Here is a 57,671-nt window from a genome sequence, read left to right on the forward strand (position 1 = left end):
CAAACTGATTACGCGAGTTCGATTCTCGTCGCCCGCTCCACACCGCCAACGGCGGCCCTCACCACGAGGGCCGCCGTTCGTCGTTCTTGGCAGGTGCCAGAGCCGGTGAGGCCGCGGCTTGTGCGAGAATGCGGTGTTCACACGAGGTTGTGAGCGGGGTATGGCGCAGCTTGGTAGCGCGTCCGCTTTGGGAGCGGAAGGCCGCAGGTTCGAATCCTGTTACCCCGACCGTTAGCATGGATAGAAGTTCATGTACGGCGAGCCGCGCCGTGCAATGAGGCGCCAGGACGCAGCAGGCGTCCCGCCTCGCCGGTCGCGGCTCGTGACCCATCCCATCGACTACTGGAGTACACGCTGTGAAGAGCGCTGTCGAGACCCTCAACCCGACGCGGGTCAAGCTGACCGTCGACGTGACTGCCGAGGAGCTCAAGCCGAGCCTGGACAAGGCGTACAAGACGATCGGCGAGCAGGTTCAGATCCCCGGCTTCCGCAAGGGCAAGGTTCCCGCGAAGCTCATCGAGCAGCGCTTCGGCCGTGCAGCCGTCGTGCAGGAGGCCGTCAACGAGGCGCTCCCCGAGCTGTACACCAACGCGATCGTCGAGAACGACGTCAAGCCGCTCGGCCAGCCCGAGGTCGACATCACCGACTTCCCGCTCGAAGAGGGCCAGGGCCTGACGTTCACCGCTGAGGTCGACGTCCGCCCCGAGATCAAGCTCCCCGCCTTCGACACCCTCGAGGTCGAGGTCGACCCGATCGAGGTCAGCGACGCCGACCTCGACGAGCGCATCACCGAGCTGCGTGAGCGCTTCGGCACGCTCAAGGGCGTCGAGCGCAAGGCCAAGAAGGGCGACTTCGTCTCCATCGACCTGTCCGCCACGATCGACGGCAACGAGATCGACTCCGTCTCCGGCGTCTCCTACGAGATCGGCTCGGGCACGATGCTCGAAGGCCTCGACAAGGCGCTCACCGGCCTCAAGGCCGGCGAGGAGACCACCTTCACGTCGCCGCTGGCCGGTGGCGAGCACGAGGGCCAGGACGCCGAGTGCACCGTCAAGATCGAGTCGGTCAAGGAGCGCGAGCTCCCCGAGCTCGACGACGAGTTCGCCCAGCTCGCCTCGTCCTTCGACACGCTCGACGAGCTGAAGGCCGACCTGCGCTCCGAGGTCGAGCGCACGAAGCGCTTCGAGCAGGGCGTTCAGGCCCGTGACAAGGTGCTCGACGCGCTTCTGGAGGCCATTGACATCCCCGTCCCGGACGGCGTCGTCAACGAAGAGGTGCACAACCACCTCGAGGGCGAGAACCGCCTCGACGACGACGAGCACCGCGCTGAGGTCACCGAGAGCACCCGCAAGCAGGTCGCCACGCAGCTCCTGCTCGACGAGATCGTGGAGTCCCAGGAGATCCAGGTCGGCCAGGAGGAGCTCATCGAGTACCTCATCATGTCGGCGCAGCAGTACGGCATGGACCCGAACACCTTCGCCCAGGCGCTCGACGCCCAGGGCCAGGTGCCGGCCATCATGGGTGAGGTCGCTCGCCGCAAGGCGCTCGCCACGGTCCTCGAGTCCGCCAAGGTCAAGGACACCGCGGGCAACGTCGTCGACCTCAACGAGGCCGTCGACACCGGTGACGACGAGGCCGACGCGGACGAGAAGCCCGCCGAGGAGAAGCCGGCCAAAAAGGCTGCCGCGAAGAAGAGCACGGCCAAGAAGGCCGCTGCCAAGGACGGCGACGAGAAGCCGGCCAAGAAGGCTGCCGCGAAGAAGAGCACGGCCAAGAAGGCCGCTGCCAAGGACGGCGACGAGAAGCCGGCCAAGAAGGCAGCTGCCAAGAAGAGCACGGCCAAGAAGACCGCGACGAAGAAGGCTGCCGACGACAAGTGATGTCGCCGCAGGCCTGAACGCCAGCAGGAGCGCGGCTCCGCACGCACACCCGGTGCGAGCGGAGCCGCGCTCTCGTCATCGGGCCGCAGTTTTGCGCGTGCCTCGCGTGAGTCGGTCAGCGCCCGCGCTTGCGCTCAGGGCGAACACCGGCCGGGACGGGGACGAAAGTCGCGGGCCCGCGCGTTAGGGTCAGTGAAGAGTTTAAGCATGGTGTCATCCGCGTGCCGGGTGGCAGATTCGGATGGAGTGATCCCTTGACGACAGCCAAGTCCTCGGACGTGGTCATGGCGAGCCAGCAGATGGCTGCCGGTCTCGACGACCAGATCTACAACCGCCTCCTCAAGGAGCGCATCATCTTCCTCGGATCGGACGTGCGCGACGACAACGCGAACGCGATCTGCGCGCAGCTTCTCCTGCTCGCTGCCGAGGACCCGGAGAAGGACATCTGGCTCTACATCAACTCCCCGGGTGGTTCGGTGACCGCTGGTATGGCCATCTTCGACACGATGCAGTGGGTGCCGAACGACGTGTGCACCGTGGCCATGGGCCTCGCTGCCTCGATGGGCCAGTTCCTGCTGTCCGCCGGCGCTCAGGGCAAGCGCTACGCGACGCCGCACGCGCGCATCATGATGCACCAGCCCCTCGGTGGCATTCAGGGAACGGCGTCCGACGTCAAAACTCAGGCCGAGCAGCTGCTGCACATCAAAAAGCAGATGGCCGAGCTCATCGCAGAGCACACGGGTCAGCCGGTCGAGAAGATCGAGTCCGACTCGGACCGCGACCGCTGGTTCACGGCGAACGAGGCCAAGGAGTACGGCTTCGTCGACCACGTCTTCGAGCGTTCCTCGGACGCGACGAAGTCGTCCAACTGATCGCCGCCCGCGACTACTGACGGAGTAATTCAATGAACTACACGAACCCGACGGGCGCTCACGGCGGCGTGACGGCGCCGATGCCCACGAGCCGCTACATCCTGCCGCAGTTCGAGGAGCGCACCTCCTACGGCACGAAGCGCCTCGACCCGTACACGAAGCTGTTCGAGGACCGCATCATCTTCCTCGGCGTCCAGGTCGACGACGCGTCGGCCGACGACATCATTGCGCAGCTCATCGTCCTGGAATCGCAGGATCCGGACCGCGACATCCTCATGTACATCAACTCGCCCGGTGGCTCGTTCACGGCCCTCACGGCGATCTACGACACGATGCAGTACATCCGCCCGGACGTGCAGACGTTCGTGCTCGGCCAGGCCGCTTCGGCCGCCGCTGTGCTGCTGGGTGCCGGTGCGCCGGGCAAGCGTTTCGCGCTGCCGAACGCTCGCGTTCTCATCCACCAGCCGGCCATGGAGGGCTCGGGTGGCCAGGCCTCCGACGTCGAGATCCAGGCCAACGAGATCATGCGTATGCGTGACTGGCTGGAGGAGACGCTGGCGAAGCACTCCGGTCGCAGCGTCGAGCAGGTGCGAGCCGACATCGACCGCGACAAGATCCTCACGGCCGAGATGGCCAAGGAGTACGGTCTCGTCGACGAGGTGCTGCAGAGCCGCAAGGCCTCGCTCGAGCAGTGATGCCTCGCGCTGTGAACGCAACGTGACGACACGAACGCGCCGGTGCCCTTCGGGGGTGCCGGCGCGTTCGCGTAGGTGACGCGGGCTTTCCGCCGGTGGCGAACAGGCTCGCGTCGAGCCGCCACGCGCGGTTCAATGATGGGGGAGACGTGCGCGGTGAACTACCGTCGTACGGTGCACTTCACGGGGGCGATCCCCGTGTTGTCTAGGTAGGACGACGAAGGGAACGACCGGTGGCACGAGTGGGCGAGAGCAGCGATCTGCTCAAGTGTTCGTTCTGTGGCAAGAGCCAGAAGACGGTCAAGAAGCTGATTGCCGGCCCCGGCGTCTACATCTGTGACGAGTGCATCGACCTGTGCAACGAGATCATCGAGGAAGAGCTGACCGACTCGGTCGATCTCGGTCTCGAGAAGCTGCCGAAGCCGCGCGAGATCTTCGACTTCCTGCGCGAGTACGTCATCGGCCAGGACGCCGCCAAGCGCGCCCTCGCCGTCGCGGTCTACAACCACTACAAGCGCGTCCAGGCGTCCGACTCGACGTCGAAGGACCCGGTGGAGATCGCCAAGTCCAACATCCTGCTCATCGGCCCCACCGGCTGTGGCAAGACCTACCTCGCCCAGACGATGGCCAAGATGCTCAACGTCCCGTTCGCCATCGCGGACGCCACGGCGCTGACGGAGGCTGGCTACGTCGGTGAGGACGTCGAGAACATCCTGCTCAAGCTACTGCAGGCCTCCGATTTCGACACGAAGAAGGCCGAGACCGGCATCATCTACATCGACGAGATCGACAAGGTGGCCCGCAAGAGCGAGAACCCGTCGATCACGCGCGACGTCTCCGGTGAGGGCGTGCAGCAGGCGCTGCTCAAGATCCTCGAGGGCACGGCCGCCTCGGTGCCGCCCCAGGGTGGGCGCAAGCACCCGCACCAGGAGTTCATCCAGATCGACACGACGAACGTGCTGTTCATCGTCGGTGGTGCGTTCGCGGGCCTAGAGAAGATCATCGAGGACCGCAACGGCAAGAAGGGCCTCGGCTTCGGCTCGCAGCTGCACACGCCCGCCGGTGGCGATGCCTCGATGGCCGAGGTGCAGCCCGAGGACCTCATGAAGTTCGGCCTCATCCCCGAGTTCATCGGTCGTTTGCCCGTCATCACGACCGTCGAGCCGCTCGACCGTGAGGGCATGGTGAGCATCCTCACCGAGCCGAAGAACGCGCTCGTCAAGCAGTACAAGCGCATGTTCGAGATCGACGGTGTGAAGCTCGAGTTCACGCCCGATGCCCTGGACGCCGTCGCCGAGCAGGCGATGAGCCGCGGCACCGGCGCTCGCGGTCTGCGCGCCATCCTCGAAGAGGTTCTCCTGCCGGTGATGTTCGACGTGCCGAGCGAGGACGACATCGACAAGGTCGTCGTCACCCGCGAGGTCGTGCTCGACCGCGTCGACCCGACGATCGTGCGTCGCCGCGCCGCCTGATTCACGCTCTCGCCGCCACGGCTAAGGGCGAGAACGAACGAAGCGGCCCTGACCTTTCAAAGGTCAGGGCCGCTTCGTCGTGTCACTGCGTCACTTCTGCTTCGGCGGGGGAGGCGTGAGCTCTGCGTCGCGCACGACGAGCGTTGCGCCCTCGGTGTCCTCGACCGCCGTCGTCATACCGGTGATGCGACCTGCAGCGCGCAGATCGGCCTCACCCTTCTCGGCGGCTGCGAGAGCGTCAGCCGGGCCCGCGAGCGTCATCGACGTGACCTCGGCACGCATGCCGAGCTTCGCGTCCGACTTGGCGCGGCGCACACCCGCGAGAGCCTGCGAGACCACCGTGAGAACCTTCGCGTCGGCGTCGGCCGGGAGCGTCGAGCCTGTGACCGACGGCCACGGCGCGCGGTGGATCGAGTCCGCGTGCGTCCACGACCACACTTCCTCCGTGGCGTACGGCAACACCGGCGCGAAGAGGCGCAGCAGCACGTCGAGAGCGATGCGGACCGCAGCCTGGGCCGAAGCGGCCTCGGCGTCGCTGAACTTGCCGTCACGGTTGTTGGCGCGCTCCTTGACGAGCTCGATGTAGTCGTCACAGAACGTCCAGAAGAACGTCTCGGTCAGCTCGAGGGAGCGGGTGTAATCCCAGGCCTCGAAGCCCTTCGTGGCGCGTTCGACGACGTCGTGCAGCGTGGCCAGCATCGACGTGTCGAGCGGCTGCGTCACGAGCGCGAGCAGGTCACCGTCGGCGGCGCTCGGCTCCGGCGTCATGTACGCGAACTTCGAGGCGTTGAGGATCTTCATCGCGAGGCGACGGCCGACCTTCATCTGACCCGTGTCGTACGCGGCGTCGGTGCCGAGGCGCCCGGAGGCGGCCCAGTAGCGCACGGCGTCGGCGCCGAACTCCTTGACGACGTCCTCGGGCGTCTGCGCGTTGCCCTTCGACTTCGACATCTTCTTGCGGTCCGGGTCGAGGATCCAGCCGGAGATGGCCGTGTTCGTCCACGGCACCGAGCCGTTCTCGTGGTGCGCGCGCACCGCCGTCGCGAACAGCCAGGTACGGATGATGTCGTGGCCCTGCGGGCGCATGTCCATCGGGAAGATCTTGGCGAACAGTTCGGCGTCGCTGCCGTGGGCGCTGCCGTCGGCGATCGGCCAGCCGGTGGCGATCTGCGGCGACAGCGACGACGTCGCCCACGTGTCCATGACGTCCGGGTCGGCGACGAAGCCACCCGCCTGGCCGCGCTGGGACTCGTCGTAGCCCTTCGGTGCCTGACCCTGCGGGTCGATCGGCAGCTCGGACTCATCGGGCACGATCGGGTTGTCGTAGTCGGTCTCGCCCTGGGCGTCGACCGGGTACCAGATCGGGAACGGCACGCCGAAGAAGCGCTGGCGGGAGATGAGCCAGTCGCCGTGCAGGCCCTCGATCCAGTTCGTGTAGCGGCTCTGCATGAAGCCCGGGTGCCAGGTCATCTCATTGCCGCGTTCCACGAGGGCAGCGCGCAGGTCGGCGTCGCGGCCACCGTTCTTGATGTACCACTGGCGGCTCGTGACGATCTCGAGGGGCTTGTCGCCCTTCTCGAAGAAGTTGGCCTTGCGCTGGGTCTTCTTCGGCTCACCGTCGAGGTCGCCGGAGGCAATGAGCGCCTTGACGACGTTCTCGCGTGCCGTGAACGTCGTCTTCGTCGCGAGTTCCTCGGCGAAGAGCTGCTCGCCGGGGCCCCCCGCGATCCACTCCGGGGTCTCTGCGGTGATGCGGCCGCTGCGGGTGATGATCGAGCGGGTCGGCAGCTGCAGTTCGCGCCACCACTGCACGTCGGTGAGGTCACCGAAGGTGCAGCACATCGCGATGCCGGCGCCCTTGTCCATCTCCGCCATCGGGTGCGAGAGCACGGGGATCTCGACGCCGAACAGCGGGCTCGTGACCGTGGTGCCGAACAGCGGCTGGTAGCGCTCGTCGTCCGGGTGCGCGATGAGCGCGACGACGGCGGGCAGCAACTCGGGGCGCGTCGTCTCGATGTAGACGCGGCCGTCGTCAGCAGCGTCGCTGTGGAACGCGACGCGGTGGTAGGCGCCCGGGTAGTCGCGCGCTTCGAGCTCGGCCTGGGCGACGGCCGTCTGGAACGTGACGTCCCACAGGCCGGGAGCTTCCTGCTGGTAGGCCTCGCCGCGCGAGAGATTGCGCAGGAAGGCCTGCTGCGCAACGGCGCGGGAGCGCTCGTCGATCGTGCGGTAGGAGACGTTCCAGTCCACGCTGATGCCCAGGCGACGGAAGAGGGCTTCGAAGGTCTCCTCGTCCTTGACGGTGAGGACGTCACACAGCTCGATGAAGTTCTGACGTCCGATGGGCTGCTGGTCGGCGGCCTTGACGCTCTTGCCCTCGGCGCCCTCGAGCGGCGGCGTGTAGTTCGGGATGTACGCCTTCGTCGCGTCACCGCGCACGCCGTAGTAGTTCTGCACGCGACGCTCGGTGGGCAGGCCGTTGTCGTCCCAGCCGATCGGGTAGAAGACCTCGCGGCCCTGCATGCGCTGGTAGCGCGCCATGCAGTCGGTGTGGGTGTAGCTGAACACGTGACCCACGTGCAGTGAACCGGACGCCGTCGGCGGGGGCGTGTCGATGGCGAAAACCTGCTCGCGCGGCAGGTCGAGGGCGCGCTCGCGGTCGAAGGTGTACGTGCCGTTCTGCTTCCATACCGCGCCCCACGTGTCTTCGAGTCCGTCGACGGTGGGCTTGTCCGGCATGGGACGAGCGGTGGGCGTGGAGTCAGCAGTCATGGGGCCATGTTTTCATGCCCTTTCACCTCGATGCGACAACGCCCGCGCCGTCCGCCTAGTCTTAGAAGGAATGGGCGTGCCCCGCGACAGCACGGGCGCGCGACGATGAGGCGTTCGCGCAGTGGCTGCGAGTCGGTGCGTGAACCCGAGAAGGAGTAAGTCCGATGAACTTTGACTCGCGTGGGTCCTTCGCGCTGGAGCCGTTCGTCTCGCGGTACGCCCCCACCCAGGTGACGCCGGTCGGGGAGGGCTTCCTCGAGTACGCGCAGGGCAAGCTGCCCTCGTCGCTCGTCGAGCTGTACCGCCGCCACGGCCTCGGCTGGTACGGCCAGCAGGAACTGTTGCTCGTCGACCCGAGCCGGTGGATGCCGGTGCTCGTCGAGTGGTTCGGCGCCGACGTGTCGAGCATTCCGTTCGCCGTGACGAGCTTCGGGCACGTGTACCACGTGGCTCCGTCGGGCCAGGTCGAGTGCCTCGACCCGCACTTCCTCACGAACACGGTGGTCGCCGGTTCTGTCGAGGAGTTCTTCACCGAGCACCTGCTCTCGCAGAACTCGCACCTTTCCGACCTGCGCGGCCCGCACCAGGGTGCGCGATCGAAGCTCGGCCCGCTGGGCGACGGCGAGCTGTACTACTTCACGCCGATGCTTCCCCTGGGCGGCTCCGTCAGCCCCGAGTCGCTGACGAAGGGCGACGGCGTCCAGCACGCCCTCCTGACCCACCGGATGGTGCGCGAGCAGCGTCAGCGCTGACGGAATCTGATGTTGTGTTGTTTGCGCGCCACATACGGCGCGTAAACAACACAACATCGGGGCGTTGTGGACGCTCAGGTGCGGTTCGTGGCCGCGGGGCCGGGGCGAACCGAGACCATGTCGAAGTTGGCGTCCGGCGAAGCCGTCAGCGCAGCGCGGACGGCGTTCGCGACCGATTCCGGGCGCAGGTAGTTCTCCGCGTCGTACTCGCGCCCCTCGAACTCGTTGAGTTCGACCTGCATGTCCGTGGCGACGCGGCCGGGGTGCACGGAGGAGACACGGATCCCGGTCGGACGAAGCTCCTCACGCATCGCATCGGTGAGCGCGCGGGCGGCGAACTTCGACGCCGAGTAGACGCCGCCAGGCCCGTTGGCCGTGAGACCCGAACCCGAGTTGATGACGACGACCGTGCCGGACGCCTCTTCGAGCGCGGGCAGGAGCAGGCGCGTCAGATCAGCGACGGCGAACACGTTCACCTCGAAGGTGCGGCGCCAGTCGTCACGGGTGAGGTCGCGGAAGGCGCCGCTGCCGAGCAGACCCGCAGAGTGCACGAGGCCGTCGAGTCGTTCGAGGCCTAGTTCATCGACCGCCCTCACGACGGCGTCGCCGTCGGTGAGGTCGGCCGCGAACGGACGAGCCGACGGGTACTGCTCACACGCGGCGTCGACGGCAGCCGGGTCGGTGCCACCGACGACGAGATCGTGATCCTCGGCGAGGGCGTCACAGATCGCCTTGCCGATGCCGCGGGTTCCTCCAGTGACCAACACGGCGGAATCAGTCTTCATGAGATCAGTCATCATGGGGTGAACTTTGGCACGAAGGCGCGCCGAACTGCAGACAAGGTGAAGCGCACTGGGTTTGGTTCCGACTTTACTGAGGGAAGAATCGGATCATGCTCAGGCACTACGCGGAGTTTCGTGAGCATGCGGTCAGGATGGTGGCCGACAAGGTCGCTGCTGAGGGTTGTTCGCAGCGTTCGGCCTTGATCGCGGTCGCGACATCGCTCGGAATCTCAGACCCGACGTTGCGTGGCTGGAGGCGTTCACCGCGCGTCGCGTCTGCCACGGCCGCGCCTCCGCGGGAGTCGCTGGAGGAAGAGAACCGGCGCTTGCGCCGTGAACTGGCAGAGACCAGGCGGGCGAACGAGATCTTGAAGAAGGCATCGGCATTTTTCACGGCGGAGCTCGACCGCCCCACGACGAGATGATCCGGTTCATCGACGAACACCGTGATCAGTTCGGGGTCGAGCCAATCTGTCGGATCCTGGGCGCGACGGGCTGTGGGTTCATCACTTCCCGTGGTTACCGCGCTGCGAAGGCGCGCCCGCGCTGCGCGCGGGCGATTCGTGACGAGGTCCTTGTCGACGAGATTCGGCGGGTGCACGCGCAGAATTACGGCGTGTACGGCCACCGCAAGATGTGACACGCGGTGCGCCGTGAGGGCTGGGTGATCGGGCGCGACCAAACCGCCCGGCTTATGAGAACTGTTGGGCTGCACGGTGTTCGGCGCGGACGCCGCCCCTTCACGACCGTTGCGTCGAAGGTGCCCGATCACCGCCCGGACCGGGTCGAGCGTGACTTCCACGCGCCGTTGCCGAACGAGTTGTGGGTCGCCGACATCACCTATGTCAGGACGACGAGCAGCTTCGCGTACACGGCATTCATCACCGACGCGTGCACGCGCAAGATCGTCGGCTGGTCAGTCGCGTCGTCGTTGACGACGCAAGCGTTGCCGATGATCGCGTTGCAACAGGCCCTGGCCACGACGCCGGCGGCACGTGAGGGCGGCAGGCTGGTGCATCACAGCGACCGTGGAGTCCAGTACGTCAGCCTGGCCTACACCGACACGTTGGCCGAGCATGGTGTCGCCCCGCCGGTTGGGACGGTTGGTGATTCGTATGACAATGCCTTGGCCGAGACGGTCAACGGCTTGTACAAGGCGGAATTGATCTACTCGCGTACGACGTGGCCGTCGACATCAGCGGTCGAGTTGGCAACGCTGGAGTGGGTCACGTGGTGGAACCACCAGCGCCTGCACGAAGCACTCGGCTACCGCACGCCGGTCGAGGTCGAAGCGGCCTACGATCAAGCCCGGACGAGAACCCTCGTCACCACATAAGCGCGGAACGAAACCCAGTGCGGTTCAAGGTGGTAGACCTGAAGGGTGTACTCGAACCGGCGCCGCATGTAGGATTAGCTCCAAACGCGCCCACCAAAATTGATGCCCCGAGGGAGATGTTTCATGGCGGATAGTCTTACGACGACACCCACGACGTTTCGCGCATTGACGAACGAGTTCGCCCTGAAAGCCCGCCCGATTGTCCTGGTGGTAGGGGCTGGTGTGAGTAAAGGAATCGGCCTCCCGTTGTGGGGTTCGTTACGCGACCAGGTCTGCGACTGCCTCCTAGGCGCCGCTCTTCCCGGAGCGGAAAGCGAGGCCAAGCGCCACCTTCTCGAAAGCGCTAAGTGCGAGGACGATCTTTGGGTGGCCTTCGAGCGGATGAGCGAGGCAGGCGGGCGCCCAGAGTTTTCGAGCGCCATTAAATCAATTCTTAAGGTTGACGGCAATAGCAGCTTTGGTCTTTATGAGGATCTTTGGAGATTGCCCATTGCTGGAATTGTCAATCTCAATATCGATGAAGCGGCGCATTTCGCGTATGCGAAGGCTAGGTCAGGTGCAGCTCCGGCTCATTATCACGTAGGTGCAGAGGTTGAAGGCCTCGCCCATAATGTCGGGGAGGGCGGGCGCCCGTTCCTCTGGCAGCTCCACGGCGCATTGGAGAATGACAAGTCTTGGGTGATGACACGGGCAGATCTTGAGCGCCGCCTCAAGAATGTGGAGGTTGCGTCCACAATTCGAGATATCTTCGACCGGTCCACCGTTGTGTTCATCGGGGTGGGACCGCAAGATGAAGCAATCGCGGCAGTATTAAAGGCTCTGAAGAGTGAAGGCAGGCGTTACGAAGACCGCTACTGGGTCACGGACCATGTTGATCTTCAGTCGTCTAAATGGGCCGAGGAAAATGACGTTCGCGTGGTGGGATACTCCGCTGGCCGCCATGGCGATTTGCTTCAAATGGTACGTGTCTTCTCCCGCGCGCAGCCCGCAGACCGGACTCTGTCCCCCGATTTCAAGTCATTCGGAGGGCGCATAAGGCTTCCGGAGTCAGCGGACGAAGCGGCGGGGATGGATGAGGATGATCTTCGCGGGGCTCTCAACGAGAAGGCTCTAGAGATCGTTGGACGGTCGGGCCTGAGTGACGAGTTCTATGAATTTCTCGAGAAGTACGATCGGTCTATCTATAAGTCTTGGTACCTCCCGGCTAAGGTGCGCGACTATCCCTTTATGGGGTATGAGTTGCAAGACGACGGGCGCGCCGGTGCATTCGGTCGAGTTTTCCCCGCTCTCGATGAAAACAAGCAAATCTACGCAGTGAAGATTCTTCGAGAGGAGCAGCGTTCGAACATTGACATGATGGTTGCCTTTAGGCGTGGCGTACAGGCGATGAAAATATTGACCGCTTACGGCATTCCTGGAATGGTTAGATATGTGGAGTCTTCTGAGATTCCTGCCATGGTGGTGATGGATTATATTCACGGTTCAACTCTTGCCGAAGTTGTCGAAAATCGACTCGTGACCGAGTGGCAAGATGTGCTTTCCCTGGGTTCCCGCTTGGCTGAGATCATTGAAAGTGCCCATGGCTTGAAGGAGCGAGTTATTCATCGCGATATTCGCCCGGGGAATGTTATGATTTCGTCGCCGTGGGAGAAGACGAGTTGGGAGGTGACGGTGCTCGATTTTGATCTTTCGACATATGTTCGCGCCGACGACAGGACCTTTCTTGCGGACAAGAGTACCGGGCCTACTAGCTATCTTGCACCTGAGCAGCTATCTCGCGAAAGAAGTGCGGAGGCAAAGAACGCTCTTGTCGACTCGTTTGGAGTGGGAATGACGCTCTATTACCTCTGTTCTCAGCGTGAGCCGGCGAGATATGATCCGGTTGAGTTCGAGAAAGAAGTTTTCCGTGCGTGCCGAGTTTTCCCATCCTCCAAATGGCGATCGCTTCCTGTTCGATATGCTCGGTTGATTAATTCCTGCATCGCAAATGATCAGCGTCGGAGGCCGACCATGAGCTATATCAGGGCGGAATTGAAGGCGCTCGAGGAAGCTCACCTGGATCCGGATCTGGTAGAGGATGCCAATCTTTTGGTTGACGAGTTGGTTGCTCGCTGTGACCCGATTTCAGAGCGTGATTTCACGCTACTCGAAGGAGGTGTTGAGGTGCGCCTGGTCAGTGGCGTCAAATGCCAGATTCGTGTGGTCTCTCGAGCGGCAATCGAGGTCGTGCTTGAGTGGGCTGCTGACGCATCCGTTGCGTTTTCCTCGAGGAATGGCGTCCATGAAAAGTGGACTTCGGAGCTCAAGCGGGGCGGATGGGTCGTGAGTCGCGCTTCGGGGGCTGGTGGCGCTGCTCACGTAGTGGCCTCCACCGCGCCCTCCCCGCGGGCGGGAGAGCTTGATCGGCTCGCGGAAGCGCTGGGGAATGCCATTGACGCTACCCCAGCCTACTGAGAGCTGGCAGGGGACCGTGATAGGAGCGGAGTAGCGGGAGGATCTCGGTTAAGATTCCCGGTGAGTGGCAGGCAAGCTCTTGCTGCGGTTGGTGGCTGTCACGCTACGATAGTCGTAACGACGTTGGAGCCGTCATCAGCGGCGAGTCCCCGGAAGAACAGTGCCACCCCACGGAGGCACTCAGTAGAACCGGGCGGGAGTGGCCCGTCACAGCCGGCATGAAGCGGTCAGATCGCTCCCTGCGCACGCGGGTTCGAGATGGCAAGCAAGGTGGTACCGCGAGGTTCCGACACACGTCGGTGCCGTCGTCCTTGCATACGACCTGACCGCGCAAAGGATGCCGCCATGACCTATCCCAAGGTCGATCTCACCCAGAATGCCACTGCCGCAGATCAGCACGCCGGTGAGGCATTCGGTATCAAGGGCGTGCCCTCCTCGCCCGCGTTCCCCGACATCGAACGCGCAGTCCTCGACTACTGGGCGGCCGACGACACCTTCCGCGCCTCGATCGAACAGCGCGACGCCGGTGAGAACGGCGAGAACGAGTTCGTCTTCTACGACGGCCCGCCCTTCGCCAACGGTCTGCCGCACTACGGCCACCTCCTCACGAGCTACGTCAAGGACCTCGTGCCGCGCTACATGACGATGCGCGGCAAGAAGGTGGACCGTGTCTTCGGGTGGGACACCCACGGCCTGCCCGCCGAACTCGAGGCGATGCGTCAACTCGGTCTGAAGACCAAGGACGAGATCGTCGAGATGGGCATCGAGGCGTTCAACGACGCCGCCAAGGCGAGCGTCATGAAGTACGCCGACGAGTGGGTCGACTACGTCGGGCGCATGGGCCGCTGGGTCGACTTCGAGCGCGGCTACCGCACGTACAACGCCGGCTACATGGAGTCGGTCATCTGGGCGTTCACATCGCTGTACGAGAAGGGCCTCATCTACGAAGGCCTGCGGGTGCTGCCGTACTGCTGGAACGACGAGACGCCGTTGTCCAACCACGAACTGCGCATGGACGAGGACGTCTACCAGAATCGGCAGGACCCGGCGGTCACCGTCGGCTTCACCCTCGAGACGGGGGAGAAGGCACTCATCTGGACGACCACGCCCTGGACTCTTCCGAGCAACCTGGCCGTCTCCGTCGGCCCGGACATCGACTACGTCGTCGTCGAGGCGGACGCCCCCACCGGCTCGAGCGAGCGGTACGTCATCGCCGAAGCGCGCCTCGCTGCCTACGCCAAGGACCTGTTCGGCGAGAAGCTCGACGCCGACGCGCTCGCCGGGAAGGTCGTCGAGCGGCTGAAGGGCCGCGACCTCGTCGGACGCCGCTACACCGCACCCTTCACCTACTTCGCGAACGAGGAGAAGCTCGCGGGCAGCGCGGCGTGGAGCATCCTCTCGGCCGACTACGTCACGACCGACGACGGTACGGGCCTCGTCCACATGGCCCCCGCCTTCGGTGAGGAGGACAAGGCCGCCACGGACGCCGCGGGCATCCCACCGGTCGTTCCCGTAGGCCCCGACGGTCGTTTCACCTACCCGGTGAGCGACTACGAAGGCATGCAGGTCTTCGACGCGAACCCGCACATCATCGACCACCTCAAGGCGGCGACGAAGGGTGCGGGCGCGACGGGGCACGTCAGTGACGGCACGGTGCTCGTGCGCCGCGAGAGCTACGACCACTCCTACCCGCACTGCTGGCGCTGCCGTCAGCCGCTCATCTACATGGCGGTCAGTTCCTGGTTCGTCGAGGTGACGAAGATCAAGGAGCGCATGCTCGCGCACAACGACGAGATCACCTGGGTGCCCGGCAACGTCAAGCACGGACAGTTCGGCAAGTGGCTGGAGAACGCCCGCGACTGGTCGATCACCCGTAACCGCTTCTGGGGCAGCCCCGTTCCCGTGTGGAAGTCGGACAACCCCGCCTACCCGCGCATCGATGTGTACGGCTCCTTCGCCGACCTCGAGCGCGACTTCGGCACGCTGCCGAAGAACGCCGCCGGCGAGCCCGACCTGCACCGTCCGTTCGTCGACGAGCTCACGCGCCCCAACCCGGACGACCCGAGCGGCCAGTCCACGATGCGCCGCGTCAGCGACGTGCTCGACGTCTGGTTCGACTCGGGTTCGATGAGCTACGCGCAGGTGCACTACCCGATGGAGAACGAGGCGTGGTTCGAGAACCACTTCCCGGCCGACTTCATCGTCGAGTACATCGGCCAGACGCGTGGCTGGTTCTACACGCTGCACATCCTCGCGACCGCGCTGTTCGACAAGCCGGCGTTCAGCTCCGTCATCTGTCACGGCATCGTGCTCGGCAGCGACGGGCAGAAGATGAGCAAGTCGCTGCGCAACTACCCGGACGTCTCGGAGGTCTTCGACCGTGACGGCGCCGACGCGATGCGCTGGTTCCTCATGTCGAGCCCGATCCTGCGCGGCGGCAACCTCTCCGTCACCGAGCAGGGCATCCGCGACGGCGTGCGTCAGGTCATGATGCCGCTGTGGAACGCGTGGTCGTTCTTCGCGCTCTACGCCAACGCCTCGAACGGCGGCGAGGGCTACGAGGCGAAGTGGACGACGGGCTCCACCGACGTCCTCGACCGCTACCTGCTCGCCAAGCTGCGCGACCTCGTCGAGACGGTCCAGGCTCAGATGGACGCCTACGACATCGCCGGGGCCTGCGAGAGCGTGCGCGGCTTCCTCGACGTCCTGACGAACTGGTACATCCGTCGCAGCCGTGAGCGTTTCTGGGGCACCGGCACGTCCGCGGAGACGGGTGAGTCGCACGAGTCCCTGTCGTCGGAGGCGTTCGACACCCTCTACACGGCCCTCGAGGTCGTCACGCGCGTCGCCGCTCCGCTGCTGCCGTTCGAGACCGAGCAGATCTGGCGCGGCCTCACCGGTGGCCGCTCGGTGCACCTCACCGACTGGCCGGTCGTCGACGACCTTCCGGCGAACGACGAACTCGTCGCCGCGATGGACCGCGCCCGTGAGGTCTGCTCGGTGACGCTCGGCCTGCGCAAGGCGGAGCGCCTGCGTGTGCGTCTGCCGCTCGCGAGCGTCACGGTGGTCGGTGAGAACCCGCACCAGCTCGAGGAGTTCGCGAGCCTCGTCTCCGACGAGGTCAACGTGCGTCACCTCGTCCTGGCCGACTCGGCCAGCGCCGACGCCGACCGCTTCGGCGTGAGCCAGCGCCTGTCGGTCAACGCTCGCGCTGCCGGCCCGCGCCTGGGCAAGAACGTCCAGCAGGCCATCAAGGGCAGCAAGTCGGGTGACTGGTCGGTCGACGCGAACGGCGTCGTCACCGCCGGCGGGCTCGAACTCGTCGAGGGCGAGTACACGCTCGACATGGCTGTCGACGCCGACAAGGCCGGCGCCAACACGGCGGCAGCGATGCTGCCGAGCGGCGGTTTCGTCGTCCTCGATACCGAAGTGAGCCCAGAGCTCGCCGCCGAGGGGCTCGCCCGTGACGTCGTGCGCGCCGTCCAGCAGGCCCGCCGCGACGCCGGACTCGACATCTCCGACCGCATCTCGCTCACCGTCACCGGTGACGACGAGGTCTGGGGCGCCACCGTCGCGCACCAGGACCTCATCATGCGCGAGACGCTCGCCGTCCAGTTCGGTTCGGCCGGTGCCGCGCACCAGCTGCCCGAGGGCGTCGGTACCGAGGCCGAGGTCGGCGACAAGCAGAAGGTTCGCATCGTCGTGAAGAAGGTGGAGGGCAAGTGACGCCCACGAAGCGAAGCGGCGCTCCTGACGCCGAGGCCCGCGAGGCCGAGCACCAGGCCGCGCTGCGCCTGCGGGTGCGCGAGATCGAGGACTCGATCCTCGCGCGCACCCCGGAGAACAACCCGGAGCCGTCGCTCGAGCGCGTGCGCCGGGCGATGGAACTGCTCGGCGACCCGCAGAAGACGTTCCCGATGATCCACCTCACGGGCACGAACGGGAAGACGACGACGACGCGCATCGTCGAGCGGGTGCTGCGCGAGCACGGCCTCAAGACCGGCCGGTTCACCTCGCCGCACCTGCACGACTTCCGTGAGCGCATCGCGCTCAACGGGGAACCGGTCGACCCGGAGCGCTTCGTCGCGGTCTGGGAGGACGTGGAGCCGTTCATCGCGATGGTCGACGCCGAATGCCTCGCCGCCGACGAGCCGACGATGACCTACTTCGAGGTCCTCGTCGTCCTCGCCTACGCCGTGTTCGCGGACGCGCCCGTCGACGTCGCCGTCGTCGAGGTCGGCCTCGGCGGCGTGTGGGACGCCACGAACGTGGCTGACGGCGTCGTCTCCGTCATCGCACCCGTGGCCATCGACCACACGCGCCTGCTCGGCGACACCCTCGAGGACATCGCGGGGGAGAAGAAGGGAATCATCAAACCGGGCGGCATCGCCGTCGTCGCCGAACAGGCCCCCGAGGTCGACGAGATCGTGCGCGAGTACTGCCTCGAGGTCGACGCCACGATGCTGCGCGAGGACGACGCCTTCGGCGTGACAGCCCGCGAACCTGCCGTCGGCGGACAGATGATCTCCGTGCGTGGCCTCGCCGCCGAGTACGCCGATCTGTTCCTGCCGCTCTTCGGCGAGCACCAGGCGCACAACACGGCGCTCGCGATCGCGGCTGTGGAGGCGTTCCTCGGTGGGGGCGAGCAGAAGATCGACGACGACGTCCTGCGTGCAGCGCTCGAGGGCGTGACGTCGCCCGGTCGCCTCGAGATCGTGCGTCGTTCGCCCACGGTCGTCGTGGACGCCGCGCACAACCCGGCCGGTGCGACCGCGTTGCGTGAGGCGCTCGCCGACTCGTTCCAGTTCAACCGCCTCGTGGGTCTCGTCGCCGTGCTCGCGGACAAGGACGCCGAGGCCATCCTCACGGCCCTCGAGCCGACGCTCGACCACGTCGTCGTCACGCGCAACACCTCGCCGCGCTCGATGGCGCCGCGGGAGCTGGGCACGCTGGCGGCCGAGCTGTACGGCGACGACCGTGTCACCGTCATCGAGAACCTGCCGGACGCGCTCGACCACGCCGCGCAGCTGGCCGACGAAGAGGGCGTCGGCGGTGGTGTGCTCGCCACCGGGTCGGTCATCACGGCCGCCGAGGTGCGCATGCTCCTGGGGGTGACGAACTCGTGATCGCCGAATGGATCCGGCGCCTGCGTTTCACCGGTATCGGTGAGCGCAAGACGCGACAGCTCGCCGGCGCGACGATCGGCTGCCAGGCGTTCATCCTGTTCTTCTTCGCCCTCACGGCGTGGGGTCTGGAGAACGCCGAGCACCCCGACGGCGGCGGCAACCAGAGCCTCTACCTCTGGGGTGGCCTCGGTCTGGCTGTGCTTTGTCTGTACGCCTCCGCGTCGATGCGGAAGTCGATCGGCATCCCCCTAGGGTGGGTGCTTCAGGTGGCTACGTTGCTCACCGCGTTCATCGCACCACTGATGCTCATCGCCGGGTTGCTCTTCCTCGCGCTGTGGATCACCGCGCTCGTGCAGGGCGACAAGATGGACGAACTGACGCGCAACTTCGTTGGGAGTAATACATGAACTGGCTCGAGGCGATCGTCCTCGGCGTGGTGCAGGGGCTCACCGAGTTCCTGCCGATCTCGTCATCGGCGCACCAGCTCCTCGTCGGGCGCATCTTCTTCGGCAACGACGGTGGTGGCGCGGCCTTCACGGCGATCAACCAGCTGGGCACCGAGGCAGCCGTCCTCGTGTACTTCTGGAAGGACATCGTCCACATCGTCAAGCAGTGGTTCGGGTCGCTGACCGGCAAGGTCGAGAAGAACGACCCGGACGCTCGCATGGGTTGGCTCGTCATCATCGGCACCATCCCGATCGCCCTGCTCGGCATCCTGTTCAAGGATGCGATCGAAGGCACGCTGCGCAACCTGTGGATCACCGCGACGATGCTGCTCGTCTTCGCGCTCGTCATCATGGTGGCCGACATCCAGTCCGACAAGCGCCTCGAGAACAAGCAGACGGAGAAGGACCTCGAGCACCTGTCGTGGGCCGACGGCCTCAAGTTCGGTCTCTTCCAGGCGCTCGCGCTCATCCCGGGTGTCTCGCGTTCGGGCGGCACGATCGCCGGTGGTCTGTTCATGGGCTACTCGCGTCCGGCGGCAACGCGCTACGCATTCCTCCTCGCCATCCCGGCCGTGCTCGCCTCGGGCGCGTTGCAGGTCGTCGAGGTCGCCTCGGCCGGTAAGGACGCCGACTCGGGCAGTTGGGGCATGATCGGTATCGCCACCGTCATCGCCTTCGGTGTCGGCTACGCCGTCATCTCGTGGCTGATGAAGTACATCTCGACCCACAACTTCCGCCCGTTCGTCATCTACCGCATCGGGCTCGCGCTCGTCATCTACGTGCTGCTCGCCACCGGCGTCGTCGACGCCGCCGTGCACGCCTGACATCATCCGAAGCAAGCATTCGAAAACTTCCTCTGGAGGAACCCGTCATGACCGCACAGACCGAGCGTTCGCTCGTCATCGTCAAGCCCGACGGCTACCGTCGCGGCCTCACCGGCGAGGTCCTGCGCCGCATCGAGGCGAAGGGTTACACCCTCGCCGCGCTGCAGGTCACCGAGGCCACGCGTGAGCAGCTCGCCGAGCACTACGCCGAGCACGAGGGCAAGCCGTTCTACGAGCCGCTCGTGGAGTTCATGAGCTCCGGCCCCATCGTCGTCGCCGTCATCGAGGGCAACGACTGCATCAAGGGCTTCCGTTCGCTCGCCGGCGCCACCAACCCGACGGAGGCCGCCCCCGGTTCGATCCGCGGCGACCTCGGCCGCGACTGGGGCCTCAAGGTGCAGCAGAACATCGTCCACGGCTCCGACTCCACGGAGTCGGCCGAGCGCGAGATCGGCATCTGGTTCCCCAACCTCTGATCGACCACGTGACGTGAAGGAGCGGCGCGCCCCGGTGGGCGCGCCGCTCCTTTGCTTTGTTGGGTCACCCGGGGTTGCCCCCGGCTCCGGCCAGGTACGCCGAGAGCCACAGCCGCTCCCACTCGGGAAACTCGTGGGCCCAGCGCACGTCACGCTCCGGCACTCGCCCGGCCAGCCGGTAGATGCCGGCCGAGCGCGTCAGGTAGCCGACGTTGACGAGTTCGCGGCGCAGGTACGCGACGTCCTCATGGACCGGTGCGAGCACAGCGCCCACCTCGGCTTCGGTGTACTCGCGATTTGGCTCGAAATGCCGCACGAGATCGAGAAGCACGGCCATGCGGGTGCTCCGTTTGGTCGGGATGGACAGCAAGCGGCGCCCCTCGGCGTCGAAGAACGGGCGAATCGTGCGGCGCTGCTGTGCCGCCGCGCGCTCATGGGCCGTTGCGCCGGCGGTGGACGATCGGACGTCTGCGGATGCGTCGGCGCTCGCTTCGTCGTGTGGAGCGTCGTTCCTGGCGGAGTTGCGCGAAGCGTTCTCGAAGTGGCTTCGTGCGAGGGCGTAGTTCTCACCCGTCTCGCGCATCCGAGCTCGCACGAGTCGCTTGAAATCCTGGTCACGTGTCATGTCACACCTCACGGTCTGCGTCATCCCCAGCATGAACCGCAGCCGAACGTGTGCATGTGCGGTGAAGGCGTTGCTCGGCTCGAGAATCTGCTTCCCTTCACGCCGTCCGCGTGAGCTGGGGTCACGCGGTGCGCTGGGCGCGAGCCTGCGCCGACCCTCATTCTGCCCGTGGCAGGGCGAACGGCGCGAGTGGTTTTCTAGAAGACGAACGGCAGACGTGAGACCCTGAACGCGGGCGCCCGAGTTCACCTCGAGGAGGCATCGTGAGCGCATCGTGGAATGACCTGACCGAGCGAACCTTGTGTGAGATCGAGGGCGTGAACGAGCAGTTCCGCCCGACGAACTTCTGGGGGCCCGGCCTGCGTGAGCTTCTCCACGACCTGCAGGAGCGGGGCCTCGAGGAATTCAAGCGCTGGCCAACCGCGTCGTTCTGGTTCTATCCGCTCTACGGAGACGGTTATTCCCCGGCGTTGAGCGAAGAGCTCCTCGACGTGGCACGAACGAGCCGGGAGGGCGTCAACCCGGGATACTTTCGGGCCGCACTCAGCGGCAGTCGCGACGCGTGGCGCGATCACGACGTCGCGAGCGCCTGGTGGAACACCGAGCGGTGGCCGTTCGATCTGCGCTCGCACGGTGAGAGTCGCGTGGGCCGTCCGCCGCAGGCGTTCCCCGTGACGAAGGACGATTCGGCGGTCACCGTCGGACGCGCCTACAACAACTACCTTCTCGTTCTCGCCGCGCTGTCGCAGCACGTCGACGCACCGCCGTCGAGTTTTCTCGAGATCGGCGGCGGCTTCGGCGCCCTCGGCGAGATCCTGATGAGCCGCGACGAGAACGTGCGGTACGTCGATGCCGACATCCCACCCCTCCTGACCGTTGCGTCCTGGTACCTCACCGAACTGTTCGGTGATCGTGTGACGACGTGCCTCGACCGGCCGGATGCCGGCCCGCTCACCGTGCCGAACAGCGGCGTCGTTCCGAACTACCGCCTGCCGGACCTCGAGGAGGATTTCGAGGTCTTCGTCAACTCCTTCTCGTTCCAGGAGATGGAGCCCGACGTCGTCGAGAACTACGTCGATCTCGTCTGCGGCACGGGTATTCGCTATGCCGTCTCGCTCAACTCGCGCGAGGGCAAACAGCGTGCCGCCGCGCCGGGCGAGCACGGGGCCCTGGATCCGGTGACCTCCGAGCGCATCGCCACGATGTTCGCCCGTCACGGGTTCGAGGTGGCCGGTCGCTACAACGACCCGTATGTGCGCAGCGCCGGGGAACTGCTCGTCATGAAGCGGCGCGGGTGAACACCGCTGCCGCGTCGAGGTGTCGCCCGCGTGGACGTGCCGCGAACGTCCAGCCGAGTTTGAAATACTCGGCGGCGTGTTCGAGCGCCTGAGAAACCCGTCCCGCGACCTCGCGATCGACCTCGGCACCGCGAACACCCTCGTCTACGAAGCGGGGGAGGGCATCGTCGTCGACGAACCGAGCGTGGTCGCGCTCGACGCTGCCACGGGCCAGCTCCTCGCCGCAGGGTCCGATGCCAAGGAGATGCTCGGGCGAGCTCCGGCGAAGGTGCGCATCGTGCGTCCGCTCGCCGCGGGCGTCATCAGTGACGCCGACGCCGCCGAGCGGATGTTGCGCTACTTCATTGCCCGCTCCCGACCGTCGCGCCTCATCCGCCCGCGCATCGTCGTCTGTGTTCCTTCCGAGGTGACGGGCGTCGAACGTCGCGCGCTCGAGGACGCGGCGATGCGCGCCGGGGCGCGGCGGGTCGACGTCATCGAAGAGGCGGTCGCAGCTGCCCTCGGTGCCGGCCTGAACGTTCACGGGACGGCCGGCGCGATGGTCGTCGACATCGGCGGCGGCACGAGCGACGTCGCGGTCACGAGCCTCGGCGGCGTCGTGCGTGCCCACTCCGTGCGCATCGGGGGCCACGACCTCGACGACGCCATCGCGAACCACGTCAAGAACGAGTACGCGCTCCTGCTCGGCGAGCGCAGCGCGGAGACGATCAAGACGGCCATCGGCTCGGCCTTCCCCATGAGTCACGAACTCACCCACGAGGTGCGCGGTCGCGACCTCATCACGGGCCTTCCGCGTGCGGTCACGCTGACGAGCGGGGAGATCCGCCGAGCCCTCGAACCGCACCTGCTCACGATCTGCGAGACGGTGCGCTCCACCCTCGACTCCTGCCCTCCCGAACTGGCCGGCGACGTCCTCGACGGCGGCATCGTCCTCACCGGCGGGGGAGCGATGCTGCGCGGCCTGGACGTGCGCATGAGCCACGAGTTGGGCGTTCCCGTCCGGTTGGCCGAGGATCCACTGACCGCGGTCGTCACGGGCGCGGGCACGTGCGTCGAGGATCCAGCAGCGACGCGGTCGCTGCTGTCGCAGGTGGAGCGTTGAGGCGAGATTCGGGTGCGTCCGCGGCGGTGGCTGCGCCGGGACGCGGTACCCGGTCGCGCGCCCGACGGAGGCGCATCGGTGTCGCCGTCCTCCTCGTCATCGCGCTCGTCGTCAACCTCGTTCCGCCGGTGCGCGACGGCGTCAGTTCGCTCCTGTCACGTGGCGTGACGTCTCTCGTCTCGTCCCTCACCGGGCGCGACGCGGAGGTGAAGCGCCTGACGAAGGAGAACCTGGCCGCGAGCGAACGCGCTCGATCGGCCGAGGAGAGACTCGCAGCGGTCGAGGAATCGGCAACGCTCTCCGAACGATTCGGGGGCGGCAAGCACGATGTTGTCGTCGGTCATGCCGTCGCCTTCACGCCGGCACCTTCAACGGGTAGCGAGCGGAAGGTCGAACTGGACATCGGCTCGCGCGACGGCATCTCACTCTCGCAGGCCGTCGTGGGCGATCGCGGCCTCGTGGGGCGCATCACCGCAGTCCGGGCCGACTCCTCCACGGTCACGCTGCTCGCCGACCCCTCGTCCGTAGTGGGGGCGCGCGTCGAGCGCACCCGTTCCCTGGCCCGACTCAGCGGGAGCGCGCCGGCGGGTGTGGCCAAGCGAAGCGGCAGCGAGGTCAGCCTCGTCGTGGCCGACGGAGGTTCGGTACGCATCGGCGACACCGTCGTCACGGCAGGCAGCCCGAACGGGTTCCCGTACCCCGCCGGTATTCCGCTCGGGAAGGTGAGCCGCGTCGAGGCCGACCACGGTCAGGCGGAGCGCAACGCCGTCGTGCGTCCCTTCGTCGACCCCGGTGCGCTCGAGGTCGTGGGTGTTCTCGTGCCGCAGGAGAACCACTGATGGCGCGCGTGGCTGCTGAAACCCCCGGTGCTCCCGGTCGCACGCCCCTGCGCGAGCCCACGACGATCGTGGCTCGGCCCTCCGCCGTCACGTGGAGCCGCGTTGCGTGGCTCGTTCTGACTCTCCTGCTCGCCGTCACCGTGTTGCCCCTCGTTCCCACCTGGGCGCCGTGGATGCTCCTGCCCCTGCTCGTCACCGCAGGCGTGACCGGCGGAGCGTGGTCCGCCGTCGCCTGGGCGATCGCCGGGGCGCTCCTGCTCGACCTCGCGCCGCCCGCGTCGTCGGCGCCGGGCCTCGCGCTCGTTCCCGCGGTTGCGGCGGCGCTCGTCGTCACCAGGGCCGCGAGGTCGTGGAACAGCGCCGCGTGGGTACCGGCCATCGTGGGCGGCCTCGGAGCCCTCACTGCCTCCCTTGTCGTTCTCGCCCTGCGAGTGGTGGCCTCCGGCTCGGTTCAGGTCGAGCCGTACTCGCTGCTCGGCTCGACGGCCACGACGGCCGTTCTCACCGCAGCCCTCGCTCCGACCTGGGTGCGGTGGACGTTGCGCGAGCAGGAACGAGGACGCGCATGACCCGGCTGCGCCGAGGCGTGCCGAGGGAACGCCGTCCGTTCGGACCGTTCCTCATGCCGAGCTTCCGTGGGGCAGGTTCGCGTGGTGCGCGAGGGGCGTCGGGACGTGCGCGGTTGCTCGTCATGGCTCTTGTCGTCGCTCTCGTCGCGACGATCATGGTGGGTCGCCTCGTTCAACTGCAGATCGTCGACGGCGCGAAGAACGCGACGGCCGCAGCGGACATCAACACGCGTGACGTCGTCGTGCCTGCCCAACGCGGGCGGATCCTCGCTGCCGACGGCACCGTTCTCGTCGGGAACGGTTCGACGACGACGCTGACGATCTCGCCGCAGGCCCTCGCGCGTGACGACGCGCCGAAGGTCATCGCGCGCGTCGCCTCGGCCATCGGCCGGGATCCGCGGAGCCTCTTGGCGCGGACGAAGGCGTGCGGGACGAAGGGCGCCGCGCCGTCGCCGGTCTGCTTCGCCGGGCATCCCTTCGAGGCGGTGCCGATCGCCTCCGACGTCGAGGCGTCGGCTGTGAACGCGCTGCTCGAGCGCCCCGAGGCCTACCCCGGCATCGCGGTGCGACCGACAGCGACCCGAACCTACGGCTCCCGCGGCGACTCCCTCGCCCAGGTCGCCGGTTACCTCACGGCAGCGACAGCCGACGACACCGACGTCGCGACCTCGGGGTCGGGTGTGCCGACGCTGCTCGGTCGCACGGGTGTCGAAAAGCAGTACGACGCCGTCCTGCGCGGACGCGACGGCAAGCGCTCCACCGCCATCGGACCCGACGGCACGGCGCAACGTCAGGTGGCGGACGTGCCGCCGGTGGCGGGCCAGGACGTCGTCACCTCGATCCGCCCCGCCGTGCAGGACGCCGCAGCGAAGGCGCTCGCCGACGGCATCGCAGCAGCCCGAAAACGCGGGCAGAAGGCCGGTTCGGGCAGCGTCGTCGTCCTCGAGGCGAACAGCGGCAACGTCGTCGCCATGACGAACCAGCCCACCTACGACCCGTCCGTGTGGAACGGCGGCGTGACGCAGGCCGAGTACGACTCGCTGCTCGACACCAGGGCCGGCGACCCGCTGACCAACCGCGCCATGTCCGTGGCCGGCCCGCCCGCGTCGACGTTCAAGGCGTTCTCCCTCTTCGCCGCGGCTCAGACCGGTGTGGATCCGAACGGCTCGTACTCCTGCCCGTCGTCGGTCATGATCGGCAACCGCTCCTACAGCAACTTCGAGTCGCAGGCGCACGGCACGATCGACATCCCGAAGGCGCTCGAGGTCTCCTGCGACACGGTTTTCTACCGGTGGGCGTACGACGCCTGGGTCAAGGCCGGGGGAGTGAAGGCGTCCACCGACGCTCCCGACCCGTATGCCAGCGTGGCCCGCGAGTTCGGCTACGGCGCGCGAACCGGGGTGGACCTTCCCGCGGAGGCGAGCGGCTCCCTTCCCGACCGCGCGACGAAGCGCCGTGAGTGGGAGGCGACGAAGGCGGCGTCCTGCCGGCGGGCGAAGAGCGGGTACCCGGAGATCGCTGACAAGGACCGTGCCTCGTACCTCACGCAGGTGGCCAAGGAGAACTGCACGAGCGGCTACGTCGTGCGCGCCGGTGACGCGGTGAACTTCGCCATCGGCCAGGGTGACGTCGCCGCGACGCCGATGCAGGTGGCCACGTCGTTCGCCGCGCTCGCGACGAACGGGCGCGTACCGACGCCCCGCGTCGCCGTGGCAACCGCGCGTTCGGACGGCAGCTCCCAGACGGTGCTCCCGACGCCCGAGGCGCGTGTCCTCGGCCTCGATGCCCGGATGTACGCCCGCGAACTCGAGGGCCTCAAACGGGCGGTCTCGACGGGAACGGCCTCCGAGGCCTTCCGAGGCTTCGACCTCGACGCGCACCCCGTCTACGGCAAGACAGGGACGGCCGAGGTCTACGGCAAGCATGCCACCGCGTGGTTCGCCTCGTTCGGCGGGGCGGACGAGGACGGCAAGCGCTACGTCGTCGTCGTTCGGGTCGACGAAGGAGGCGAGGGTGGACGGACCGCCGCACCCATCGCGCGCTCCGTCTGGGACGCGCTCGTCAGGCGCTCTCGCTGAGACGAGGGCGCACGGCGGCTGGTGATAGCCTGGATGCGATCTTCGGCTCGTGCCGGAGAGTCGAGAACGAGGGGAAGCCGGTCGAATTCCGGCGCTGACCCGCAGCCGTAGATCAGTCCGCTGATGAGCCGGAATGCCTCGTCTCGGCTGTGTCTGATCACATCTGCCTCATCACACCCGTCGAGGTCAGCGGGAGGGGCCCGGCTCGTCGTTCGAGCAGGGTGTCGCCCACCGGCCACGCACCTGCCCGGAAGGTCATCATGACGACCCACCTGCGTCGCGCCGGATTCACCAGCGCCGCCCTCGTCGCTCTCGCTGCCGCAGCTTCGGCCCCCGCCACCGCAGCCCCGGCGACGGGAACCGACGCCGCGGCGTCCTTCCTCGCCGGGCAGTTCGCGGCGGGCGGGCACCAGCTCAGCTCCACCTACGCGGGTCAGACCTACCTCGACGCGGGCCTTTCCGCGGACGGCATCCTGGCCCTTACGTCGGCCGGTGTTGCGGGCAACGAAGCCGGTGCCGCCACGACAGCGTTCGCCAAGGGTGTGGGTGACTACGCCGTGCCGGGCACCGACGTGTACGCGGGAGCTGTGGCGAAGTCCCTCATCGTCGCGAAGGCACAGGGGCAGAACCCGCGCGCGTTCGGCGGCGTCGACCTCGTCTCGAAGCTGCAGGGCCTCGAGGAGCCGAGCGGCCGCTTCTCCGACGTCTCGGCCTACGGCGACTACTCGAACGCCGTCACCCAGTCCCTCGCCGTCATCGCGCTGCAGAAGGCCGGCGCGCCCGCTGACGCGAAGGCCACGAACTACCTCCTCTCGCTGCGCTGCAATGACGGCGGATTCCGCTTGGCCGACGACGGTTCGGCGTGCGTCTCCGACCCCGACGCCACGTCGTTCGCCGTGCAGGCGCTCGCCGCCGCCGGCGGTCACGGCGCCGACGTGACGAAGGCCGTGAACTTCCTCGCCACGAAGCAGAACGCCGACGGTGGCGTCGCCGGCGGAACGGGCACGACCACCCCCAACGCCAACTCGACGGGCCTCGCGGCGGTGGCGTTCACCCTCGGCGGTCAGGACGCGCGCGCTGTTAAGGCGCAGTCGTTCGTCGCCTCGCTGCAGTACGGCTGCTCGTTCCCTGCCGCTGTGCGTGGCGCCATCGCGTACGACCGCACCGCGTTCGCGGCGATGAAGAGCGCCGGTGCCTCCGGCAAGCTCGCCGGCAACGAGACCCGCGCCACGTCCCAGGGTCTCTACGCGTTCACGAGGGCGCCCCTCGTCTCGTTGACGAAGGGTGGCGCCACCGCGACTCCCGCCATCTCGTGCTCCTCCGAGCCCACGTCGTCGCCCAGCACCTCGACGTCCACGACGAGCGCGCCGAAGCCGACGAGCTCCTCGTCGAGCAACTCGACGTCCACCTCCGCCACGCCGGCTCCCACGAGCACCACGAGCGCCACGAGCACGGATGCCACCGCAGCGCCGACCTCGACGACGAGCCCGAGCGCGCCGTCCACGTCCACGGTGCCGCAGTCGACGTCGACGACGCCCGCCACCGGCCCGATCGTGAACACCGACAAGGTCTCGGACAACACCGTGCCGTTCGGCTTCGCCTTCGGCGCCGTCATCCTCGTCACCGCGGGAGGTGCCGTTGCGTACGCGCGTCGCCGCTGATCTCGCGCGCCTCGGCGCACCGGTTCTCGTCGGCGCCTCGGCCCTCGCGGGCCTCGGTGCCGTGACGACGGGTGCCGCAGCGCCCGCGTCCGCTGCGGGTGCGTGCACGAGTGCGACGAGCGGCGTGACCGTCGTCGTCCAGTTCCCGAGCGGCTCGGCCACCGGCTGCGCGCCGGGTAGTCCGGGCACGGCGCTCCAGGCGCTGCGGGCCGCCGGGTTCTCGACGACCGGTTCCACGCAGTACCACGACGGCGTGCTCTGCGGCGTCAACGGGTACCCGTCGAGTTCGCCGTGCCGGATGCCTCCGCCGAACGCCTACTGGACGGTCTTCAGCGCCAAGCGCGGCGGCTCGTGGAACTACTCGAACCTCGGTGTCGCCTCGCTGCCCGCCACCCCGGGCGGAGTCGTCGGATTCCGCTTCGGCAGCGGCACCGCGCCGTCCGTGCCCGTTCCTGCTGCGATCACGTCGCCGAAGCCGAGCACGACGAAGCCCACGACATCGACTCCGAGGCCCAGCTCGCCCAAGCCGAGCAGCACGAAGCCGACCACGTCGCAGCCGAAGCCGTCGAGTTCGAAGCCCTCGTCCAAGCCGTCCTCGACGAAGGCCGGCTCCACGACGGCTGCGCCGAAGCCGACGTCGAGCAAGCCGTCGTCGACGGCGGGTTCGACGAGCAGCCCCCAGCCGACCACCTCGGGGTCGAAGCCGGGCCAGGGTGCCACGTCGACTCCCACGGTCAAGGCAACGGCCCTCGTGACGAAGGACGGGAAGCCACTCAAGGTCATCACCTTCAGTGACGGCTCGTCGACGACGCTCGATGCGAACTCGAGCGATGCCAAGAAGTACAAGGTCGGTGTGAAGAAGAAGGGCGGTACGCCCGCCGCCACCAAGATGACCGGTACGAAGGTGCCCCAGCCGAAGAACACTGCTCACCCGAGCATCTCGACGTCGGGCAGTGTGCCCGGTCTCGCCGTGCCGGAGAAGAAGAGCTCAGGCAGCGACAACCTTCCCGGCATCATCGCCGGTGTCGGTGTGCTCGGCGTCGCAGCCGTGGGAGCCGGATACGCGGCACGTCGTCGCGGATGACCTCGGCCTCCGGCCATCGCCGTCGCGTCGTCCACCCCGGTGCGTGGTGGATGTGGGCGACGGCGATGGCCGTTGCCATCGCCACGACGACGAATCCCGTCCTGTTGGCCCTCGTGCTTGCCGTCGTGGTGCTCACGGTCGTCGCTCGGCGCCCCTATGCGCCGTGGGCCCGTAGCCTGCGCCTCTACGCGGCGCTCGGAGCCTTCGTCGTCGTGAGCCGCGTCGTTCTGCATGTCCTCGTGGGCATGAAGACGAGCGAGACGATCGTCCTTCCGCTGCCGCAGGTGGAGCTTCCCGAGTGGGCTCGCGGCATCACTCTTCTCGGCCCGGTCGGTCTTGGCGGCCTCGTCGGTGCCTTCCTCGAGGGCCTGCGCCTCGCCACGATGCTGTTCTGCTTCGGCGCAGCCAACGCCCTCGCCAACCCCAAGCGCCTGCTCGCGGCCACCCCGCCGGCCGTCCGTGACATCGGGACGGCCACCGTCATTGCGTTGTCCGTGGCACCCCAGCTCGTCGAGAGCGTCCAGCGGGTGCGCAAGGCGCGCGTCCTGCGTGGCGACGCCCGCCGCGCCACGCGCGTCAAGCAGGTGGCCCTTCCCGTGCTGCACGACACGCTTGACCGCTCCATCTCCCTCGCGGCCTCGATGGAGGCACGCGGTTATGGCCGTCGGGCCGAGCGGCCCTTCGTGACGCGCTTCGTCATCGGCGTGCTCATGCTCGGCGGCGCGCTGCTCACGTGCGTCGGCGTCTACGGCACGATGCAGGGCTCTGGAGCCGAGGGAGTCGTGAGCGACGTTCCCTGGTGGACGACGGCGCCCGTGCTCGTCGTCGGCATCGTGGCGAGCGTGGTCGGGGTGGCATGCGCCGGACGTTCGATGCGTCGCACCCGCTACCGGCGCGACCCGTGGGGCCTGCTCGAGTGGGCCGTCGTGGCCTGCGGCATTGTGACGCTCGTGGCTGTTCGTGCGGTTCTCGAGGACCAGCCCGACGCGCGCAACCTCTCGGTTTCGCCCCTCGCCATGCCGGTGGTGCCCCTGTGGCTACCGCTCGCGCTCGTGCCCGCGCTCCTGCCGGCGTTCTTCACACCCGAACCGGAACGCCCGCGGCGTACGAGCGCGCCCGAACGCACCCTCGACGACGCAGCGCCCGGACGCGACGCCCGGGCCCTGCGAGGAGCCACCTCATGACCGAAACACACGACACAACTCCCGCGGGGGACGTGGGAGGGCGTGACGCGGCCACCGTCTGGACCAGGGAGCCTGCCGTCGTCATGGACGCCGCGACGCTGACGTACGACGGGGCCGAACACCCCTCGCTGCGCGACGTCGACCTGCGCATCGAACGCGGTGAGCTCGTCGCCGTCATCGGCCGCACCGGCTCGGGCAAGTCGACGCTCCTCGGGCTGCTCACCGGGCTCGTCCCGCACTTCACGGGCGGACTCCTGCAGGGCAGGGTCGTCATCGGCGGGCTCGACATCTCCGAGAACAAGCCCAGCGAACTCGCCTCCGTCGTCGGGTACGTCGGGCAGGACCCCCTCGCCGGCTTCGTCACCGACACCGTCGAGGAAGAACTCGCCTACGGCATGGAACAGCTCGGCATAGCGCCGGAGGTCATGCGTCGGCGGGTCGAGGAGACGCTCGATCTGCTTGGTATCGCCGAGCTGCGCGAGGCTCCGTTGCGCGACCTGTCGGGCGGCCAGCAGCAGCGCGTCGCCATCGGCAGTGTGCTCGTCATGCACCCGCAGATCCTCGTCCTCGACGAGCCCACCTCGGCGCTCGACCCCACGGCCGCCGAGGACGTTCTCGCCGTACTCACGCGCCTTGTCCAGGATGTCGGTTCGACCGTCGTCGTCGCGGAACACCGCATCGAGCGCGTGCTCCCGTTCGCCGACCAGGTCGTGCACGTAGGGGCGAACGGCGTCGTCACCTCCGGCGCTCCCGGCGAGGTGCTCGGAGCATCCGACGTCGCACCGCCGGTCGTCGAACTAGGTCGTGCCGCCGGTTGGTCGCCACTGCCGCTGACGATCCGCGACGCGCGGCGGGTGCTCGTGGAGCGCGTCGCGAGTGCGCCCTTCACGGTCGAGGCACCGCCCATCCGCGGGACAGACGTGCCCTCGACTGCGCCGGTGCTCGAGGCGCGGGGCGTACGCGTTCGCCTGTCCGGCCTCGACGTCGTCGCGGGTGTGGACCTCGACCTTTGCGCCGGCACGGTGACGGCTCTCATGGGCCGCAACGGCTGCGGCAAGTCGACGCTCATGTGGGCGCTTCAGGGAAGTGGCCGGCGTGACGGCGGCAGCATCGGCGTGGTCTCCGCACGAGGCGAATCGCTCGACCCCGCGAAACTGAACCCCGCGCAGCGCCGCGGTCTCGTCGGCATGGTGCCGCAGACCGCCGGGGACCTCCTCTACCTCGACACGGTGGGGGAGGAACTCGCGCAGGCCGATTCCGAGGCCGGCCGCGAGCCCGGTGCTGCCAAGGCGTACCTCGCGAACCTGGCCCCGGGCATCGACCCGGCCATGCATCCCCGCGACCTGTCCGAAGGGCAGCGCCTCGCGCTCGTCCTCGCCGTCCAGCTCGTGGCCGAACCTCAGGTGCTCGTGCTCGACGAACCGACCCGCGGTCTCGACTACGCCGGCAAGGAGGCCCTGCGGGCGATCCTGCGCACGCGCGCCGACGAAGGGCAGGCCGTTCTCGTGGCGACGCACGACGTCGAGTTTGCCGCTGGAGTGGCCGACGAGGTCATCCAGATGGCCGGGGGAGAGTTCATCGCCACCGGCAGTGCACGCGACGTGCTCACAGCGTCGCCCGCCCTGGCCCCACAGATGGCGAAGGTGCTCGCGCCCGTTCCCGCTCTCACGTTGGCCGATGCGCTGACGGTGCTCGGAGTGCCGTCATGAGTCCGCAGGCTTCTGTGAACCCGGAAGAGCGCGCGGGCACCGCCCGACCGGTGAAACGCGCCTCCCTCTCGAAGGCAACGAGCGCCGTCCGTCTGAAGCCGCGTAGCGCCGCCACGATCCTCGTCGTCAGCCTGATCGGGTTGCTCGCGAACCTGTGGCCCCTCCTCGTCGAGGAGCACTCGGCCGTCGCCGGCCACAGCCGTGACGCCCCGATGCTCTTCGCCATCCTCCTGCCGCTCATGCTCGTCGTGGTCCTGGCCGAGATCGCGGATGGCGGGATGGACGCGAAGGCCGTCGCGATGCTCGGCGTCCTGTCCGCCGTGGATGCCGTCCTGCGTCCCCTCGGTGCGGGGACCGGCGGTATCGAGGTGATGTTCTTCCTTCTCGTCCTCGGCGGCCGCGTCTTCGGAGCGGGCTTCGGCTTCGCGCTCGGCGCGACGAGCATGTTCGCCTCCGCCGTGCTCACCGCGGGCATCGGCCCGTGGTTGCCGTACCAGATGCTCGGCGCGGCCTGGGTCGCCATGGGCGCCGGCCTTCTGCCGTGGCGACGCGGGCTCAGGTGGCCGCTCGAACTGCTCCTGCTGTGCGTCTACGGCGCCTTCGCGTCGCTCGCCTACGGGTTCGTGCTCAACATGTCCTTCTGGCCGTTCGCCACCGGCGACGACCCGGCGATCATGCCGGTGCCCGGCGCGCCGCTGGGCGACAACCTCGCACGCTTCGTCGCCTACACCCTGGCCACGTCGCTGGGTTGGGACCTCGGGCGCGTCATCACGAACGTCGCCCTCATCCTCGTCGCGGGCCGACCGATCATGGTCGCGCTGCGCCGTGCCTCGCGCCGTGCCGCGTTCGACGCGACGCCGCGCTTCGCCGAGGGCTCCCGCGCTGATTAGGTCGGCACACGACCCCGCTGATAATCTGAACTCTGCCGTCGATCGGCCGCGGACCAAGAGCGCCCCAGTGAACAGGCCTGGGAGCACCGCGCAACGATGTGTTGAAGGAGTTGGGCATGGCCCTGAATGCTGAGACGAAGAAGAAGATCATCGCCGAGTACGGCACGTCCGAAGGCGACACGGGCTCGCCCGAGGTGCAGGTTGCCCTCCTCACGGAGCGCATCAAGGGCCTGACGGAGCACGCTCGTCAGCACCCGCACGACCACCACACGCGTCGTGGTCTGCTCCTGCTCGTCGGTCAGCGCAAGCGTATGCTTCGCTACCTCGAGTCGGTCGACATCGAGCGTTACCGCTCGCTGATCAAGCGCCTCGGCCTGCGCCGTTGATCGCATTGATCACCATGATTTGACGCCGGACGGCGGTCACTCGTCTACGAGTGGCCGCCTTTCGGTGTTTCGAGGGGCCCGGACGGGCCGCTCGGCAGCAAGAAACGGGTCGCACACAACGACGATGTGCGCATCCGAGACGTAGATGAAACAAGAAGGAGGGCCCAAATGGAGGGTCCCGAGATCCAGTTCGCCGAAGCCGTCATCGACAACGGCTCGTTCGGCACCCGCACGGTTCGCTTCGAGACGGGACGTCTCGCGAAGCAGGCCAACGGCGCAGTCCTCGCCTACCTGGACGACGACACCTGCCTGCTGAGCACCACCACCGCCAGCAAGCAGCCCAAGGAGCACTTCGACTTCTTCCCCCTCACGGTGGACGTCGAGGAGCGCAGCTACGCGGCCGGCAAGATCCCCGGCTCGTTCTTCCGTCGTGAGGGTCGTCCCTCCACGGACGCGATCCTCACCTGCCGCCTCATCGACCGCCCGCTGCGCCCGGCCTTCAAGAAGGGCCTGCGCAACGAGGTCCAGGTCGTCATCACGGTTCTCGCGCAGAACCCGGACGTGCAGTACGACGTTCTCGCCATCAACGGCGCGTCGGCCTCCACGCAGATCTCCGGTCTGCCGTTCACCGGCCCGATCGGTGGCGTGCGCGTCTCCCTCATCGACGGCCAGTGGGTCGCCTTCCCGAACTTCTCCGACATCGAGCGCTCGGCGTTCGACATGGTCGTCGCCGGCCGTCTCGTCGGTGACGACGTCGCCATCATGATGGTCGAGGCCGAGTCCACCGAGTCGACGTGGAACCTCGTGGCCGAAGGCACCCAGGCCCCGACCGAAGAGGTCGTCGCCGAGGGCCTCGAGGCTGCGAAGAAGTTCATCCGCGTGCTCTGTGAGGCTCAGGTCGAGCTCGCGCAGCAGGCCGCCAAGGAGGTCCAGGACTTCCCGGTGTTCCTCGATTACCAGGACGACGTCTACGGTGCGGTCGAGAAGTCGGCCAAGGACCAGACGTCCGCTGCGATGACGATCGCCGGCAAGGCCGAGCGTGAGGACAAGCTCGACGAGATCAAGGACGCGCTCAAGGCCGAGCTCGCCGGCGAAGGCCGCGAGTTCGAGGGCCGCGAGTCCGAGGTTTCCGCCGCGTTCCGTTCGCTGCAGAAGCAGCTCGTGCGCGAGCGCATCCTGCGCGAGAAGGTCCGCATCGACGGCCGTGGCCTGGCGGACATCCGTGCGCTCTCGGCCGAGGTCGAGGTGCTGCCGCGCGTTCACGGTTCCGCGATCTTCGAGCGCGGCGAGACCCAGATCATGGGTGTCACGACGCTCAACATGCTGCGCATGGAGCAGCAGATCGACTCCCTGTCGCCGGTGACGCGCAAGCGCTACATGCACCACTACAACTTCCCGCCGTTCTCCACGGGTGAGACGGGCCGCGTCGGTTCGCCGAAGCGCCGCGAGATCGGTCACGGTGCTCTGGCCGAGCGTGCGCTCATGCCGGTGCTGCCGACGCGCGAGGAGTTCCCCTACGCCATCCGTCAGGTCTCCGAGGCTCTCGGCTCCAACGGTTCGACGTCCATGGGTTCGGTCTGCGCCTCGACCCTGTCGCTGCTCAACGCCGGTGTGCCGCTGCGCGCCCCGGTCGCCGGTATCGCGATGGGCCTCGTCTCTGCCGAGATCGACGGTCAGACGCAGTACGCGGCCCTCACCGACATCCTCGGTGCCGAGGACGCATTCGGCGACATGGACTTCAAGGTTGCCGGTACCCGTGAGTTCGTCACGGCCATCCAGCTCGACACGAAGCTCGACGGCATCCCGGCCCAGGTTCTCGCCGGTGCACTGACGCAGGCGCGCGACGCCCGCCTGCACATCCTCGACGTGATGAACGAGGCGATCGACGCTCCCGACGAGATGTCGCCGTTCGCCCCGCGCGTTCTCGCGGTGAAGATCCCGGTCGACAAGATCGGTGAGGTCATCGGCCCGAAGGGCAAGATGATCAACCAGATCCAGGAGGACACGGGCGCCGACCTGTCCATCGAGGACGACGGCACGGTCTACATCGGTGCCACGGACGGCCCGAGCGCCGAGGCTGCGCGCGCCGCGGTCAACGCGATCGCCAACCCGCAGATGCCCGAGGTCGGCGAGCGCTTCCTCGGCACCGTCGTCAAGACGACGACCTTCGGTGCGTTCGTCTCGCTGCTTCCGGGCAAGGACGGCCTGCTGCACATCTCCGAGGTGCGCAAGCTCGTCGGCGGCAAGCGCATCGACGCTGTCGAGGACGTGCTGAAGATCGGCCAGAAGGTCCAGGTGGAGCTCAAGGAGGTCGACCCGCGCGGCAAGCTTTCGCTCGCCGTCGTCGAGGAGGCCAAGGCCGAGTCCGCGAACACGCCGGAGAACACGGACGCCGCGACGGCCGAGGCTGCTGCCGAGGTCGCCGACTCCGCCGGTCACATGGACCCGCACTCGGGTTCCGAGGACGAGTCCGGTGACAAGAAGCCGCGTCAGCGTCGCCGTGGCGGTCGCGGTCGTGGCCGTGGCGCCGAGCAGGGCGAGGGCAACGCCGCCGCCGACCAGCTCGTCGACGCAGGCTCCGACGGCAACGAGGCGAAGGCGACCTCCGAGGACGCCTGAGCCACACCGGTTCGAGCATGAAGGCTCCGCTCCCGACGTTCGTCGGGGGCGGAGCTTTCCGCATGCGTGGAAGACGTTCCCTTTCCCGGCCACGACGTTCCGGCGGGATTCGGGCTTCGTGGGAGGATGGGCGGGTGAGAGCAGTCGACCGGGCGGACGCGTTTCAGCGCCGTCACCCCGTGCTCGGGTACCCGATCGGTGTCGTGTACAAGTTCATCGACGACCAGGGCGCGTATCTCGCGGCGCTCATCACCTATTACGGCTTCCTCTCGGTCTTCCCGCTCATCCTGCTGCTGCAGTCGGCTCTCGGCTTCTTCATCCACGGCAACGAGCGGCTGCACAAACAGATCCTCGACTCGGTGCTCGGCCAGATTCCCGTGCTCGGCAACACGCTGAGCAACGCCGCGCCCAGCGCGTTGCGCGGCAGCGTCTCCGGCATCGTGCTCGGTTCGATCGTGGCCCTCTACGGTGGCCTCGGGGTGGCTCAGGCGCTCCAGCACACGAGCAACACGTGTTGGTCGGTGCCGCGCAACTCGCGCCCCAACCCCATCCTCATGCGCGTGCGCAGCGCTGCGGTGCTGCTCTTCCTCGGCGTCGCTCTTGTGTCCCTGGGGTGGCTGCCTCAGACGTGGCACGCGCCCGGTTGGCTCGTGCTGGCGCTCAATCTCGTGTTCGGCACCGTCATCTTCCTGCTCCTCATGAAGATGACGACGGCTCGCGGGCAGGGGTGGGGTCGTCTGGCTCCTGGCGCGCTGCTCGTGACGGTCGTGTGGCAGCTGTTCATGGCCGCGGGCAGTACCTTCACCAACATCTTCGGCGCGCGTTCGAGTGACATCTACGGCACGTACGGCAGCATCCTGACGATTCTCGTCGCCTGTTACATCATGGCGGTCGCGTTCGTCGTGGGGTGCGAGGTCAACGTCGTGCTCCACCGCCGTCTGTACCCACGCTCGCTCATGACGCAGTTCACGGACGACGTCGACCTCACCCTGGCCGACCAGCAGGCGTACACCCTGCAGTCCACGATGCAGCGCTTCAAGAACTACCAAGCGATCGACGTCGTCTTCGACAAGAACAACGACGGTGTTGCCGATCAGCCCTCGGACCTCGACCTGCGATGGCACGATGCAGTGGACGCCCACGAGCAATGGTTGAAGCGTGGGCATCCGACGCGGCCGTCCGGGATGTGGGGACTCACGGCCGAAGTGGAAGACAACCGCAGTGTCGACGGAAGCGAATGATGACGAACGACCTCAGGACGAACGAGCCGATCCAGCTCGGCCCCATGGTGCGCTATGCGGGGGAGCGCGAGGCGACGCTCTGGGCTCAGACGCGTGACGCGGGCGAGCTCACGGTGCGCATCGGCGAGAAGTCGTGGAGCGCACGCACGTTCGCGGCGCACGGGCACCACTACGCCCTCGTCCTGCTCGACGGCCTGGAGCCCGGCCAAGTGTACGAGTACACGGTCGAGGTGAACGGCGAACACGCGTGGCCGCAGCCCGATTCGCCGTTCCCCGCGCCGGTCGTCAAGATGCTCAAGGCCGATCGTCCGACGAAGATGGCCTTCGGCAGCTGCCGCACAAGCGTGCCGCACGACGCCAAGCACAACCGCACCAACGGCATCGACTCGCTGCGCGCCTACGCGCACGAAATGGCGCGTCACCCCAGGGACGAGCGGTGGCCCGACCTCGTCGTCCTGCTCGGTGACCAGGTGTACGCCGACATCACGTCGGAGGCCATGCAGGAGTTCATCGAGGAGAAGCGCGGCCTCGAGAGCGAGCCCGGCGAGGAGCTCAAGGACTACGTCGAGTACGCCCACCTCTACCGCCTCGCCTACAGCGAGCCGGCGGTGCGCTGGATGCTCTCGACGATGCCGAGCGCGATGATCTTCGACGACCACGACGTGCGCGACGACTGGAACACCTCGCTCGCGTGGCACGAGGGGATGAACAAGACCTCCTGGTGGCACGGTCGCATCGTCGGCGCGCTGTCGTCGTACTGGGTCTACCAGCACTGCGGCAACCTCTCGCCCGAGGCGCTCGCCGAGGACGAGGTCTGGCAGAAGATCACCGCGCACACCGGTAGCGACGAGCTCGACATCACCGACATGATCGAGGCCTTTGCGGAGAAGGTCGACCGGGACGCCCAGTCGTACCGCTTCTCGTACACGCGCGATCTCGGTGAGAGCAAGCTCATCGTCGTGGACTCGCGCGCGGCACGCGATCTGCGTCCCGGCCACCGCGCGATGCTGGACGCCGAGGAGCTCGACTGGCTCGACGGTGAACTGCGCGGCGACGTGGAGCACCTGTTCATCGGTACGTCGCTGCCGTTCTTCATGCCCGAGGGCATCCACATGCTCGAGGCGCTCGACGAGGCCGCGTGCGACGGCGCGTGGGGCAAGACGGTCGCGAGCCTCGGCGAGAAGATGCGCCAGACGATCGACCTCGAGCACTGGGCCGCGTTCAGTGACACGTTCTTCAAGGTCTCCGACATGGTGCTCGAGGTTGCGCGCGGTGAGCGCGGCGTGGCCCCGCGCACGGTGACGTTCCTTTCGGGCGACATCCACAACTCGTTCCTCTCCGAGGTCCAGGACGCCGACGGCACGAAGTCGCGCATCTTCCAGGCCGTGTGTTCGCCGATCCGAAACCCGCTGCCGCGGCATGTGCGCGCGGGGCAGTCGATCATCGGTCGCGGACTCGCGTGGCCGCTGCGTGAGGTCGTCGAGCGGACGAAGGCCGTGCGCAAGCCGCACTTCACCTGGCGTACGACGCACGGGCCGTGGTTCGACAACAACCTCGCCACGGTGGAGGTCACCGAGAAGGGCCTCGACTTCCGTTGGGAGGCGGGTGAGATCGTCGACGGCGACCTCGAGCACCCGCGTCTGCGGCTCGTCTCGGACATCCGTGTCGACTCGGATGGTGACAGCAACCGGATGGACAGCAAGGGCGATCGCGGCCGGCTTCAGACGTGGCAGCCACTCGGCATGCGGATCGTCGAGCAGGTCAAGAAGCTGCGTCGTTAGGCTCGGGCCCATGAGCGAGACGATCAAGGTTGCAGTGATCGGCGCCGGTGGGCGCATGGGCAGCGAGGCCGCGAAGGCGGTCGAGGCGGCATCCGACATGGAACTCGTCGGTCGTTTCGACGTCGGCGACGACCTCGGCGACCTCGGGGGCGCCGACGTCGCCATCGAGCTGACCGTGCCGGACGCGTCGCCCGGCAACCTCGCCCACTGCGTCACCCAAGGCGTCTCGGCCGTTGTCGGTACGACGGGGTGGACCGAGGAGAAGCTCGCGACGCTGCGCTCGCAGGTGGACGCAGCCGACGGCGTCGGTGTGCTCATCGCGCCGAACTTCTCCATCGGGGCCCTGCTCATGATGAAGTTCGCGCGCGAGGCGGCGGCCTTCTACGAGTCGGTCGAGGTCGTCGAGATCCACCACCCGAACAAGGTCGACGCCCCCTCCGGCACCGCCGCGCACACAGCGCGCGCCATCGCCGAGGGCCGCCGCGAGGCCGGTCTCGGCGACGTTCCGGACGCCACGGAACACGACCCGGACGGCGCGCGCGGAGCCCGCGTCGACGGCATCCCGGTGCACGCCATCCGCATGCGGGGGCGCGTCGCGCACCAGGAGGTGCAGTTCGGCGCGGAGGGTGAGGCCCTCACGATCCGTCACGACAGCTTCGAGCGCGTCAGCTTCATGCCCGGCGTGCTCACCGGCGTTCGCAACGTGGTGACGACGCCCGGCCTCACCGTGGGCCTGGAGAACTTCCTCGGCCTCTGACCCGAACTGCCTGGAACCCGCACCGGCCCCCCTAGGCTCGTCCCATGACGTACGAACTCTCCGACGACGTCTTCATCGACGCCACGCCCGAGGCGGTGTACGCCGTCATCAGCGACGTCACACGCACCGGTGAGTGGAGCGAGCAGTGCCGCCGTGTCGAATGGGAGAACGACGCCCGCGGCGTCGGCGCACGCTTCACCGGCCACAACGAAACGCCCGAGCGCGAGTGGACGACGACCTCGCAGGTGGCGGTGGCCGATCCCGCCGTCGAGTTCGCCTGGGACGTCGTGCCCGCCGAGGTGCGCTGGAGCTACCGCATGGAGCGCGAGGGTCATGGCACGCGCCTCACGCACTCGACGACGTTCACCGAACAGAGCGAGCGCACGTTCGCCGAACGTTTCGGTGACGACGCCCAGGCCCAAGCCGAGAAACGTCGCCTTGCCGCGCGCGAGGGCATCGGCGCGACGCTCGCGCGGATCAAGGACATCGTCGAGGCGGGATCCGCGCGCTAGGACTCGCTGGCCCTGTCCACCTTGAGGCGTGGCCCGCGGCGGGCCGTCGCCGGGTGAGGTGCCACCGTTCACCCTCGGGTCAGGTGCCCGTCATGTCGACCTCCTAGGTTCGGGCAATGACCGACGCGATCCTGGGGCCGCTCGAGCACCTCATGACCTCGTGGTGGGTGTATGCGGCACTGTTCGGTCTGTGCGCCGTTGACGCGCTCGTTCCGGTCTTCCCCAGCGAGGCGCCACTCATCCTTGCCGGGGTGTACGCCGCGTCGGATCCGCACGGGCCCAACGTCGTCCTCGTCGTTCTCGTCTCCGCACTCGGTGCGTGCCTCGGTGATCACCTGTCCTACGGGCTCGGGCACCTGCTCGGCACGTCGTGGCTCGAGAAGAAGCCGAAACGCCGACGCACCGTCGAACGCGTGAGAGGCGTGCTCCACCAACGCGGTTCGTGGGCGCTGCTCGTCGTGCGCTTCATCCCCGGTGGCCGCTGCGTCGCGACGCTCTCGCTCGGCGCGACCGGCTACCCCCTGCGCTCGTTCACACCGTACGACCTTTTCGCGACGCTCGTGTGGGCCGTGCACGGCACCGTCATCGGCTACATCGGCGGGCACGCGTTTGAGGACAACCCGATCGCGGGCATCGCCACCGGCATGGGCATCGCGATCGTTCTGGCCGGGCTGCTCGAATGGCGCCGCCACCACGCCGAAAAGCGCTCGGAGAGGTCGCAGGACGAGAAGGAGCCCTCGTCGGCCGGGGCATGGGGGTGACGCGAGGTGCCGCTGATGGCGGCCCGGTCACCACCGAGGTGGCGAGACGCTCAGAGCTGTGAGGTGGGCGCCTGCTCGTCGAGTGACACGGGCGTGACGTCGCCGAACGCGCGAATCGCCGCGGCCGCCGCGTCGAGGTCGCATTCCTCGAACACCATCATGGCGAGCAGCGCCTCGCGGCTGGGGAGGTAACCCTCATCGAGGACGCGGGCAATCGTCGCGTCGTCCGCCCGCGCTTCCTCACGGGGTCGTCCTCCTCAAGATGGTCCATTGCGGCACCGTCGAGGAAGTCGTCGATGAGTTCACGGCGTCCCTGCGTCGTGCCGAACGCGGTGTTCCCCGCCCAACCCGCCATGCCGCCCTCGTCAGGCCCGCAACACGACGAGGCACGCCGCGACGAAGTGGACGACGAACGCGGCCACCGTGCACGCGTGGAAGATCTCGTGGAAACCGAACACGGTGGGCCACGGGTCGGGCTTCTTGAACCCGTACACGACGGCGCCGATCGTGTAGAGGATGCCTCCCACGGCGATGAGCGTCATGACGGCGGTGCCGCCCGCGGCGTGCAGCGGGGCGGCGTAGAAGAGGGCGACCCAGCCGAGGGCGACGTAGATCGGGGTGTAGAGCCAGCGCGGCGCGCCGACCCAGAACGTTCGGAACAGGACGCCGGCAACGGCACCGATCCACACGATGAGCAGGAGCGACAACCGCTGGTTGCCGCGCAACAGGACGAGAGCGAACGGCGTGTACGTGCCCGCGATGATGAGGTAGATGTTCGAGTGGTCGATGCGACGCAGGATCGCGTCGGCGCGCGGGCTCCAGTACCTGCGGTGGTAGAGCGCCGACGTGGCGAACAGCTGTGTTCCCGTCGCTCCGAGGACGAGGGCGCCTACGCGCCCGGCCGTCGTCGGCGCGAGGATCGCGAGCGCGAGACACCCCACGAGGCAGATCGGCGCGAGGACGAGGTGGAACCACCCGCGCAGCAGCGGCTTGGCCACGCGCACGACGTCCGCGTCGACGCCTTCGTGCGAGACGGGAGGCATCTCACCGGCATGCTGGCGCAGCGAGTCGCCGAGCGGCGTGCGCCAACGTTCGGTGGTCATCGTTCGTCCTTCGCGTCAGAGGTGGGTTCGGTGCGTGCCTCGACGAGGAGACCGAGCGTCAGTTCGAGCACGCGCCGCGGGTCGGTGAGGGCGTCGCCGTACAGTTCGCGCACCGTGTTCATGCGGTAGCGCACCGTCTGCGGGTGGACATGCAGGCGGCCGGCGACCTCGTCACGACGGCCCTGGTGCAGGAGCCAGGCGAGCAGCGTCTCGGCGAGCACCTCCCGTTTGGCGGGGGAGAGGTCCTCGAGTGGAGCCACAGCACGTTCGCGAAGTCGGGTGGCAACGAGAGGCGCTGAGTCCAGAGCGAGTTCGGGCAACAGCTCGTCGCAGTCGGCGCCGTCGTCGTCGCTCGCGAAACGCAGCGCGCGCAGTGCCTGACGGACTGATTCGCCGGCCTCGGTCCACGCCACGGTCGGCCCCAGAGCGGCGGGCGTACCGACGCAGCGCTCGAGAAGGCCGTTCCGAGCGTTGCTTCGCACGCCGGGGACGAGCACGACGGTGGGACCGTCGGCAACGGGAGACCACAGGGCGCGCTCGCCGAGGGCCGTGGCGAGCGCCGTGCGCGGTTCGCCGTCGACGACGAGGGCGGTGAGCGTTTCGGGCGCCTTCCACCGGGCCGATTCGGCGAGGTGCTCGAGGGCCGGGCGGGCCTCGCCCGCGACGAGGGCCGCCGTCAGCTGATCCCGGCGACGGGCCAGTTCACGGGTGCGGGCGGTGAGGGCCGCCGTGTGACCGGCGAGGCTCTGGGCGGACAACTCGTCGATGAAGGCGAAGGTCTTCTCGGCGAGAGCCGCGACGTTCGCCGCCGGCTCCTCGGCGGCCACGGCGCTGCCAGCGAACTGAGCCCACGCGACACGAGCACCCACGCGGTAGGCGGCGAGCAGAGCGTCCGTGGAGCGACCGCTCGCTGCCTCTCCCTGTCCCAGCCGGTAGGCGCCGTCGAGGGTGGCACGGGAGGTCGCGCGGTCGCCCTCGATCTGGGTGGCGACGAACCCCGAAAGGGCCTGTTCGACGGCGCGCTCGATGTTGCTGCGTAACGCAGGATCGAAGGCGCGGTCGTAACCGGGGACCTCCTCGACGATCGCCTCGACGCAGGCGCTCGCCGTCTCGGGCAGGGACGCCCGAAGCTCGGCCAGGGTGCGGTCGGTGAGAATCGGCATGTTCACACTCTACGAACAAATAGATCGAGGAGCATGTCGGGGCTGGGCCAAGAATTGCGTCGATTCGGCTAAATAGACTGTCGGTGTGTCCGTAACCTCTCTTTCGCCCACTCGGACGACCTCCCTGCCGAGTGCGCCACGAACCTCTCCGGCGGGCTCGGCAACCCGCCTCGCCTGGCGTGCGGTGCGCGCCCTCACGACGCCTCTCGTGCCCGAGGACTACGTCGATCTCGTCGACCCGCTTCGCTCGCGCCGGTATCTGCGCGCCCGCGTCGTCGACGTCACGCCCGAGACGGCCGACGCCAGCACCGTGACGCTCCAGCCCGGCCGCGGTTGGCTCGGCCACCGCCCGGGTCAGTACATCCGCATCGGCGTCGACATCGACGGCGTGCGCCTGTGGCGCGCCTACTCCGTCACCTCCGGCCCGCGCGATGACGGTTACATCTCCATCACGGTCAAGGCCCTCACCGGTGGCGTCGTGAGCGCGCACCTGCAGGAGAGCCTGCGTCCCGGTCAGATCGTCCATATGGAGCAGGCCGACGGCGCCTTCACCTGGAACGGCGGCGCCGAGCCAGTTCTCTTCGTCACCGGCGGCTCCGGCATCACGCCCGTCATGGGCATGCTGCGTCACCGCATCGACGCCGAGGAGGCGTTCGCCGCCGACACCGAGCACGCCGGGAGCGCGCACGACATCGTCGTCCTGCACTCGGCGGCCCACCCCGAGGACGTCATCTTCGCCGACGAACTGCGCTCGCTCGACGCGACGGGCCGCATTCGCCTCGTCGAGCGGCACACCCAGGCCGAGGGGCGGCTCGAGCCGCGCGAGCTCGACGACCTCGTGCCGGACTGGTGCGATCGCACCACCTACGCGTGCGGACCTGCGGGCATGCTGCGCGCGTTGCGGGAGTACGCCGACCTCAACGGCGTCGCCGATCACCTGCACACCGAGGAGTTCACCGTCGAACTGGCCGAGCCCGGCGAGGGCGGCGCGCTCACCCTCCACGACGGTTCGAACACGCTCGAACTCGACGTCGCCGGCGACACCGCCATCCTCGACGCCGCCGAGGCCGCCGGGGCCCTCGTGCCCTCCGGCTGCCGTATGGGCATCTGTTACGGCTGCGTGCTGCCCCTGCGCTCGGGAAACGTGCGCGATCTGCGCACCGGCGAGATCACCTCGGGAAGCGAAGGCGACGGCGTCATGGTGCAGACCTGCATCTCCAGCGTCGCCGGAGCTTGCGAGATCGGGCGATGAACCCCACCACGCGAGGGACAACCGCCCCGGCGCCCACCGAACCCTTACGACTCACACGTCACCCCTACGAAAGGACGCACGATGACCGCGATGCAGAAGAAGGACGTCAACCCGGTCGCACACCTCACGCGCAGCGACATCGAGCGCCTCGGCGAGGAGCTGGATGCCGTGCGCGCCCGCATCATCGAGAGCCGGGGCGCGAAGGACGCCGCGTACATCCGCGGCGTGATCAAGGGCCAGCGCTACCTCGAGATGGGCTCGCGCGCCCTGCTGCTGTTCTCCAAGAAGAAGCCGGCGTTCGTCGTCGGCACGGTCGGCCTGGCCGCCGCGAAGATCCTCGAGAACATGGAGATCGGCCACAACGTCATGCACGGCCAGTGGGACTGGATGCGCGACCCGAAGATCCACTCCTCGACGTGGGAGTGGGACAACGCGTCGCCGTCGGACCTGTGGAAGCACTCGCACAACGAACTGCACCACACGTACACGAACGTCATCGGCCGCGACAACGACCTCGGCTACGGGATCATGCGCGTCGACGAGGACCAGAAGTGGGTGCCGTTCTACCTCGGCCAGCCGGCGTGGAACTTCATCAACGCGTGTTTCTTCGAGTACGGCATCGCCGCGTACGACCTCGAGCTCGGCAAGTACCTCAAGGGCCGCAAGGACAAGGCCGTCTTCCAACGTGACAGCCGCAAGGTGCTGCACAAGATCCGTGAGCAGTTCACGAAGGACTACGTCGCCCACCCGCTCCTCGCGGCGCTCACCGGTTCGGGCAAGCAGACGATCAAGGCCAATTTCATCGCCAACCTCACGCGCAACCTGTGGACGCACTCCGTCATCATGTGCGGTCACTTCCCGAGCGGCGTCGAGACCTTCACGAAGAAGTCGATCGTCGGCGAGAGCCGCGGCGACTGGTACCTGCGTCAGATGCTCGGCTCGGCGAACATCTCGGGCTCGAAGGCGATGCACGTGGCCACGGGCAACCTGAGCTACCAGATCGAGCACCATCTGTTCCCGGATCTGCCGAGCAACCGCTACGAGGAGATCAGCAAGGACGTGCAGGACATCTGCGAGCGCTACGGCCTGTCGTACGTCACGGGCTCGCTGCCGCGCCAGGTCGCCTCGGCGTGGTGGACGATCATCCGTCTGTCGCTGCCCAACGACTTCGCCGCGAAGCTCGAGCGCAAGCCGCAGAACGTCACCGACCTCGTACAGCGCCAAGTGCAGCCGAAGGCGGCCTGACGCCTGTCGACTCCCGTCAGCGGTGACGCCGACGAAAGAACCCGGCCTTCCCTCCTTGGGGGAGGCCGGGTTCGTTCGTTGTGTCGTTCCGTCGCCGGGCCGGTTCGTGACCGGGCCGGTCGACGGGTCAGATCAAGCGGATGAGCGCGGCCGTCGCGGCGGCCACGAGGACGACGACGATGAACGGCGCGCGCAACAGGAGCGCGACGACCGCGGCGAGCGCGGCGGCGGCGTGAGCGTCGAGCACCAGCTTGCCGTGGTCACCGACGAACGCCTGAACGCACACGAGTCCCGTCAGCAACGCGACGGGGAACAGGGCGACGACGTTCGACGTCTTCTTGCCTTCGAGGTACTTCGGCGGCACGAGGTAGCCGATGAACTTGAGGACGAACGACAGGCCGCTCGCGAGCAGAACGGTGGTCCAGGTGCTCATGCGCCCGCCCCTTCCTCGGTGGCGTCGTCACTCGGCAGCGTCGGCACCTCGTCCGTGCGTGTCGACCACCACAGGCCGACCGCGATGGCCGCGACGACGGTGGCGAGCACCGGCAGGCCGGCCTGGGTGACGGGGGAGAGGCCGAGGGCGATGACGGCCGCGAGCCCGGCCGTCAGCTTGCCCTGGAGCGTGCCGAGGCGCGGCCACAGCAGGGCGAGGAACGCACCGACCGCTGCGGCGTCGAGGCCGTACTTCTTCGGATCGCCCATGGCGTTGCCCGCGATGGTGCCGACGAACGTCATGGAGTTCCAGAGCAGGTACACGCCGAGGCCGGTCCACCAGAAACCGACGCCCGACAGCTTCGCCGTCGGGCGACCGACGGCCATGGCGGCGGATTCGTCGATCGTCAATTGCGCAGCGACGACACGCTTGAGACCGCGGGGGCGCAGGATCGCGTTCAGCTGCAGGCCGTAGATGGAGTTGCGCACACCGAGGAGCGTCGAGGTCGCGACGGCGGATGCGCCCGTGCCGCCGGCACCGAGAACTCCGACGACGGCGAACTGCGAACCGCCCGAGAAGAGCAGGAGCGACAGCGCCATCGCCTGCCACGTGTTGAGGCCCGCCGCGATGGCGAGAGCCCCGAAGCTGATGCCGTAGACGCCGGTGGCGACGGCCAGTGAGATCGAGTCCTTCTTGACCGCACCCTCGTCCTCGTGGAGCGCGTCCACGGGGCCGTCGTGTCGGCCGTCCACGTCGTGTTGCCCACCGCCGTGTTGTCCATTGCCGTGTTGTCCGTGGCCGTGTTCCCCGTGACCCACGGCCGGCCCGACCTCGTCGCGCCGCTCGTCGGGCGTCATGCTTCGCGCCGTTCGTACGTGACGACGGTGAAGCCATCGCGCGGGTCGCGGTCGCTCTCGCGCCAGTGCTTCGGGTCGATGGTGGGGAAGTGGGCATCGCCCTCGGGCTCGAGGGGGATCTCGCTGATGAGCAGGTGTGTCACCTCGTCCATCGCGGCCTCGTAGATCTGTGCGCCACCGACGACGAAGGCGTCCTCGCCGGCGACCTCCTCGAGCGCCTCGTCGAGCGAGTGCACGACGACGACGTCGTCGCCCTTGGTGAGGTTCGGTGCGTACTCCGGGTTGCGCGTGACGACGATCGAGCGGCGGCCGGGCAACGCACCCATGCCCTCGAACGTGGTGCGCCCCATGATCATCGGGTGCCCCATCGTCGTGCGCTTGAAGTGTTTGAAGTCCTCCGGGATGTTCCAGACCATGTCTCCGTCGGCGCCGATGACGCCGTTGCGCGCGACGGCGGCGATGGATGTCAGGTGGCTCACGTCGGTTCCTTCGAACGCGCCGGGTCGGGAGCCGGCGAGGGGTGTTTCGGTGCGGTCAGACCGCGATCGGTGCCTTGATCGTGGGGTCGGCCTCGTAGCCCTCGAGGCGGATGTCGTCGAGGTCGAAGCCGTCGATGTCGCGAATCTCGGGGTTGAGCACGAGGCGCGGCAGCGGTTTCGGCGTACGCGTCAGCTGCAGCTGCGCCTGCTCGAGGTGGTTGGAGTACAGGTGCGCGTCGCCGAGGGTGTGGACGAAGTCGCCGACCTCGAGGTCGGTCACCTGCGCCACCATGTGCGTGAGCAGCGCGTAGCTCGCGATGTTGAACGGCACACCGAGGAACACGTCGGCGCTGCGCTGGTAGAGGCCGCACGAGAGCTTCCCGTCGGCGACGTAGAACTGGAACATCGTGTGGCACGGCGGCAGGGCCATGTCGTCGACGTCGGCGACGTTCCACGCGGAGACGATGTGACGTCGGCTGTTCGGGTTCGTCCTGATCGCCTCGACGACCTGCGCCAACTGGTCGACCTGCCGGCCGTCCGGGGTGGGCCAGCTGCGCCACTGGTGGCCGTAGATCGGGCCGAGGTCGCCGAACTCGTCGGCCCACTCGTCCCAGATCGAGATGCCGCGTTCGTGCAGCCAGCCGACGTTGGTGTCACCGCGCAGGAACCACAGGAGTTCACCGAAGACCGAACGCAGGTGAAGTTTCTTCGTCGTGGTGACGGGAAAGCCCTGGGACAGATCGAAGCGCATCTGGTGGCCGAACACGCTGCGGGTGCCGGTACCGGTGCGATCGCCCTTGACGGCGCCTTCGTCGAGGATGCGCGTGAGGAGGTCGAGATACTGCTGCACCCGGTCACTGTACGGCGCTGCACCCACACAGCCGTGCCCGTGTCGAGTGCCGGACTGCCTCGCGCGAGGCTTCGGGCCACAGCCGGAGGCCGTGCATTAGCCTGGGGCGCATGACGACGACACCTTTCGGACGCATGGTCACGGCCATGGTCACACCGATGAAACCTGACGGCTCCATCGACTACGAGGGTGTGGCTCGCCTCGCGAACCACCTCGTCGACAACGGACACGACGGCCTCGTCGTCAACGGCACCACCGGTGAGTCCGCGACGACCACGGACGAGGAGAACGTCGAGACCGTCCGCGCCGTCGTCGACGCCGTCGGTGACCGCTGCGCCGTCACCGCAGGCGTCGGAACGAACGACACCGCACACTCGGTGCGCGCGGCCAAGGCGCTCGCGGCCGTCGGCGCCGACGCCGTGCTCGTCGTGACTCCGTACTACAACAAGCCGACGCAGGTCGGCATCGTCGAACACTTCAAAGCCGTTGTCGGTGCCACCGATCTGCCCGCGATGGCGTACGACATTCCGGGCCGCACGGGCACGCCGCTCGCGAGCGACACGATCCGTGAACTGGCCAAGATTGACCAGATGCTCGCCGTGAAGGACGCCAAGGGCGACTTCTTCGAGGCGACCAAGCTCATGAACGAGACCGACCTGCTCTGGTACTCCGGTGACGACGTCTCCAACCTCATCTGGCTCAGCCTCGGCGCCGTCGGTCTCGTCTCCGTCGTCGGACACGTCGCCGGTAACGAGTTCCGCGCCATGATCGACGCCGTGGACGCCGGCGACCTGACCCGCGCCCGTGAGCTGCACACCCGGCTCATCCCGGCCATCGACGCCCTGATGAACACCTCGCAGGGCGCCATCATGGCCAAGGCCGCCATGGCCGACAAGGGTGTCATCGACAGTGACTTCATCCGCCTTCCGCTGCTGCCCGCCACGGACGACATGCGTGCGCGCCTGCGCGAAGGCCTGAGCGAATCGGGACTTTCGTGAACGACACCGCACTCGAACTGAGCGCACCGCCCGCCCTGGCCAAGAACGGCGTCCGCGTCGTCGCCCTCGGAGGCCTCGGCGAGGTCGGGCGCAACATGACCGTCGTCGAGTACGAGGGTCGACTGCTCATCATCGACTGCGGCGTGCTCTTCCCCGAGGACCACCCCGGCGTCGACCTCATCCTCCCGGACTTCGAGTACATCAAGGATCGCCTCGACGACATCGAGGCCATCGTGCTCACGCACGGCCACGAGGACCACATCGGCGCCGTGCCGTACCTGCTGCGCATGAAGAGCGACATCCCGCTCATCGGCTCGACGCTGACCCTCGCGCTCATCGAGGCGAAGCTCAAGGAGCACCGCATCCGCCCGTACACGATGGCGGTCAAGGAAGGTCAGCGCGAGCAGATCGGCCCGTTCGACTGCGAGTTCGTCGCCGTCAACCACTCCATCCCCGACGCCCTGGCCGTCTTCGTGCGCACCGGCGGCGGAACGATCCTCGGCACCGGCGACTTCAAGATGGACCAGCTGCCGCTCGACGGGCGCATCACCGACCTGCGCGCCTTCGCCCGCCTTGGTGAGGAGGGCGTCGACCTGTTCCTCACGGACTCGACGAACGCCGAGGTGCCCGGCTTCACCACGCCGGAGAAGGACATCACGCCCGCCATCGAGCGCGTCTTCGAGCGCGCCGAGCGCCGCATCATCGTGGCCTGCTTCTCCTCGCACGTGCACCGCGTCCAGCAGGTGCTCGACGCCGCCGAACTGTACGGCCGCAAGGTCGCCATGGTCGGCCGCTCCATGGTGCGCAACATGACGATCGCCGCCGACCTCGGCTACCTCAAGGTGCCCGACAACGTGCTCGTCGACGTCAAGAAGCTCGACCAGCTCGAGGACGACAAGGTCGTTCTCATCTGCACCGGCTCCCAGGGTGAGCCCATGGCCGCCCTCGCCCGCATGGCCAACCGCGACCACCGCATCGACGTCGGCCCCGGCGACACCATCCTCATGGCCAGCTCGCTCATCCCCGGCAACGAGAACGCCGTCTACGGCCTCATCAACGGCCTCATGCGCCTCGGCGCCAACGTCGTGCACAAGGGCAACGCCATGGTGCACGTCTCCGGTCACGCCTCCGCCGGCGAGTTGCTCTACTGCTACAACATCGTCAAGCCGAAGAACGTCATGCCGATCCACGGCGAATGGCGCCACCTCGTGGCCAACGGCAAGCTCGCCGCAGCCACCGGAGTGCCCGCCGAGCAGGTGCTCCTCGCCGAGAATGGCGTCGTCGTCGACCTCGTCGACGGCAAGGCCGCCATCACCGGCGCCGTGCCCGTCGGTTACGTCTACGTCGACGGCTCCCTTGTCGGCACCACCGACGAAGACATGCTCAAGGACCGCCGCGTCCTGCGCGACGAAGGCTTCATCACCATCACCGTCGTCCGCAACGCCTCCACCGGAGAGATCGTCGCCGGCCCCGACATCCGCACCCGCGGATTCGCCGAAGGCGACGAGGTCTTCGAACGCATCCGCCCCAAGATCGAGCAGGCCCTCGCCGACGCCCGCGGCAAGGGCATCACCGACACCCACCAGCTCCAGCAGGTCATCCGCCGCACCGTCGGCGGGTTCGTCGGTGGCAAGCTGCGCCGTCGGCCGATGATCATTCCGATTGTTCTGAACGCGTAGCCGGCGCTTCGCGCCGGCGGAGCGTTCAGAACAATCGGTCGCGGTGTGGTTTCACGCGCAGGGATGGGCCTCGCAAGCTCGGCCTTCCCTGCGCGTGAAACCACACCGCTGCATTGTTCGGCGCGTCGTCCGGCCAGGCCCTGGCGGGCCTGTCTCGGTGCGGCACGCGGCCGTCCACTTCTCGGGGTGGGCGGCTTTCGTATGGCTGTCACCAGCCCGTGGTCGGCGCGATTTCCGCCCGCCAAGCCATGGTGGCGTCTGGGTAGTCACTTGACGGTCGGACGCGGGCCCGGGCAACCGGGCGTGTTGGTGCCCTTCTCGGCACTCCTTCCGGGCATCCTCCGGGCAAGGCCATTGCGAATGACTCGGGCCGCCGGTCCCCAGAACCGGCGGCCCGAGCCGTCCGTCACCAGGGGCGGGGCTCGCTCAGATCCCGCTCGTCACCCACCGGTGCCCAGCCGATGCCCGGCGTGTGCACGTAGTCGAACGCCGGGCCGCGCTCCACGAGCGCACGCACCGCCGCGACGAGACGGTGCGCATGCTCCACCGTCGTCGCGAGGCCGATGGAGGCGCGCACCGCCGTCGCGCCCTTGCCGAGCCGCTCGTCACACAGCAGATGCGCACAGAAGCGGCCGTCGCGCACCGCAATGCCGTGCTCGTCCGCGAGCACCTGAGCCACGAGCGTCGGGTCGTACCCGTCGACCGTGAACGTCGTGACGCCGACACCGTCGACAGGCTCGTCGTCGGAGCCGAGCACGTGAAGAATCTTCACACCCGGCAGCGCGCTCAACCCGTCCCGGATGATGCCGTGAACACGGTGCTCGTGGTTCTCGATCGCGTGACTGTGAGCGCGCAGCTTCGCCGCGGCCGCCGCGAGAGCGATCGCGCCGACGGCGTTCGGCGTGCCGCCCTCGTGCCGTGCCGGGCCTTCGGACCACTCGACGTCGTCCGTTGTCACCCGCTTGCTCGCACCGCCGGCCGGGAGGTACGGATCGGCCGCATCCAGCCAGTCGGCGCGACCCGCGAGAACGCCGGCGCCGTACGGGGCATACATCTTGTGACCCGAGAACGCGACGTAGTCGACGCCCCACGCGGCGACGTCGATGACGCGGTGCGGAGCCAGCTGCGCCGCATCGACGACCGACCGTGCCCCGTGGGAGCGCGCGACGGCGGCCAGTTCACCGATCGGCCAGATCTCCCCGGTCACGTTGCACGCACCCGTGATGACGACGAGCGCGGGAGCATCCGATGTCGCGCGGAAGCGGGAGAGCGCGGCGTCGACGGTGGCGATCGCAGCCTCGGGGGAGGACGGCACCGACAGTCGCGTCGTGCGCTCGGCGGGCCAGGGGAGGAGCGCCGCGTGGTGCACGGATTCGAAGACGAAGACCTGAGCGTTGTCGGGCAGGACGTGGGCGAGCAGAGCCAGCGCATCCGTGGTGTTGCGTGTGAAGACGACGTGGCTGTCCTCGCCGAGACCGACGAAGTGCGCCACCTCCGAACGCGCCTCCTCGAACCAGCCGGTCGTCAGACGCGAGGCGTACCCCGCCCCGCGATGAACCGAGCCGTAGGTGCGCAGGATGCGCTCCGCAGCCTCGGCAACGCCCACGAGGGCAGGAGCGGTGGCACCGTGATCGAGGTTCGCGAACTCGACGACCGTGTGGTGCAAGGTCGGCACACCGACACCGTCAGAGACGGTTGCAGGGGTGGCGCGGGCGCTCGTCCGAACAGCAGAAAGGGAAGCGGGCAACGACTTCGGCTGACGGGTCGCAGCGAGCGTCGAAAGGACAGAACTCATGAGGAGACTCCTTCGTCAGGGGTCCGCCCGACGAGAAGCGTCGCGAACCCGCGCTTGCTGCGTGCGGTCGCACGCAGCCAGGTCGTCACCCGGAGCACCCCACCGCGGTGGAGGGTTGCCGTCCAGCAAGCCGGGGCTGTGCGCTGGAACTCGTGACCGAGCAACACCTTGACATGCGACTCCTCGTACCGTCCACGAATGTGCCCGAGGTCGCCCGGATGGTGAGATGCGACTCGCTGTTCACGCCGCCCCTCGGGGCCGACAGATCGTCGTGCGGTCCCCGGCGTGGGGCCGAAGAACTGCGCCCCTTCTCCCGTAATCTGGCCGGGTGGCGACACGGAAAACACCCCCGAACGACAGCGTTCTCGTAGCGAAGAAGAGTGCCCCGAACAGTCGGAGCACCACCTCCTCGCGCGCCCGCACCACCCCGGCGAAGAACGCGCCCCGCAAGCAGGCGCCCTCCAAGAGCGCGCCCGGCAAGGGGCGCGGTTCGAGCTCGGCTCAGCAGGGCCCGTCGGCCTCCAGCCGTGCTGCTCGTGGCGCCTGGATGGGGGTTTCCCACGTCGCCGGCGGCACCGTGCGTCGTGTCGGCGCCAGCGCTGCCGAACTCGAGCCGGAGCACCGTCGCGACGGCATCGGCTTCTTCCTCCTCGCCCTCGGCATCGTTGTCGCGGCGCGCGAGTGGTGGAACCTGCCCGGCATGTTCGGTGACATCGTCCACGCCGTCGCCGCGGGAACGTTCGGCGTCATCGCCTACGTCCTGCCTGTCGTGTTCATCGGCATGGGTCTACACATGTTCCGCCACCCGCGCGGCCACCAGCCCACCCACCGCATGTCGATCGGTCTCGGCATCCTCGCCCTCGGCTCCACCGGTATCGCTCACCTCGTCGGCGGACGCCCGGCCGCGGGTGACGTCGACGCCGTGCGTGACGCCGGCGGAGTGCTCGGCGTCATCTCCGGTGGCCCGCTGGCCGCAGGCCTGACGCTCTGGGGCGCCGGCGTCATCCTCGGCCTCGTGTCGTTCTTCGGTTTCCTCGTGCTGACGCGCACGCCGGTCAACCGCATCCCTCAGCGTCTGCGTGAGGTTGAGGCCACGATCTTCGGTGGTCACGCTCCGACCGAGGAGCGCGACTACGCCCAGCGCGACGCCGTCGCCGACGACCTGCACGGCGCCGACATCGGCAACCGTGCGCGCGGCGGAGCACCCCGCCGCGCCGCCGACGTGCACCACGGCGACGAGCCGTACGAGCAGGCAGCAGAGGTCGTCGGCCGCGGTCCGCGCGGTCGCGGGCGTGGCTCGCGCAAGCCCCTCGGTCGTCAGCGCGGCGAGCAGCAGATCTACGACATCGACACGATCGAAGGCGGCGACCCGGCGGACGGCTCCGCCGACGAGGGCGAGCGCGCCACGTCGGCCGGCGCGGCAGCTCTGGCTCGGGCCCGCGGCTCGCGTGCGACCACGTCACGCCCGGCCACCACGGACGAGGCCGACACCGCCGCCGTCGAGACGGCCGGTGGCTCCAAGCAGCGTCCGGGCGAATCGCCCAAGGCCGCCGCAGCCCGCCAGGAGACGGCGCAGCGCCCGGCCGCCGAGGTGCCTCAACGTCAGGTCGAGGCTCAGCCGACGGAGCAGCTCCCACAGCGCGTCGAGCAGCTCGCCCTCGCCGGCGACATCACGTACACGCTGCCCGAGTCGACCCTCCTCGAGGAGGGCACGCCGCCCAAGGAGCGTTCGGCCGCGAACGACCGCGTCGTCGACGCGCTCACCGAGGTGCTCGACCAGTTCGGCATCGACGCCGTCGTCTCCGGTTTCACCCGCGGCCCGACGGTCACGCGTTACGAGGTCGAGCTCGGCCCCGGCGTCAAGGTCGACCGCGTCACGGGTCTGAGCAAGAACATCGCCTACGCCGTGGCCAGCGCCGACGTGCGCATCCTGTCGCCCATCCCGGGCAAGAAGGCCATCGGTATCGAGATCCCGAACGCCGACAAGGAACTTGTCAGCCTCGGTGACGTGCTGCGCAGCCAGGCGGCCCGCAACAATCACCACCCGATGGTCATGGGTGTCGGTAAGGACGTCGAGGGTGGCTACGTCGTGGCCAACCTCGCGAAGATGCCGCACATGCTCGTCGCCGGTGCCACCGGTGCCGGTAAGTCGAGCTTCGTCAACTCGATGATCACCTCACTCCTCATGCGGGCCACGCCCGAAGAGGTGCGCATGGTGCTCGTCGACCCCAAGCGCGTCGAGCTGACGGCGTACGAGGGCATCCCGCACCTCATCACGCCGATCATCACGAACCCGAAGAAGGCCGCCGAGGCTCTCGACTGGGTCGTGCGCGAGATGGACGCGCGCTACGACGACCTCGCCGCGTTCGGATACAAGCACATCGACGAGTTCAACAAGGCCGTGCGTGCGGGCAAGGTGACCCTCCCGCCGGACAGCAAGCGCAAGCTCGCGCCGTACCCGTACCTCCTCGTCGTCGTCGACGAGTTGGCGGACCTCATGCTCGTCGCGCCGCGTGACGTCGAGGCCTCGATCCAGCGCATCACGCAGCTCGCGCGTGCCGCCGGTATCCACCTCATCCTCGCGACGCAGCGCCCGTCGGTCGATGTCGTCACCGGCATCATCAAGGCCAACGTGCCGTCGCGTCTGGCGTTCGCGACGTCGTCGCTCGCCGACAGCCGCGTCGTGCTCGACCAGCCCGGCGCCGAGAAGCTCCTCGGTCAGGGTGACGCGCTCTTCCTGCCGATGGGCGCGAGCAAGCCGATGCGTGTGCAGGGCGCGTGGGTCAACGAGTCGGAGATCCACGGCGTCGTCGCGCACGTCAAGGCTCAGCTCGCGCCCAACTACCGCGAGGACGTTCAGCAGACGGCGCCCAAGAAGGAGAACGACGAGGACATCGGTGACGACCTCGACGTGTTGCTGCAGGCGGCCGAGCTCGTCATCACGACGCAGTTCGGTTCGACCTCGATGCTGCAGCGCAAGCTGCGCGTCGGCTTCGCCAAGGCCGGTCGCCTCATGGACCTGCTCGAGTCGCGTGCGATCGTCGGCCCCTCGGAGGGCTCCAAGGCCCGCGACGTGCTCGTCAAGCCCGACGACCTCCCCATGACGCTCGCGCTGCTCAAGGGCGAGGACGTTCCGGACGATGCCGTGGCCAGCGGCGCCGACGGCGGTCCGGTCGACCTCGTCGCCCAGGCGCAGGGCGATCTCGACGAACCGGGCGAGCAGTACTACGACGGTCACGACGGCGGCGACGGCTCCGAGGACGCCTGGGAACTGACGCAGAACGGCCGCTGACGGAGAACACAGGCAACGACGACGGCGCCGCACCCGATAGGTGCGGCGCCGTCGTTCTGTCTGCTTCGCGGGGCGTGGCCCGTCTCGCCTCAGACCGGCGTGCCGTCAGCTTGGTCGTCACCGGCGTCCTCGGGGCGCACCGCCCTGACCTCGCCTATGATCGCCTCCATCGTTGCCGTGATGTCGACCTGGCCGCTCACCGGGCCGGCGAGGAGGTGCTCGTCGGGACCGATGGCGAACAGCGATGGCGTGCCGAGGCGCATCATCGTCGCGACGGCGCGCGGCTCGTCGATGAGCGCGCGGTTCGGTTCGATGCCGTACGGCGCCAGCCGCTCGACCTCGGCCTCGTGGCCGACGATGCAGAAGATGGGAACGCCGCGCAGCGAGGCCTGCCACGTGGCGACGGAGTTCAGTACCTCCTTGCACGACCCGCATCCGGTGCTGACGTAGAGCAACACGGTCGGCCCGGCCCGGCCGATGTCCAAGAGCGAGACCTTCGTGCCGGTGCCGTCGGTGAACAGCGCGTAGGGCGTCGGGCGTGTGACGTACTCGTCGTCTTCGACGACGTCTTGGGTCTCGGCCACACCGGTGTCGGTCACCGGGAGGTCGGCAGCGTCGTCGACGGCGGGAGCGGGGGATGACTGGACCACGGGAGCCGGTGTCGCGAGGGCTGGCGGCGTCTCGAGGGACGTCTGCGTCACAGACGCGTCGGGAGCGTCCTCAGCGGCCGCGTCGTCATCGGCCGCAGGCTGTTCGACGGCCGACAGTTCTTCGCTGATCTCGTCGAGGAGCTCCAGGACGTTGCCCTTGCTGCTCACCGGACCGCCGGCGAGCATTCCGTCGGCGCCCAGCAGGACGGCGGTCGGGTTGCCGCCTGCGAACAGGCGGCCGATCTCGAAGGACGGGTCGAACATCACGTCGAAGTCGCCTTCGTCCTGCAGTCCGGTGGGTTCGTCCGGGTCGCCGCTCAGCACGATAACGGTGCGCAGGTTCTCGTGCTTGTGCTGCCACGTACGGGCCCGCTCGATCACGGGGAGGCACGAACCGCAGTGCGGCGAGACGAGGAGCAGGAGGACAGGGTTGCTGTAGGCCATCTCGCGCAGGGTGACGCCGGCGTCCTCGCGGGTGCGCAGCACGGCGTAGGGGATGGGTTGACGCACATAGTCGTCGCCCGCGTCGCTGGGCGCAGACGCTTCCTGCCCGCCGCGGTGGCCCGCGATGAGCCACGTGAGCACGATGCCGACGAGCACGGCGAGGAGCCAGGCCCAGGCCTCGCCGTCGAAGTCGGCGAACCGCGACACGACGCTGCGCCCGCGTGTCGCGTCGTAGAGCGTGACGAGCGCCAGGGCGACGAGCACCGCGTTGCGCACGGCGGTGAAACGGTCGACCGTCCCGAGACCCAGCTTGCCGAAGCACGAGCAGTTCACCGGCTCGTCGAAGCCCAGAGCTCGCACGATGACGACGAGGTACGCGACGAACACCGCGAGCGCGACGAGGGCGACGACGACGGCGAGCGCTCCTGACGTCACGAGAAGTGCCAGC

General features: G+C 68.0%; 44 protein-coding genes, 2 tRNA genes, 1 pseudogene, 2 riboswitches and 1 other annotated feature (2 of these 50 running past the window's edge). Of the genes and pseudogenes, 36 read left to right on the forward strand and 11 right to left on the reverse strand.

The genetic code is table 11. From position 1 onward, the window contains the following. The 6 genes from EVU97_RS01360 to clpX form a co-directional block, all read left to right on the forward strand. A tRNA-Gly gene (locus EVU97_RS01360) sits at nt 1–40 on the forward strand; it begins 34 nt to the left of the window's first position. Between the two features lie 114 nt (nt 41–154). After that, nucleotides 155–228, forward strand: a tRNA-Pro gene (locus tag EVU97_RS01365). Between the two features lie 128 nt (nt 229–356). Further along, nucleotides 357–1,880, forward strand: coding sequence for a trigger factor (gene tig / locus EVU97_RS01370; protein ID WP_129662877.1), 1,524 nt, complete (start codon nt 357–359; stop codon nt 1,878–1,880). A 284-nt stretch (nt 1,881–2,164) separates the two neighbouring features. Beyond that, nucleotides 2,165–2,752 carry an ATP-dependent Clp protease proteolytic subunit gene (locus tag EVU97_RS01375; protein WP_129663224.1) on the forward strand — a complete coding sequence of 196 codons (588 nt, stop codon included), beginning with the start codon at nt 2,165–2,167 and terminating at the stop codon, nt 2,750–2,752. 32 nt (nt 2,753–2,784) lie between these two features. Further along, a complete protein-coding gene (locus tag EVU97_RS01380) occupies nt 2,785–3,447 on the forward strand; it encodes an ATP-dependent Clp protease proteolytic subunit (RefSeq protein ID WP_118914032.1) in 663 nt (220 codons plus the stop codon). Between the two features lie 233 nt (nt 3,448–3,680). Then, nucleotides 3,681–4,919 (forward strand): ATP-dependent Clp protease ATP-binding subunit ClpX, encoded by a 1,239-nt coding sequence (gene clpX, locus EVU97_RS01385; protein ID WP_129662879.1) that lies wholly within the window; start codon nt 3,681–3,683, stop codon nt 4,917–4,919. Nucleotides 4,920–5,009: 90 nt separating this feature from the next. On the opposite strand, the gene valS is transcribed toward clpX, so the two are convergent. Beyond that, nucleotides 5,010–7,691: a valine--tRNA ligase gene (gene valS / locus EVU97_RS01390; protein ID WP_129662881.1), complete on the reverse strand. Its 2,682-nt coding sequence runs from the start codon at nt 7,689–7,691 to the stop codon at nt 5,010–5,012. A 164-nt stretch (nt 7,692–7,855) separates the two neighbouring features. On the opposite strand from valS, the gene EVU97_RS01395 reads away from it, so the two are divergent. Beyond that, nucleotides 7,856–8,443 carry a GAD-like domain-containing protein gene (locus tag EVU97_RS01395; RefSeq protein WP_129662884.1) on the forward strand — a complete coding sequence of 196 codons (588 nt, stop codon included), beginning with the start codon at nt 7,856–7,858 and terminating at the stop codon, nt 8,441–8,443. Nucleotides 8,444–8,517: 74 nt separating this feature from the next. Here EVU97_RS01395 and EVU97_RS01400 read toward each other — a convergent pair whose 3' ends face one another. Further along, nucleotides 8,518–9,228 (reverse strand): SDR family oxidoreductase, encoded by a 711-nt coding sequence (locus tag EVU97_RS01400; RefSeq protein ID WP_129662886.1) that lies wholly within the window; start codon nt 9,226–9,228, stop codon nt 8,518–8,520. 107 nt (nt 9,229–9,335) lie between these two features. On the opposite strand from EVU97_RS01400, the pseudogene EVU97_RS01405 reads away from it, so the two are divergent. The 7 genes and pseudogenes from EVU97_RS01405 (at nt 9,336) to ndk (ending at nt 19,887) form a co-directional block, all read left to right on the forward strand. Beyond that, nucleotides 9,336–10,561: pseudogene (locus EVU97_RS01405) on the forward strand (IS3 family transposase). After that, nucleotides 9,608–9,725, forward strand: a sequence feature (AL1L pseudoknot). Its footprint overlaps the pseudogene before it by 118 nt. A gap of 123 nt (nt 10,562–10,684) precedes the next feature. After that, entirely contained in the window at nt 10,685–13,015 is a 2,331-nt protein-coding gene (locus EVU97_RS01410; RefSeq protein ID WP_165357827.1) for a protein kinase, read from the forward strand. Between the two features lie 345 nt (nt 13,016–13,360). Beyond that, entirely contained in the window at nt 13,361–16,741 is a 3,381-nt protein-coding gene (gene ileS / locus EVU97_RS01415) for an isoleucine--tRNA ligase (RefSeq protein WP_129662891.1), read from the forward strand. Continuing rightward, nucleotides 16,738–18,141 carry a folylpolyglutamate synthase/dihydrofolate synthase family protein gene (locus EVU97_RS01420; protein ID WP_129662893.1) on the forward strand — a complete coding sequence of 468 codons (1,404 nt, stop codon included), beginning with the start codon at nt 16,738–16,740 and terminating at the stop codon, nt 18,139–18,141. Before ileS ends, EVU97_RS01420 begins: the two co-directional genes overlap by 4 nt. After that, complete coding sequence (locus EVU97_RS01425) at nt 18,138–18,548, forward strand: DUF4233 domain-containing protein (protein ID WP_118913048.1); 411 nt, start codon at nt 18,138–18,140, stop codon at nt 18,546–18,548. Before EVU97_RS01420 ends, EVU97_RS01425 begins: the two co-directional genes overlap by 4 nt. Then, complete coding sequence (locus EVU97_RS01430; protein ID WP_118913049.1) at nt 18,545–19,411, forward strand: undecaprenyl-diphosphate phosphatase; 867 nt, start codon at nt 18,545–18,547, stop codon at nt 19,409–19,411. Before EVU97_RS01425 ends, EVU97_RS01430 begins: the two co-directional genes overlap by 4 nt. A gap of 47 nt (nt 19,412–19,458) precedes the next feature. Then, nucleotides 19,459–19,887 carry a nucleoside-diphosphate kinase gene (gene ndk, locus EVU97_RS01435; protein WP_129662895.1) on the forward strand — a complete coding sequence of 143 codons (429 nt, stop codon included), beginning with the start codon at nt 19,459–19,461 and terminating at the stop codon, nt 19,885–19,887. A gap of 64 nt (nt 19,888–19,951) precedes the next feature. On the opposite strand, the gene EVU97_RS01440 is transcribed toward ndk, so the two are convergent. After that, entirely contained in the window at nt 19,952–20,512 is a 561-nt protein-coding gene (locus EVU97_RS01440) for a DUF2087 domain-containing protein (RefSeq protein ID WP_165357828.1), read from the reverse strand. 263 nt (nt 20,513–20,775) lie between these two features. Between EVU97_RS01440 and EVU97_RS01445 the strand changes: the two genes are divergently transcribed. The 17 genes from EVU97_RS01445 (at nt 20,776) to EVU97_RS01525 (ending at nt 40,983) form a co-directional block, all read left to right on the forward strand. Beyond that, nucleotides 20,776–21,810: a putative sugar O-methyltransferase gene (locus EVU97_RS01445; RefSeq protein WP_165357829.1), complete on the forward strand. Its 1,035-nt coding sequence runs from the start codon at nt 20,776–20,778 to the stop codon at nt 21,808–21,810. 76 nt (nt 21,811–21,886) lie between these two features. Further along, nucleotides 21,887–22,912, forward strand: a complete 1,026-nt coding sequence (locus EVU97_RS01450) for a rod shape-determining protein (RefSeq protein ID WP_129662902.1) — start codon at nt 21,887–21,889, stop codon at nt 22,910–22,912. Continuing rightward, complete coding sequence (gene mreC, locus EVU97_RS01455) at nt 22,909–23,751, forward strand: rod shape-determining protein MreC (RefSeq protein WP_165357830.1); 843 nt, start codon at nt 22,909–22,911, stop codon at nt 23,749–23,751. Before EVU97_RS01450 ends, mreC begins: the two co-directional genes overlap by 4 nt. 8 nt (nt 23,752–23,759) lie before the next feature. Next, a complete protein-coding gene (locus EVU97_RS01460) occupies nt 23,760–24,320 on the forward strand; it encodes a hypothetical protein (RefSeq protein ID WP_129662907.1) in 561 nt (186 codons plus the stop codon). Continuing rightward, complete coding sequence (locus EVU97_RS01465; protein ID WP_129662909.1) at nt 24,317–26,398, forward strand: penicillin-binding transpeptidase domain-containing protein; 2,082 nt, start codon at nt 24,317–24,319, stop codon at nt 26,396–26,398. The genes EVU97_RS01460 and EVU97_RS01465 overlap by 4 nt, the downstream gene beginning before the upstream one ends. A gap of 19 nt (nt 26,399–26,417) precedes the next feature. Further along, a riboswitch (cobalamin riboswitch) is annotated at nt 26,418–26,559 on the forward strand. A gap of 99 nt (nt 26,560–26,658) precedes the next feature. Continuing rightward, nucleotides 26,659–28,059 (forward strand): prenyltransferase/squalene oxidase repeat-containing protein, encoded by a 1,401-nt coding sequence (locus EVU97_RS01470; RefSeq protein WP_129662911.1) that lies wholly within the window; start codon nt 26,659–26,661, stop codon nt 28,057–28,059. After that, entirely contained in the window at nt 28,037–29,143 is a 1,107-nt protein-coding gene (locus EVU97_RS01475) for a hypothetical protein (protein ID WP_129662913.1), read from the forward strand. The genes EVU97_RS01470 and EVU97_RS01475 overlap by 23 nt, the downstream gene beginning before the upstream one ends. Then, nucleotides 29,140–30,327 carry an energy-coupling factor transporter transmembrane component T gene (locus EVU97_RS01480; protein WP_129662915.1) on the forward strand — a complete coding sequence of 396 codons (1,188 nt, stop codon included), beginning with the start codon at nt 29,140–29,142 and terminating at the stop codon, nt 30,325–30,327. The genes EVU97_RS01475 and EVU97_RS01480 overlap by 4 nt, the downstream gene beginning before the upstream one ends. Beyond that, entirely contained in the window at nt 30,324–32,036 is a 1,713-nt protein-coding gene (locus tag EVU97_RS01485; RefSeq protein ID WP_240730085.1) for an ABC transporter ATP-binding protein, read from the forward strand. Before EVU97_RS01480 ends, EVU97_RS01485 begins: the two co-directional genes overlap by 4 nt. Then, nucleotides 32,033–32,926, forward strand: coding sequence for an ECF transporter S component (locus EVU97_RS01490; RefSeq protein ID WP_129662917.1), 894 nt, complete (start codon nt 32,033–32,035; stop codon nt 32,924–32,926). Before EVU97_RS01485 ends, EVU97_RS01490 begins: the two co-directional genes overlap by 4 nt. A 116-nt stretch (nt 32,927–33,042) precedes the next feature. Then, on the forward strand, nt 33,043–33,312 hold the full coding sequence (rpsO, locus tag EVU97_RS01495) for a 30S ribosomal protein S15 (protein WP_047311375.1): 270 nt from the start codon (nt 33,043–33,045) through the stop codon (nt 33,310–33,312). Between the two features lie 168 nt (nt 33,313–33,480). Beyond that, nucleotides 33,481–35,931, forward strand: a complete 2,451-nt coding sequence (locus EVU97_RS01500; RefSeq protein ID WP_047311376.1) for a polyribonucleotide nucleotidyltransferase — start codon at nt 33,481–33,483, stop codon at nt 35,929–35,931. Nucleotides 35,932–36,065: 134 nt separating this feature from the next. Then, nucleotides 36,066–37,172: a YihY/virulence factor BrkB family protein gene (locus EVU97_RS01505; RefSeq protein WP_129662919.1), complete on the forward strand. Its 1,107-nt coding sequence runs from the start codon at nt 36,066–36,068 to the stop codon at nt 37,170–37,172. Then, entirely contained in the window at nt 37,172–38,953 is a 1,782-nt protein-coding gene (locus EVU97_RS01510) for an alkaline phosphatase D family protein (protein ID WP_240730086.1), read from the forward strand. The genes EVU97_RS01505 and EVU97_RS01510 overlap by 1 nt, the downstream gene beginning before the upstream one ends. Nucleotides 38,954–38,963: 10 nt before the next feature. After that, the gene (gene dapB / locus EVU97_RS01515) at nt 38,964–39,710 is read left to right on the forward strand and encodes a 4-hydroxy-tetrahydrodipicolinate reductase (protein ID WP_129662920.1); all 747 of its coding nucleotides are present in this window, start codon (nt 38,964–38,966) and stop codon (nt 39,708–39,710) included. Between the two features lie 44 nt (nt 39,711–39,754). Further along, nucleotides 39,755–40,222 (forward strand): SRPBCC family protein, encoded by a 468-nt coding sequence (locus EVU97_RS01520; RefSeq protein ID WP_129662922.1) that lies wholly within the window; start codon nt 39,755–39,757, stop codon nt 40,220–40,222. Between the two features lie 116 nt (nt 40,223–40,338). Next, nucleotides 40,339–40,983: a DedA family protein gene (locus tag EVU97_RS01525; RefSeq protein ID WP_129662924.1), complete on the forward strand. Its 645-nt coding sequence runs from the start codon at nt 40,339–40,341 to the stop codon at nt 40,981–40,983. Nucleotides 40,984–41,348: 365 nt separating this feature from the next. Here EVU97_RS01525 and EVU97_RS01530 read toward each other — a convergent pair whose 3' ends face one another. Further along, nucleotides 41,349–42,086 carry a hemolysin III family protein gene (locus EVU97_RS01530; RefSeq protein WP_227484673.1) on the reverse strand — a complete coding sequence of 246 codons (738 nt, stop codon included), beginning with the start codon at nt 42,084–42,086 and terminating at the stop codon, nt 41,349–41,351. Beyond that, nucleotides 42,083–43,249, reverse strand: a complete 1,167-nt coding sequence (locus EVU97_RS01535) for a CdaR family transcriptional regulator (protein ID WP_129662926.1) — start codon at nt 43,247–43,249, stop codon at nt 42,083–42,085. Before EVU97_RS01535 ends, EVU97_RS01530 begins: the two co-directional genes overlap by 4 nt. Nucleotides 43,250–43,334: 85 nt before the next feature. Here EVU97_RS01535 and EVU97_RS01540 point away from each other — a divergent pair, with 85 nt between their 5' ends. Both EVU97_RS01540 and EVU97_RS01545 read left to right on the forward strand, forming a co-directional pair. Beyond that, the gene (locus tag EVU97_RS01540; RefSeq protein WP_129662928.1) at nt 43,335–44,501 is read left to right on the forward strand and encodes a ferredoxin reductase; all 1,167 of its coding nucleotides are present in this window, start codon (nt 43,335–43,337) and stop codon (nt 44,499–44,501) included. A gap of 81 nt (nt 44,502–44,582) precedes the next feature. Beyond that, nucleotides 44,583–45,746 carry an acyl-CoA desaturase gene (locus tag EVU97_RS01545; RefSeq protein ID WP_129662930.1) on the forward strand — a complete coding sequence of 388 codons (1,164 nt, stop codon included), beginning with the start codon at nt 44,583–44,585 and terminating at the stop codon, nt 45,744–45,746. A 127-nt stretch (nt 45,747–45,873) separates the two neighbouring features. Here the strand turns inward: EVU97_RS01545 and EVU97_RS01550 are convergent, their stop codons facing one another. The 4 genes from EVU97_RS01550 to EVU97_RS01565 are packed head-to-tail and all read right to left on the reverse strand — an operon-like array spanning nt 45,874 to nt 48,365. After that, on the reverse strand, nt 45,874–46,179 hold the full coding sequence (locus tag EVU97_RS01550) for an AzlD domain-containing protein (protein ID WP_129662932.1): 306 nt from the start codon (nt 46,177–46,179) through the stop codon (nt 45,874–45,876). Beyond that, nucleotides 46,176–47,036 (reverse strand): AzlC family ABC transporter permease, encoded by an 861-nt coding sequence (locus tag EVU97_RS01555; protein WP_129662934.1) that lies wholly within the window; start codon nt 47,034–47,036, stop codon nt 46,176–46,178. Before EVU97_RS01555 ends, EVU97_RS01550 begins: the two co-directional genes overlap by 4 nt. After that, entirely contained in the window at nt 47,033–47,515 is a 483-nt protein-coding gene (locus tag EVU97_RS01560; protein ID WP_047311386.1) for a dihydrofolate reductase, read from the reverse strand. Before EVU97_RS01560 ends, EVU97_RS01555 begins: the two co-directional genes overlap by 4 nt. A 55-nt stretch (nt 47,516–47,570) precedes the next feature. Further along, nucleotides 47,571–48,365, reverse strand: a complete 795-nt coding sequence (locus EVU97_RS01565) for a thymidylate synthase (protein WP_118913073.1) — start codon at nt 48,363–48,365, stop codon at nt 47,571–47,573. 110 nt (nt 48,366–48,475) lie between these two features. Between EVU97_RS01565 and dapA the strand changes: the two genes are divergently transcribed. Further along, a complete protein-coding gene (dapA, locus tag EVU97_RS01570) occupies nt 48,476–49,363 on the forward strand; it encodes a 4-hydroxy-tetrahydrodipicolinate synthase (RefSeq protein WP_129662936.1) in 888 nt (295 codons plus the stop codon). Next, entirely contained in the window at nt 49,360–51,042 is a 1,683-nt protein-coding gene (locus tag EVU97_RS01575; protein WP_047311389.1) for a ribonuclease J, read from the forward strand. The genes dapA and EVU97_RS01575 overlap by 4 nt, the downstream gene beginning before the upstream one ends. 406 nt (nt 51,043–51,448) lie before the next feature. Here the strand turns inward: EVU97_RS01575 and EVU97_RS01580 are convergent, their stop codons facing one another. Then, nucleotides 51,449–52,837, reverse strand: a complete 1,389-nt coding sequence (locus EVU97_RS01580; RefSeq protein WP_129662938.1) for an aminotransferase class V-fold PLP-dependent enzyme — start codon at nt 52,835–52,837, stop codon at nt 51,449–51,451. A gap of 45 nt (nt 52,838–52,882) precedes the next feature. Next, nucleotides 52,883–52,995: riboswitch (SAM riboswitch) on the reverse strand. 389 nt (nt 52,996–53,384) lie between these two features. Between EVU97_RS01580 and EVU97_RS01585 the strand changes: the two genes are divergently transcribed. After that, complete coding sequence (locus tag EVU97_RS01585; protein WP_205744845.1) at nt 53,385–56,129, forward strand: DNA translocase FtsK; 2,745 nt, start codon at nt 53,385–53,387, stop codon at nt 56,127–56,129. A gap of 89 nt (nt 56,130–56,218) precedes the next feature. Here EVU97_RS01585 and EVU97_RS01590 read toward each other — a convergent pair whose 3' ends face one another. Continuing rightward, nucleotides 56,219–57,671 carry the 3' portion of a MauE/DoxX family redox-associated membrane protein gene (locus tag EVU97_RS01590; RefSeq protein WP_165357831.1) on the reverse strand. It continues 182 nt past the right edge of the window, so 1,453 of the gene's 1,635 nt are visible here — the last part of the coding sequence; its start codon lies off the right edge, out of view; the stop codon is at nt 56,219–56,221.

Source organism: Dermacoccus sp. 147Ba (genome assembly GCF_004151355.1).
Lineage (GTDB): Bacteria > Actinomycetota > Actinomycetes > Actinomycetales > Dermatophilaceae > Dermacoccus > Dermacoccus abyssi.

What these genes read in the sequence shown, in the direction of transcription:
- EVU97_RS01375 (WP_129663224.1), top strand. Translation starts at nt 2,165, where the DNA reads ATGGCGAGCCAGCAGATGGCTGCCGGTCTCGACGACCAGATCTACAAC.
- EVU97_RS01380 (WP_118914032.1), top strand. Translation starts at nt 2,785, where the DNA reads ATGAACTACACGAACCCGACGGGCGCTCACGGCGGCGTGACGGCGCCG.
- valS (WP_129662881.1), bottom strand. Translation starts at nt 7,691, where the DNA reads ATGACTGCTGACTCCACGCCCACCGCTCGTCCCATGCCGGACAAGCCC.
- EVU97_RS01395 (WP_129662884.1), top strand. Translation starts at nt 7,856, where the DNA reads ATGAACTTTGACTCGCGTGGGTCCTTCGCGCTGGAGCCGTTCGTCTCG.
- EVU97_RS01400 (WP_129662886.1), bottom strand. Translation starts at nt 9,228, where the DNA reads ATGAAGACTGATTCCGCCGTGTTGGTCACTGGAGGAACCCGCGGCATC.
- EVU97_RS01410 (WP_165357827.1), top strand. Translation starts at nt 10,685, where the DNA reads ATGGCGGATAGTCTTACGACGACACCCACGACGTTTCGCGCATTGACG.
- ileS (WP_129662891.1), top strand. Translation starts at nt 13,361, where the DNA reads ATGACCTATCCCAAGGTCGATCTCACCCAGAATGCCACTGCCGCAGAT.
- EVU97_RS01430 (WP_118913049.1), top strand. Translation starts at nt 18,545, where the DNA reads ATGAACTGGCTCGAGGCGATCGTCCTCGGCGTGGTGCAGGGGCTCACC.
- ndk (WP_129662895.1), top strand. Translation starts at nt 19,459, where the DNA reads ATGACCGCACAGACCGAGCGTTCGCTCGTCATCGTCAAGCCCGACGGC.
- EVU97_RS01440 (WP_165357828.1), bottom strand. Translation starts at nt 20,512, where the DNA reads ATGACACGTGACCAGGATTTCAAGCGACTCGTGCGAGCTCGGATGCGC.
- EVU97_RS01465 (WP_129662909.1), top strand. Translation starts at nt 24,317, where the DNA reads ATGACCCGGCTGCGCCGAGGCGTGCCGAGGGAACGCCGTCCGTTCGGA.
- EVU97_RS01470 (WP_129662911.1), top strand. Translation starts at nt 26,659, where the DNA reads ATGACGACCCACCTGCGTCGCGCCGGATTCACCAGCGCCGCCCTCGTC.
- EVU97_RS01480 (WP_129662915.1), top strand. Translation starts at nt 29,140, where the DNA reads ATGACCTCGGCCTCCGGCCATCGCCGTCGCGTCGTCCACCCCGGTGCG.
- EVU97_RS01485 (WP_240730085.1), top strand. Translation starts at nt 30,324, where the DNA reads ATGACCGAAACACACGACACAACTCCCGCGGGGGACGTGGGAGGGCGT.
- EVU97_RS01490 (WP_129662917.1), top strand. Translation starts at nt 32,033, where the DNA reads ATGAGTCCGCAGGCTTCTGTGAACCCGGAAGAGCGCGCGGGCACCGCC.
- rpsO (WP_047311375.1), top strand. Translation starts at nt 33,043, where the DNA reads ATGGCCCTGAATGCTGAGACGAAGAAGAAGATCATCGCCGAGTACGGC.
- EVU97_RS01500 (WP_047311376.1), top strand. Translation starts at nt 33,481, where the DNA reads ATGGAGGGTCCCGAGATCCAGTTCGCCGAAGCCGTCATCGACAACGGC.
- EVU97_RS01510 (WP_240730086.1), top strand. Translation starts at nt 37,172, where the DNA reads ATGACGAACGACCTCAGGACGAACGAGCCGATCCAGCTCGGCCCCATG.
- dapB (WP_129662920.1), top strand. Translation starts at nt 38,964, where the DNA reads ATGAGCGAGACGATCAAGGTTGCAGTGATCGGCGCCGGTGGGCGCATG.
- EVU97_RS01520 (WP_129662922.1), top strand. Translation starts at nt 39,755, where the DNA reads ATGACGTACGAACTCTCCGACGACGTCTTCATCGACGCCACGCCCGAG.
- EVU97_RS01525 (WP_129662924.1), top strand. Translation starts at nt 40,339, where the DNA reads ATGACCGACGCGATCCTGGGGCCGCTCGAGCACCTCATGACCTCGTGG.
- EVU97_RS01530 (WP_227484673.1), bottom strand. Translation starts at nt 42,086, where the DNA reads ATGACCACCGAACGTTGGCGCACGCCGCTCGGCGACTCGCTGCGCCAG.
- EVU97_RS01535 (WP_129662926.1), bottom strand. Translation starts at nt 43,249, where the DNA reads ATGCCGATTCTCACCGACCGCACCCTGGCCGAGCTTCGGGCGTCCCTG.
- EVU97_RS01545 (WP_129662930.1), top strand. Translation starts at nt 44,583, where the DNA reads ATGACCGCGATGCAGAAGAAGGACGTCAACCCGGTCGCACACCTCACG.
- EVU97_RS01550 (WP_129662932.1), bottom strand. Translation starts at nt 46,179, where the DNA reads ATGAGCACCTGGACCACCGTTCTGCTCGCGAGCGGCCTGTCGTTCGTC.
- EVU97_RS01555 (WP_129662934.1), bottom strand. Translation starts at nt 47,036, where the DNA reads ATGACGCCCGACGAGCGGCGCGACGAGGTCGGGCCGGCCGTGGGTCAC.
- dapA (WP_129662936.1), top strand. Translation starts at nt 48,476, where the DNA reads ATGACGACGACACCTTTCGGACGCATGGTCACGGCCATGGTCACACCG.
- EVU97_RS01580 (WP_129662938.1), bottom strand. Translation starts at nt 52,837, where the DNA reads ATGAGTTCTGTCCTTTCGACGCTCGCTGCGACCCGTCAGCCGAAGTCG.
- EVU97_RS01585 (WP_205744845.1), top strand. Translation starts at nt 53,385, where the DNA reads ATGGGGGTTTCCCACGTCGCCGGCGGCACCGTGCGTCGTGTCGGCGCC.